A 53,872-nucleotide genomic window follows, 5' to 3' on the forward strand; every position below is an offset into this window, starting at 1 on the left:
TGCATTATGATCTGGGATATATCGACCTGGAGCAGAGGACTTTGCAAACCATCGACAACCCGTTCGGCACGAGGTTGTCACCCATGTGTCAGGTACGTTTTGTTACCTATGTCTCCGGGCTGGACACTTTTCGGCTGGTCGGAGTGGAGTGATTCGAACACTCGACCCCCACGTCCCGAACGTGGTGCGCTACCAGACTGCGCTACACTCCGTGACCAGCGGCGCCTCTATAGACCGGCCTATCATGTTGCGCAAGCGCCAAAATTCAAAAAGGCGCGGGAATCTTTGACAGGCTCGTGACAGGGCCTTTTGAGCCGGCCGTGCAGCAAAAAGCCACACCCCCTGCAAATTTTTCAGAAGCGGCGAAGTGGCAATTTTCTTTTGCCGGGTTACGCGCTAAAGCGCTTGACGGGACAGGCGAAACCGCCGCGAGGGCGGCTTCGCAGCCACTGGCTAGATATCAGGGACGACACGATGAAACTCCGCATCATGACCGGGGCCGCCGCGCTTGCGATTGCGCTTGCCGGATGCACCACCATACCTTCTGCCGGCAATCCGATCGAGGCCCGCTGGGTCGGCCAGTCGGCCGGCAAGTTCTTTGCCGCCTACGGCCCGCCGCTCAGCGACCGCGACGAAGGCTCGTCGACGATCTACAGCTGGAAGGGCGGCTACAAAACGGTGCGCGTTCCCGCGAAGTATGCCGAAGGCGCCGATGGCAAGCGCGGCAAGCAGATTGCAAGCGCCCGCACGCTCTACCTGCGCTGCCAAGCCGAAATCACCACCAATTCCGACTATACGATCCGCGACATCCGTACTGTGAACGATATTCCGGGCGTGAATGGTCCTTCCTATTGCGCGGAATTCCTGGCGCCGGAACAGAAGTAAGTCTGACTCTTTAAATTTATGAGTTGCGGCCTGCCGGTGAAAATCGGCGGGCTTTTTGTCGTGACGAAGAGAAACCCGAAGGCCCCGCAAGGCTTCACAGCAGGAATATTCCATTAATTGGATCATGGCTGGGGCGCCTGGATTCGAACCAGGGGATGGCGGTACCAAAAACCGCTGCCTTACCGCTTGGCTACGCCCCACCAGAGCTGAAGCGAATGCCGCTTCGCCGAAACGTGGCCTGATTAGCAAAGGTCGGTCTGCCCCACAATCACTAAGTTCACTGCGGCGTCATATTTGTATGCGCGGCCGTGCCGGCATGGTAGGAGTTTGGGGATCGACACAGCCAATGGAGCTACCGTTGAGCCAATATCGCGCCCGTCCGCCAGCGCTTGCGACGCTGATCCTCGACGATGCCGTCGTGCGCGTCACCCAGTGGGATTTCGAACCGGGTGCCGATACCGGTGTTCACACCCATGGATATGGCTATGTGGTCGTGCCGATGACCGACTGCCAGTTCCTGATCGAAGATGCCGAGGGCAGCCGGCGGGTGGATGTCGCCAAGGGGGCCGCCTATCGCCGCGAGGCCGGCACCGAGCACAATGTCGTCAATGCCGGCGACCAACCCATGTCCTTCATCGAGATCGAATATAAATAGACATGTCCGGCGCGAACTTCGATCTTTTCTTCGAGCCCTCTTATGGTCGGGCGGTTCCGGTCGCCGAGAGCGTTCAGCGCCTGACGGCGAATAATCCGAGCCCCTTCACCTTCCGCGGCACCAACAGCTATATCGTCGGCGGTTCCTCGGTCGCGGTCATCGATCCGGGGCCGGAGAACGAAGCGCATTTCGAAGCGCTGATGGCAGCGCTTTCCGGCCGGCAGGTGACGCATATTTTCGTCAGCCACACGCATCGGGATCACTCACCGCTCGCAAAACGGCTGAAAGAGACAACGGGGGCGCTGACGGTCGGCGAAGGGCCGCACCGCCCGTCGCGGCCGCTGCGCGAGGGCGAGATCAACCTCTTTGCCGAAAGCTCGGACACAGATTTCGCACCCGACATCGCCATCGGCGACGGAGAGACGATTTCGGGTGACGGTTGGGCGCTGACGGGGGTGCTGACGCCCGGCCACACTGCCAATCACGCGACCTTCGCGCTCGCGGGCAGCGGCATCCTGTTTTCGGCCGACCATGTGATGGCCTGGGCAACGACGATCGTGGCGCCCCCTGACGGTTCCATGGCGGACTATATGGCTTCGCTCGACAAGCTGATCGCCCGTGAAGACAACCTGCTGCTGCCCGGCCATGGAGGGCCGGTGACGGCGCCTGCGCCGTTCGTGCGCGGGCTGAAGACGCATCGGCGCCTGCGGGAGCGCTCGATCATCGAGCGCATCCGGGCGGGGGACGGCACCATCCCCAAGATCGTCGATATCATCTATCGCGATACCGATAAGCGGCTGCATGGAGCGGCGGCACTATCGGTGCTGGCGCATATCGAGGACCTGATGGAACGCGGCGAAGTAACGGCCGACGGGCCGCCTTCCCTCGTTGCGCATTATCAGTTGGCGGAAGCCTGAAGATGGCGGCGCATTCGGATTACAGCTATCGCGACGACCCTTCCGTACCGGCTTTTGCGGACGACAAGCCGCTGATTCTCTTCGATGGCGAATGCGTCTTCTGCTCCGGCTGGGTGCAGTTCCTGCTGAAGCGGGATAGGAAAAAACGCTACCGGTTCATCGTCGCCCAGACGCCGCTCGGCGAAGCGCTCTACCGACATTACGGGCTGGAGACGCGGGACTACGAGACCAACCTGCTGCTCGACAAGGGTCGCGCCTATTACAAATCGGATGCGACGATCCGGATGCTGGAGGGGCTCGGCATGCCTTGGGCTCTGGCCGGTGTGCTGCGGATCGTGCCGCGGCGGATTGCGGATGCGGCTTATGGGGTGGTTGCCCGGAACAGATTGCGGATTGCCGGGCGGCGGGAGAGCTGCATGGTGCCGACGGTTGAGATGCGGGAGAGGTTTTTGGGGTAGTCTCCCTAAGACTCGTTGAATGATAGCGACAAGTTCGTTGTAAGGGCGTTTTACTATGCCTCACCGTATCCCGGCCCTTCGCATGGCTCAGGGCGTTCGGCCCTGCAATCGATTCACCGGATCGATTGCTGCTGCTCCGCAGCACCGGGCTTGCCGGCCCTTCGCATGGCTCAGAGCGTTCGGCCCTGCAATCGATTCACTGGATCGATTGCTGCTGCTCCGCAGCACCGGGCTTGCCGGCCCTTCGCATGGCTCAGAGCGTTCGGCCCTGCAATCGATTCACTGGATCGATTGCTGCTGCTCCGCAGCACCGGGCCTCACCCACCCGCGATCCCTAATAGTTCGGAGTCGAGGGCACCAAGATACTGCTCGGCCACCTCCGCGCTGAAGCCGAGGTCGTGCTGGCCGTAGCGGGAGGCGACGCGCACGTCGACGAAGGTGGTTTCGGCCTCTTCGCGCAGGCGGATGACGAAATCGAAACGCAGGCCAAGGATGAAGGTGCGGGTCGTGCCCTGCAGAACCACGCCATTGGCGCCGCGGATCAGCTTGGCCACATCATCGTCGTAGGGGCGCGGCGTCGGCACGGGGATGACATCGGGCGAATCGGCGACACCGCTTTCAGGCTGGGTCGGAACGGGCTTGTCTTCCAGTTCGCGGCCGGGCGTCGTGTCGCCTTCGCTCTTGGTGATGGTGATGCCGTTCTGCTTGGCGACCTTCTTGACTGCTTCGAGGACACGGTCGAGCGCGCCATCGTAGCGGCGGCCGGTAAGTTCCGGATAGGCGGCAAGTTGTCTCTCGCGGTCGCCTGATGTCACGACGGGATCACGCGGCAGCCAGATCTGGTCGGCCTGCGGTTGCGACAGCCAGTCGGGTACGGAGGCTGTATCCGTGGTCACGTCATAGATTGCCGGCAGGGTGAAATAACGCTCCGCCGCAAAAGCGCCGATACCGAGCGGAAAGGCGGCATAGATGAGGGCCGCCAGTGCGTTCAGCCCGCCTTCGGCGCCCGTCATCCAAAGGCTGCGCAGGCCGATAGCAGCAAGCAGGACGGCGAGAATCGCGCAGCCGACGGAAACCAGCAGCACCAGGACGAGATAGGGTGTCGCCAGCCCGCCGAAGCGATGGGCAATCAGCACTGCCACCGAAAGCACAAGCGCAAATGCCCCGAAGTGCCGCGAAAAGCGGGCAGCGCTGGAAACGGGACGATCGAAACGGATGGCCATCAAAACTACCGGTTGGTCGGCAGCGACGCATCGAATGCGCCTGCTGCCAATGACTTTCCTACCGCATAATTCCTTAAATCGGAATCGATTAAGGATGAAATTATGCAGTAATTCAAAGTGCTACAGCGTCCTTTACTCGTCTGAAAAGAGGCCCTGCGCCGTGGTGCGAGATTCGTCTAAATTGAAACTCTTGCCTGAGCATTGCCGACGCAATTCACGTAAAGGTCCATGCCGAACGCTGCGGCATTCCATAAGCTGTTGCTCATACGCCGTAAAAAGGCCATTCTGCCGGGGTTTCATGCATGTCCCACGAAACAGGAGAGACAAATGATCTCGTCCGAGACGATGGAAAGGCAGCAGACATCCTCGCTTGGTGGAATTGAGCGCGGAGAACCGCTCTTACCGTTGGAGCTTCTCGAACTCGAACTCTCGCTGGAAGGCTATGCGGGCGGCGAGGCCGGCTTTTGTGAAGTCGTGCGCAAAGCGGCGATCGAAACCGGCGGCGAATTTCTCTTCGACTTGCCGGCGGCAGGCCTTGTGGAGGATTGTCGGCGAATCGCGGTCCTGCGCATCCCGACTTCGGACAAGAAGATGCGGGTGGTTCTGGCCCTGCTCGACCAGAACGGCACGGAGATCCGTATGCAGGCGCCCGATGAGAACAGCGAACATCTGGTGCGTTTCGCCGATGCCTTTATCGAGGTTCTCGAACGGATCTGAACTCTAAAGCTTGACGCGATCTCTAGGATTCGCTTGCCTCACGCTTCAGGTCTTTGTTTTACGCATGTCGTTACCGCAAGAACCGCTGCACACTTTTGCGCGACATGCTAAAGCGCGTCGCGATCTTTCAGATCCGCTCGCTGCGCTTTCGGTCTTTGTTTTTACGCATGTCGTTGTCGCAAAACCGCTGCACACTTTTGCGCGACATGCTTTAGTTGCGCCCGGCTGCGGCTTCCGCCAGCGAGCGGAAGGGAAACTTGCGTCCGCATTCGCATTTCAGCATGAACGTTTCCTGATGGACCGAGGGGCGCTGCACGAAGAAGCCGCGCGGCAGCTGATCCACCTTGAAGTCTGGATTTCTGCGTTTGGCGTCGTCGATCTCGGAAGCTTCGGCAAAGCCGCTATTGCCGCATTGAGGACAGGTGAGTTTCTTCGAGAATCGGTCGCGGATCGCCATGGTGCTCTTTCCAGTGCTGCTGTCTTTGCTCTTACATAGGAACGCAAGGCGGCGAAAGTGGAACCAAGCATGCATCCTGCCGTTCCTTTCTTAGCGAAGGAGGCAATCATGCTGAACAGAAATCCAGTTCCCACACCAAGCGCCGAACCGCCGCCTGGTCCGCAGCCGACCCCTGGTATTCCCGGCCGAATTCAGAAAAATCCGCCGGTGGCCCCGGCGCAGGACCCCAGCGAGCCGAAGAACCCGGAAGGCCGGCCGCTTGATCCGGCGCTGCTGCCGATTGGCGACCCGGCGGGAGCGGCCTGATTTAGCCTGGTTGACGACAGCAGGCAGATGGATTTTCTTGGCTGGAGGTTCATGCTCAAGGAATAGACCGATGCGACCCTATGTTCTGCCGCTTCTCGCCGTTCTGGCCGCCGCGCTTGCCGCCTGCCAGACCCTGACGCCCGAGGAGCGCCGGGCACGCGATGAACAGACCTGCCTCGGCTACGGCTTCAAGCGCGGAACGGACGGCTTTGCCAGCTGCCTGCAGCGCATCGATCTCGACCGTCGCGCCCAGGCTCGGTACGATAGCGACTGGGTTATGGCCGACATGGCTTATAATCTGAACGGTCCCTACGTTTATCCGCGTTATTATCGCTACCGTCACTGAGCGCTCGAGATTACGGCCTGGGCTGCTGCAAGCCGCGCAATCGGCACGCGGAAGGGTGAGCAGGAGACATAGTCCAGGCCGATCGTCTCACAGAAACGGATCGAAGCGGGATCGCCCCCATGTTCGCCGCAGATGCCGAGCTTCATATCGTTGCGCGTGCGGCGACCGCGCTCGGCTGCGATACGGATCAGCTCTCCTACGCCATCGAAATCCAGAGATATGAAGGGATCGTGCTCGATGATGCCCTTGCGCTGGTACGTGGGGATGAAGGCGGAGGCATCATCGCGTGAAATGCCGAAAGTGGTCTGCGTCAGGTCGTTGGTGCCGAAGGAGAAGAATTCGGCGGCCTCGGCGATGACGTGGGCACGCAATGCGGCACGCGGCAGCTCGATCATCGTGCCGACCAGATAATCAATGCGCATGCCGGCTTCCGACATGACGTCCCCTGCCACGGCATCGATCTTCGCCTTCACGTAATCGAGCTCGGAGCGCAGGCCGACGAGCGGCACCATGATTTCGGGAACGACAGCTGCCCCCGTTTCCTTTGCTGCGGCAACCGCAGCTTCGAAGATGGCGCGGGCCTGCATCTCGACGATTTCAGGGTAGGAGATGGCAAGGCGGCAGCCGCGATGGCCGAGCATGGGATTGAATTCGTGCAGCGCGTCGACACGCTGGCGGAGTGCTGCAGGTTCCATGCCCATGGCATAGGCGACTTCGGCCACCTCCTCATCCGTCTTCGGCAAGAATTCGTGCAATGGCGGATCGAGCAGGCGAATCGTCACCGGCAGGCCGTGCATGACGTTGAACAGACCGGTGAAATCGCTCCGCTGCATGGGCAAGAGTTTGTCGAGCGCCACCCGCCTGCCCTGCTCATTGTCGGCCAGGATCATCTCGCGCATGACATGGATGCGCTCGCCCTCGAAAAACATATGTTCGGTGCGGCAAAGGCCGATGCCTTCGGCGCCGAAGGAGCGGGCAGCGCGGGCATCCGCCGGCGTGTCGGCGTTGGTGCGCACGGTCATGCGCCGCGCGCGATCCGCCCAGGCCATGATGCGGCCGAAATCGCCTGACAGTTCCGGCTGGATCATCGGCACTTCGCCCTTCAGCACCTGGCCGGCGGAACCGTCGATGGTGATGATATCGCCTTTTTTCAGCGTCACGCCGATGCCGATCAGCCGCTCGTTGCGGGCGTCGATGCGCATGGTGCCGGCGCCAACGACACAGGGGATGCCCATGCCGCGGGCAACGACGGCCGCATGGCTGGTCATACCGCCGCGCGTCGTCAGAATGCCTTCGGCCGCATGCATGCCGTGAATATCTTCAGGGCTCGTTTCGACGCGTAGCAGGATGACCTTGCGACCTTCCGACTCTGCCTCAACGGCCTCTTCCGCCGTGAAAACGATCTCGCCGGTCGCGGCACCGGGCGAGGCCGGCAGGCCGGAGCCGATCACCTGACGGGTAACACGGGGATCGATGGTCGGATGCAGAAGCTGGTCGAGCGTCGAAGGCTCGATGCGCAGGACGGCTTCTTCCTCGGTAATGACACCTTCGTCCACCATGTCGACGGCGATCTTCATGGCTGCCCGTGTCGAACGCTTGCCGGAACGCGTCTGCAACATCCAGAGCTTGCCGCGCTCGATGGTGAATTCGATGTCCTGCATATCGCGGTAATGGGCTTCGAGTTGGTCGCAGATGCGGCCGAATTCGGCAAAGGCCTCCGGCATCAGCTTTTCCATCGAGGGCTTTTCGGAGCCTGAGGCTATCCGCCCCTCCTCGGTAATGCTCTGCGGCGTGCGGATGCCGGCAACGACGTCTTCACCCTGTGCATTGACCAGAAACTCGCCGTAAAGCAGCTTCTGTCCGGTCGAGGGATTGCGCGTGAAGGCGACACCCGTGGCAGACGCATTGCCGAGATTGCCGAAGACCATCGCCTGGATGTTGACCGCCGTGCCCCAGGCTTCCGGAATATTGTGAAGCTGGCGGTAGGTGACGGCGCGGGCGCTCATCCAGCTTGCAAACACCGCGCCGACGGCACCCCAGAGTTGTACCGCGGGATCCTGCGGGAAGGCCTCGTCGAGCTCTTCATCGATCAGCGCCTTGTAGAGCGAAACCACATGCTGCCATTCCGTCGCGCTGAGCTCAGTATCGAATTCGTGGCCGAGGCGCCCCTTCTCGTCCTCAAGGATTTCCTCGAAGAGATCATTGCCGAGCCCCATGACGACATCGGCATACATCTGGATGAAGCGGCGATAGCTGTCCCAGGCAAAGCGCGCGTCGCCGGCATCATGGCCGAGGGCCTGCACCGTCTCATCATTCAGGCCGAGGTTGAGCACCGTATCCATCATGCCCGGCATCGAAACGCGCGCGCCTGAGCGAACGGAGAGCAAAAGAGGCTGATTGCCCGCGCCGAAACGTCGGCCGGTTATCTCCTCGATACCGGCAATGCCTGCGAGCACCTGCTTTTTCAGATCAGGATCGATCTTGCGACCGTTCTTGTAATAGGTGGTGCAGGCTTCGCTGACAATGGTGAGGCCAGGAGGAACAGGGAGGCCGAGGCTGCTCATTTCGGCGAGATTGGCGCCTTTGCCGCCAAGTATCTCCTTATCTCGCGCCCGGCCCTCAGCCTGCCCGTTGCCGAACGTATAGACCCACTTGGCCATCTTCCCCCCAACACCATTTCGGGAACCAGCTTAATCCCTTGGTGCTGAAATGAAAATCGACAAATGCGGCGAAATGTTGCGCTGCACAATAAATCCGTAAGGGGAGCAAAGATCAAACGATTGAAACGGAGGAGGCGCGGTGCAAAGTGCACAAAAAAAGCTTTGCGGGACTGCAACAACGGTCCCGCAAAGCCTTGTTTCCGTCCGGCCAGGAAAACCGGACGGGGGGTCCATTCATGCCTTGTGACCTTCGGGGTTTATCCCCAACCCGAAGACCGCATTGCAAATTCAACGGATCACAACGACCGATTGCTACTTATCCGTACCGGTGGGGTTGCGATAAAACAACTTCTAATGCAATGCGCGCAAAAGAGCATCACCCAAATGGGGTACGCACCCGGTGTCAGGGTGACCTTTTTTGGTCTTTAATTAAAATGCCGCCTCAAGCCGTTTCGCGGAGACGCTCTGCAGTCTGCAAGTCGACCGAGACGAGCTGAGAAACACCCTGCTCGGCCATCGTGACGCCAAAGAGGCGATTCATGCGGGCCATGGTGATGGGGTTGTGGGTGATAATGACGAATCGGGTCTCGGTGGAGGCCGCCATCTCGTCCATCAGATTGCAATAGCGCTCGACATTGTGATCGTCGAGCGGCGCGTCCACCTCATCCAGCACGCAGATCGGCGCCGGATTGGTGAGGAAGACGGCAAAGATCAGCGCCATGGCCGTCAGCGCCTGTTCGCCGCCTGACAGCAGCGTCATGGTTTGTGGCTTCTTGCCCGGCGGACGTGCGAGGATTTCGAGCCCGGCTTCCAGCGGATCGTCGGATTCAATCAGTTGCAATTCTGCCGTGCCACCGCCGAAGAGGTGGGTGAAGAGGCGCTGGAACTGAGCATTGACGACATCGAAGGCGGCGATCAGGCGTTCACGGCCTTCGCGGTTCAGGCTCTGGATCGCACCGCGCAGCTTTCTGATGGCGTCGATGACGTCATCACGTTCCCTGATGAGCGCTTCCAGCTTCTCGCTGAGTTCCTTCTGCTCCTCGTCGGCGCGCAGGTTGACGGCGCCCAAGCGCTCCCGCTCGATCCGCAGCCGCTCCACCTCGCGTTCGACCTCGCGCGGATCCGGCAACGTCTGCAGTCCCGGCCGGTCGGCAAGGCGCATTGCCTCATGGGGCTGGACGTTCAGCGTCTCACGAATGCGCTGCTCGCTCTCCTGCCGTTTCTCGCGTGCGGAGACGAGGCGCTCCTCGGCGCGGCCGCGGCGCTCGCGGCTTTCGGCGAGTTCGGAGAGCGCGGTTGCCGCCTGGTGGTCGGCATCGCGCTGCAGCAGTTCGGCCTGCGCAAGGAGATCGGCGGCATGGCGGCGGGCTTCGTCGGCCTTCTGCAGCTCTGTCAGCAAGGCGCGACGCTTGTCGTCGAATTCATCAGGCGCCATCTCGAGTTCGGCAGCCTCTTCGCGGGCCTCCTCCTCGCGCTCACGCAGCGTCGCGATGTGGTCCTCGGCGCTGGCTGCACGCTGGCGCCACGTCTCACGCTCCTGGCCGATGGCGACGATGCGGCGCTGGCGGGCGTCGTTTTCACGGTTCAGGCTCTCGTGGCGGGCGCGGGCTTCAGCGAGCGCGCCGCGATCCGTTGCGACCTCGGCTTGCTGGAAGCGCAGCCGGTCGTCGAGCGCGGTCAGATCAGGCGCATCTTCCAGCTCGATGCGGGCGTTTTCCTCCTGAACGGCGACATCCTCGAGCTGCGCCTGCAACTGGCTGACGGCTTCGGCGATGACATCACGGCGGCGAATGAGATCGCCTGAGGCGCGCTCGGCAGCGACCAGCGCCTCTCGCGCCTCGGCCAGCTGGCGGGCGGACAAGCGGCTCATATCGCGGACTTCGGTGAGCCTGCGCTCCTGCTCGCGAATGGTATCGGCGGCAGCGGCAAGACGCTCCTCAGCCTCCGTCAGAACGTCGCGGGCGAGCTCCACCTCGCCTTCCAACTCGGCAAGACGATTCTTCTGGGCAAGACGCAAGGCTGCAGCGCTCGGCGCATCCGCGCCGGCCACGTGACCATCCCAGCGATAGACGGCGCCGTCCTTGGTCACCAGGCGCTGGCCGGCCTTGAGTTGCTTCACCAGACGCAGCGCGTCGGCATCAGCCACCAGACCGATCTGACGCAGGCGGCGGATCAGCGCGGCGGGCGCGCGGACATGGTTCAGCAGCGGCTCGGCGCCAGCGGGAAGCGCAGGATCGCCAGAGCCATCGCCGTTCTCCGACCAGTGGGCAGGCGCGTTCGGGTCAAGCGGGGATTCGAGATCGTCTCCGAGAGCGGCACCGAGTGCCGTCTCGAATCCGCGATCGACCTTCAGCTCCTCGGCGACCGGCGGAAACTCGCCTGCTGCAGCGCCGGCCAGCATGCGCTGGATGGTACGGGCTTCCGTTTCCAGCGCATTGAGCCTGCCGCGCGCCTGCTCGACCGGAGCGCGGGAGAGCGCTTCCGTTTCACGCGCCTTTGCAAGCGCTTGTTCTACCGATTGGGTCGTCGCTTCGGCCTCGGCGACGCTGACCTCGCCAGCCTGAACCACGGCACGCTTTTCTTCCGGATCCGGCAGCGTACCAATCCTCTGCTCGATACCCGCAAGTTCGCGGTTTGCTTCGTCCATCTGGCGCTCAAGTCGCAACTTGCGGTCGGCGAGATCACGGATGGCGCGCTCCAGCTGATTGCGGCCGGCAGCGGCTTCAGCACGTTCTGCCGTCAGGCTGGTGAAGATGCGTTCGCTGTCGGCGAGCTTTGCGGCCGCCTCTTCGAAAGCCTGCCGCGTCTCTTCGGCATAACGGCCGGAATCGGCGAGGATTTCGACGATGTCGGCCTCTTCGGCATCGAGTCTTGCCAGGATAGCGGCATTGTCGGCAACGAGCCGTTCCTCGCGCCTGATGTCTTCGGAAAGCTGCGCCAGGCGGCGCGTAAGCTCCTCGCGACGGCGCAGGATGCGGTTGGCATCCTCTTCGAGCTGGCTGCGGGCGATCTGCAGGCGCTGGAGTGCGGCAGCCGCCCTCGCCTCGCCTTCGCGCAATTCGGGCAGCTTCAGGGCGGCGATGCCCTGATTCTTTGCCGCATCCATCTGGATCTGCGCCTTTTCGGCGACGGCCACAGTTGCCTGGTTGAGCGCGCTATCGGCCTCGGCCTCGGCCTCCTTCGCCTGCATCCAGCGGATATGCAAGAGCATTGCCTCGCGGGCGCGAATATCGGCAGACAGCGTCTTGAAGCGGTTTGCCTGGCGGGCCTGCCGCTTCAGGCTCTCTATCTGGCTTTCGAGCTGCGAGGTGACATCGTCGAGACGCTCGAGATTGCTTTCAGCGGCGCGCAGGCGAAGTTCGGCCTCGTGGCGGCGGGAATGCAGGCCCGAGATGCCCGCCGCTTCTTCCAAGAGCTGACGGCGGGCCTGCGGTTTTGCGGCGATCAACTCGCCGATGCGCCCCTGCCCGACCATGGAGGGAGAGCGGGCGCCGGTGGAGGCATCGGCAAAGAGCAGCTGCACATCCTTGGCGCGGCTTTCCTTGCCATTGATGCGGTAGATCGACCCCTGCTCACGCTCGATGCGGCGGGTGACCTGAATTTCATCGCTGTCGTTGAAGGCCGCAGGCGCGGTGCGCTCGCCATTGTCGAGATAGAGGCCGACTTCAGCGGTGTTGCGCGCCGGGCGGTTTCCCGAGCCGGAGAAGATGACGTCGTCCATGCCTGACGCGCGCATGTTCTTGTAGGAATTCTCGCCCATGACCCAGCGCAGGGCCTCGACGAGATTGGACTTGCCGCAACCGTTCGGGCCGACGATGCCCGTCAGGCCGCGCTCGATGATGAATTCGGTCGGTTCGACGAAGGATTTGAAGCCGACAAGGCGGAGCTTGTTGAACTTCATGCCACCGCCTCACCAAACGAAAAAGCGGGGGCACGGCTCTCGCCGTCGCCCGCTTTCGCAAAACGGTACGGATCAGAGAAGGCTGTCGATGAGGGCCGACATGGTGTCAACCGGCATGTCTCCAGAATAGCGCTTGCCATTGATGAGGAACGTCGGTGTGGCGTTGACGCCAAAATCCTTGGAACCCCTTTCCCGCGTGGCATTCACTTCATCCAACAGCTTCTGGTTCGTCAAGCACTTCGTGAAGCTATCCTCAGTAAATCCGGCAAGCTTCGACATCTGCAGAAGCGCGGCGCGGCCATCATCGGCAGCAGCCCAGACCTGCTGCTGCTTGAAGAGCATGGCGACCATCGGGAAATACTGCTCGGGCGTTGCGAGCTCTTCCGGCTTCTGCGGGTTGCAGCGGGCGAGCATGAAGGCGGCAGCAGCGCGCGGATCGAAGGGGAATTCGCGCAGGACGAACTCGACTTTACCGGTATCGACGTATTTCTGCTTGATCGTATCGAAGGTAGTGTTGTGGAAGTGGGCGCAATGCGGGCAGGTCATCGACATATATTCGACGATCTTGACCGGGGCATCGGTCTTGCCCAGCGCCATTTCCGGTAGCGCGCCAGGGGTCATGACCTTGGCCATGTCGACATCGCCATCCGGCTTCGGGATTTCGGCGGCTGCCTGCGCCGTACCGTATACCGCCATGGACGCGGTTGCGGCGGCGACACCGCCCAGAAGCTGGCGTTTCGTCAGTTGCATTTCAGAGATGCGCATGGGTTCCCCATAAACAAGTGTGGCAGCTAGTTGTGCGATATAACGGCAGCAAGCCGCTAACAAGGCACGCTTCGCCAACTTTCTTCAAAGAATTGTGACCTGCGCGAGACGAATAGTCAAAAGAGCGGAGGATTTAGCTTTATCGATAGACATCGCGGCGATTGCCAACACGCACAACCAGAATCCGGACCGCACCGTCATCGATATCGGCGACCACGCGATAGTCGCCGACGCGGTATTTCCAGAAATCCCCCAACTCGGATCCCTTCAGGGCGCCTGAGCGATCTTGGATCATCCAGCTTTGCAATGCGGTCATTCAGAAAACGGAGAATGCGGGTAGCGGCGTCACGGCCGAGCTTTTCGAGTTCACGCTCGGCAGCGCGGTGAAACTCAATTCTCCACGCCATACCGCGCCATCAGATCCGAGAACGGTACAGTGTCAGCCTCTCCTTTGCGGAGTTCCTCAAGGCGCTTCTCTGCGAGGAAGATGTCTTCCATATCGTCGAGATGCTCCAGGATGGCCTGCCGCGCGTAAAAACTCTTGCTTCGTCCGGTACGTTTTGCGAGTGCATCCAGCCGAGCTTCAATTTCCGGCGGCAATCTTAAAGCGAGCATAGGAACCTCCGTTGCTATACATGTATAGCACTGAACGTCGAGCTGCATCAAACGAAACCTATCGATCGCGTTTTCCCAGTACAGCCGTCCCGAGGCGCGCAATCGCCTGCCTGATTTTTTCGTCCTCCAAGCCCTGCATCATTCTTTCCAGCTTGCGTGCCGCCTCGCCCTTCAAAGGCGGGGGCGGGCGAGAGCGTTTGACATGCTGGTAAACCGGCTTCTGGACGATGCGGAGCTGGTGGACGGCGGCGAAGCCGAAGAAGCTGTTGATGCGCTGGATGAGTTCGCCCTGCGCATGGGTCAGAAAAAGTGCGCGTGCGCCTTCGCAGGCGACGGTCAGCACGCCGGGACGGAAGCTGCCGTCATCGCCGCCGCGCGCCCAGGCTATCTTTTCGGGCCGGGTGCAATCGGCGAAATCCTCACCGGCGATTTCGTCCCAGGAACCGAGGAGCGCGCTGTTGATGCCGGCACGGCGGGCGAGAACGGGATCGATGATGCCGTTCGTCAGCTCGGAAATCTGCTTCCCATCTTTGCGTGGATTACTCATTGAAACCTTGGTAAACGGCATCCAGTCGCGGTGGCCGGCTTGATCCCATCGCATTGCTTCGCCAAGTATAGAGCACTTCCCCCGATCGCGGCAAATAATGACGATACGCACACAGGACGCGCCGACCGCCTCCCCTCTTCTCGAATGGTATGACCGCCATCATCGCGACCTGCCGTGGCGGGTTTCGCCGCCGATGGCCAAGCGCGGCGTCAAGGCCAATCCTTATCACGTGTGGCTGTCCGAGGTGATGCTACAGCAGACGACGGTGCAGGCGGTAAAACCCTACTTCGCCAATTTCCTGGCGAAATGGCCGTCGGTGACGGATCTCGCCGATGCGCCTGTCGAAGCGGTGATGGCCGCCTGGGCGGGGCTTGGCTATTATGCGCGTGCGCGCAACCTGAAGAAATGCGCCGAAGCCATTGCGAGCCAGCATAGTGGCGTCTTTCCCGACACCGAAGAGGGCCTGAAAGCCTTGCCCGGCATCGGCGATTATACGGCAGCGGCAGTGGCGGCGATTGCCTTCAACCGGCAGGCGGCCGTGATGGACGGCAATGTGGAGCGGGTGATCTCGCGGCTCTATGCCATCGCCACGCCGCTTCCAGCCGGCAAGCCGCTGATGCGCCAGAAGGTGGCTCTGCTGACACCAGCCGACCGGCCCGGCGATTTCGCCCAGGCCATGATGGATCTCGGCGCTACGATCTGCACGCCGAAGCGACCGGCCTGTTCGCTCTGTCCCTTCAACGGATCGTGCGAGGCGCTCAGGCTGCACGATCCCGAGCAGTTCCCGGTCAAGGCCGCGAAGAAGGATAAGCCGATCCGGCAAGGTGCGGCCTTCGTGGCGGTTACCTCCGACGGCGATATCCTGCTTCGGCGGCGGATCGAAAGCGGCCTGCTCGGCGGCATGACGGAGATTCCGACGACGGCGTGGAGTGCGCGGCAGGATGGCGAAACGTCAGCCGAGGCGGCACCCTTCAAAGGCGGCTGGGAGAGTGCCGGCACCGTCACCCACGTCTTCACGCATTTCGAACTCAGGCTTTCGATCTTCCGCATAACAGTCCCTGCCCCCGTCCAGACCAATAACGGATGGTGGGAGCCGGTTATAAATCTTGAAGCTCAGGCCCTGCCGACCATCATGAAAAAAGCGATCGCAGCGGCTATTCCTCTCGCGTTCAAAACAGCCAAGGGATGACTATGGCAAACGACATCAAGCATATCGTTTTCGATATTGGCAAAGTTCTCATTCATTACGATCCGCATATTCCCTTCAGCCGGCTTATTCCCGATGAGGCCGAGCGCAACTGGTTTTTCGCCAATGTCTGCACGCACGACTGGAACATCGAGCAGGACCGCGGCCGCACCTGGGCGGATGCCGAGGCATTGCTGATCGAACAGCATCCGACCCGCGAAGAGCATATTCGCGCCTTCCGCAAGAATTGGCACGAGATGGTGCCGCATGCCTATGAAGACAGCGTTTCGATCATGGAAGGTTTCATCAACGGGGGCCTGGACGTGACGATGCTGACGAACTTTGCCTCCGATACGTTCCGCGAGGCGCAGGAGCGCTTCCCCTTCCTGAAGAAGACGCGCGGCGTGACCGTTTCCGGCGATGTCGGCCTCATCAAACCCGATATCGCGATCTATCAGACGCATGTGAAGAGCTTCGATCTCGATCCGGCCGCGACGATCTTCATCGATGACGCACCTGCCAATGTCGAGGGTGCCAAGGCTGCCGGCTGGAACGCCGTGCTTTTTACCGGCGCCGACAGTTTGCGCGCGGACCTCGCAACCTATGGACTAAAGGCCTGAGCCATGTCTTTCGATCCCGCAAAGGCCATCGACCGTTTCCACGCGGCGATCAACGATCTCGATTTTCCCGAGATCGAACACTGGTTTGCCGAAGATGCGACCTACGTCTCCAACGGTGTCGGCAGCCTTGCCGGCCGGGCCGAAATCATGGCCGCCTTCCGCCGCTACTTCGACGATTATCCTGATCAGACCGCGGAGAATTCGCTGGTCGAGACGCTGACGCCGCTCTCGGGCCGGGCCGTGTGGTCTGTTCGGGCAACGCACAGCAAAACCGGAAAGCCGTTGATCCGCGAGGGCGAGGAGACGATCACCTTCAACGAGGACGGTAAGGTCACGCGCGTCGATGTGACTGATTACCAGGAGTTTTGAAGCGGCAAGAGCCTGGAAACAGGAGGCCCGGGGTTTTTACAGCCCCTGGCCCATTATTGCTTCTTCTGTAACTGGAGGTACAAACCGGAAGAAGAGGTCGTTCGGCCTTGCAAGGATGTCGCTCAACCCAGCTTTGCTAGGTCACTGCGGATGACGGACCTGAGATCGTCGATCGGGCGCAGGGATTGCCCGTCGTCGAAGTGCCAGAAGGTCCATCCGTTGCATGCGTCAAGGCCCTGGACTTTCGCGCCAAGGCGATGAATGGAGCCGGCCTCGCCGCCTGCGGCGACCGTGCCGTCGGCGCGCACTACGGCGCTGTAGCGCCGCTTGGCATCCATCAGCACCTGGCCGGGCTTGATGAGGCCGCTTTCGACCAGCACGTTAAAGGCGACACGCGCTTCAGCCTTCTTGCCGGTCATCACAGTCAATTCCGCCTTGCCCAGCGGCTCGACGGCAGCGATGCGGGCAGAGGCCGCATCGATATAGTCCTGCTCGCGCTCGATGCCGACGAAGTGGCGGCCAAGACGCTTGGCGACGGCGCCGGTCGTTCCCGAGCCGAAGAAGGGGTCGAGGATGATATCACCGGGCTTGGATGAAGCCATGATGACGCGGGCAAGCAGGGCTTCCGGCTTCTGTGTCGGGTGGATTTTCTTGCCGTCGCCGCCCTTCAGGCGCTCGTTGCCGTTGCAGATAGGAAAGAGCCAGTCGGAGCGCATCTGCACGTCGTCATTGGCAGCCTTCATGGCATCGTAGTTGAACGTATAGCCTTTGGCCTTGGCGTTCGGGCTTGCCCATATCATCGTCTCATGGGCGTTCTGGAAGCGGCGGCCCTTGAAATTCGGCATCGGGTTGGTCTTGCGCCAAACGATGTCGTTGAGGATCCAGAAGTTCAGATCCTGCAGCGTGGCACCGACGCGGAAGATGTTGTGATAGGAGCCGATGACCCAGATCGTGCCCGTCGGCTTCAGAACGCGGCGGCAGGCGAGCAGCCACGCGCGGGTGAAGGCGTCGTAGACCTCGAAGGAGGCGAATTGATCCCAATCGTCGTCGACGGCATCGACCAGCGACTGGTCCGGCCGGTGCAGAGTGCCGCCGAGCTGGAGATTGTAGGGCGGATCGGCGAAGATGACGTCGACGGACTGGCTTGGAAGAGCCTCAAGGGCTGCAACGCAATCACCCTTGATGATCGTGTCGACCCAAGTGCCCGGCTTTACGGAAGTCTTGAGGTCGGCAAGCGGAAATACAGACGCCATGTGGATACTCACTCATACGCTTTACGCTTAACTGTCCGTTATGGTTACGCAAGTTGGTTACCAAAGCCTGAAGCACAGACCTGTTTCGGGAAAATATTCCGTTTCGCGTATAAGAAAGGGACAGGCGCATGGACACGCCCGCTCCTATTTCACTCAGCCGCAGGGGACATGTGGACCTGCCTGCTATCCTCGGGCGCCTCGGCCCGCTCGACCATGCCGTAGTCTCTGACGACATGGCCGATGCGCAGGCGATAATCTGCGAAAATGCTGTTGCGGCCGGCCTTCTGGGCTGACCGATGGGCTTCGAGATTGCGCCACTCGCGGACCGCTTCCTCATCGCGGAAGAAAGACAGAGAGAGGATCTTGCCGCGGATCGTGAGGCTCTCGAAACGCTCGATGGAAATGAAGCCGTCGATCTTTTCGAGTTCGGATCTGAGCTCGCCGGCAAGATCGAGATAGCGATGGCGCTCGCCGACATAGGGGATAACCTCGAAAATGACGGCGATCATGGCAGCACCAGCTTCGCGTGAGGGGCCGAGACGTTCTTCAGAAAGATACGATCTTCCTTCAGGATGAACCGTTCGCGGCGGGCGAATTCATAGTTCTCCTTGCCGAGCGGATCGGCGGCGAGCCTTCCGCGATAGGCCTCATAGGCCGCAAGGCTTTCAATGTTGTAGACACCGTAAGCCGTTGTTGCCGAGCCCTCATGCGGGCCGTAATAGCCGACCAGATCGGCGCCGTTTCGCGGAATCGCCTGCCCCCAGTTGCGGGCATATTCGGCAAAGGCCTCCTTGCGGAAGGGGTCGATCTCGTAGCGGATGAAGCAGGTGATCATCGGTTTTCTCCTTTCGTGTGAGAGGAGTTTTCGCACATTGCGGTACGAGAATGCTTCGGTTACGATCGAAGTATGAAAGAAGGACCCGACATAGCGCAGATCGGCGCGCTCATCGGCGATCCGGCGCGCGCCAATATGCTCGCGGCCCTGACGGGCGGCCGCGCGCTGACGGCGACCGAGCTTGCAGCAGCCGGCGGCATCACGTTGCAGACGGCGAGCACCCACCTCTCGAAGCTCGAAACCGGCGGGCTGCTGGCTCAGCGCAAGCAGGGGCGGCACCGCTATTTCACGCTTGCCGACGAGGCCGTGGCGCGGCTAATCGAAAGCATGATGGGTCTTGCTGCAAGCCGGGGGCATCTGCGCCACCAGCCCGGCCCGAAGGATCCGGCGCTGCGCAAGGCGCGCATCTGCTACGACCATCTCGCCGGCGATTTTGGCGTGCGTATGCTGGACAGCCTCGTTGCGTCTGGTGCGATCGATGCCATCGGCGACGGGCTCGCGGTGACTGCCAAGGGCGAGAGCGATTTGCAATGCATCGGCATCGATGTCGGCAGCCTCAAATCCTCGCGCCGGCCGCTCTGTCGCTCCTGCCTCGACTGGAGCGAACGCCGCGCCCACCTCGCCGGCAGTCTCGGCAGGGCGCTGCTTTCGAATTTCATGGAAAAGGGCTGGGTGCGGCGAATGCCGGAAAGCCGCTCGGTGGTCTTTTCACCGGAAGGCGAGCGGCAGTTCCTGAAGCTGTTTCCGTTGGAAAACTAGCAGGGCGCGACCAACGTGTTCCTGAAATGATTGCGGGCGACAGTGCCGCAAAGTTCGCTCCATTCGCAGTCCTCACAGGCATTGCGGATGGTATCAGCAGCGAAGGCACGCCGTAATCTCTTCAGCACGGATTGATCGGGAACAAGGCGAGTGCCTTGTTCTATCCGCACGCCAAGAAGCTTGCCAACAGCTTCGGCGGCAGTTTCATCCCGGCGCTTTGGGCTCGGCAGTAGACAATGTGCAGCGGCCTCCGACAGCAGGGGAGCGCAGATATCGTCTGGGCCGGAGACGATTTCGATCTCCTCTCCGGCTGAGAGGCGCTCTGCGATCCGGCGGTAGTTGGCGGTGAAGGCCGGAGTGTAGCCCTCACCGACGAACGTCAGCATGCAGAGCAGATGATGGGCGCGCAGCCTGACTGTCAATGCAGTTCAGCCCGGCCGCCGTACATGCGGATACCTTTGAGCACCGCCGCAGCGAGTGCGGACTTCAGCACGCCGCCGAGGATGAAGGGCGCAACGCCGAGCAGCCAGCCTTTTTCCGCGCCGATCAGAGAGGCGAGATAGAGGCCGCCAAGGGCGAGGCAGAAGATGTTGGCGGCAAGGTGAGCGACGAAGCTGCGCACGACGTTGTCACCGGTCCAGCCGCGTTCGGCGAGCCAGCCCACCATCAGCGCCATCAGCGGAAAGGCTACGAGATAACCGGCTGTCGGGCCGGCGAAGGGCGCAAGACCGCCCGAACCGTTTGCCAGCACCGGTGCGCCGAGCATGGCTTCGCCGAGCCAGGCGAGAACGGTGAGCGTGCCAAGACGCCAGCCATAGAGCCCCCCGATCATGGTGACGGCAAAGGTCTGCATGGTGATCGGCACCGGCACCATCGGCACGGAGATCTGCGAGGCAAGGGCCAGCACCAGCGTGCCGGCGAGAACGAAGAGATATTTGACGACAATCGACCGTGCGGACAGGCGCAGCGGATCGAAAGCGAGTGTACGGGACTGGTCAGAGAGGGACATGAATTCTCCTTTTCAAAATTATAGATAATTTTTGATTCCCATCTATTTGATGACGGAGATTCTTACGCAACGCAAGAGCAGGCGTGGGGATTCGAATGCGGCCAAACCATAGTCGAGCACAATCGCGCCGAAACGGCCGTAAAATGAGCCAATCTCCCACGTTCTGAAATTATCTATAATCTTGGAATTCAGCCGACGATAGCAAAAGCTTGCCGCTCGCCGCCCTTCTGGGCGGGCTGCGGAGCGCGTCCGATCCACTGCACATGCTTCTGCAGTATGGAGGCAGCCTCTTCCGCCTTGCCCTGGCGAAGTGCGGCAAGGATGGCACGATGGTCGTGATCAGTGCGCTTTTCCCAGCCCGAACGCCAGGCCGAAAACAGGAAGCGGGCGCTTGCCGCATGCAGGTCGTCGATCGAAGCCAGCAGGCGCGGCATGGCGCAAGGGGTGAGGATGAGACGGTGGAAGCGACGGTTCGCCTCTTCCCAAGCGTGGACATCGGCAGCGGCATCCCCCTCGCGTGTCGCCTCTTCCGCGGCATCGAGGATGGCGGGCGTCAGGTGGCGGCCGGCGTGCTTCAGGGCGAGAACTTCGAGGGCGGCGCGCATTTCCGCCACTTCGCGCACTTCGGCGAGATCGAAGGAGGCGACGCGCACACCACGGCGCGGCTCGCTGATCGCCAAGCCCTGCGCTTCAAGCCGGCGAAAGGCCTCGCGTACCGGCACATGGCTGGTCTCGAACTCCTCGGCGATGTGGTCCTGCCGGAGACGCGCGCCGGGCGCGAGTTCACCATGCACGATGCGTTCTGCAAGCACGCGGGCAATACGCGCGGCGATGGTGTTGTCTTCGGGTTCCCTGCTCATTGTCATCCAGTAGCGAGCCCGGCAGGGCTTGTCGAGGTGGCATGAAGGCTCTTCCCGCAAAGCTGCCCGCGCCGCGCAATCCAGCCATGCCCCGTCGCCGGTTGAGCTTTCGGCTACCATCGTGTAAAGCCGCATCATCCCCGAACAAGGCATGAGTACATGGACGGCTTCGACCTCATCATTTTCGACTGCGACGGCGTTCTGGTCGATTCCGAAATCATCGCAGCGGATGTCGAATCCAAGCTGCTGACGGAAGCAGGCTATCCGATCAGCGTCGAGGAGATGAACGAGCGCTTCGCCGGTCTAACCTGGCAAGACATCCTCTTCCAGATCGAACGGGAAGCCAGTATCCCGCTTTCGGCATCGCTCATCGATCAGTCGCAGAAGCTTCTGGACATCCGGCTCGAACAGGAAGTTCAGGCCATTCCCGGCGTCGAATTTGCTGTCAGCCGCCTGTCGATGAAGCGCTGCATCTGCTCGAACTCCTCGAGCCGGCGGCTCGACATGATGCTGAGCAAGGTCGGCCTGAAGAAGCTCTTCGCGCCCAATATCTTCTCAGCAAAGGACCTCGGCCCCGACCGCGCCAAGCCGAAACCGGATATCTATCTGCACGGCGCCAGCCAGATGGGCGTTCCGCCCGCCAAAACGGTCGTCGTCGAAGATTCCACCCATGGCGTCCATGCCGCGCGCGCTGCGGGCATGCGGGTGATCGGCTTCACCGGCGGCTCGCATACTTACCTCTCGCATGCCGACAAGCTGACGGATGCGGGCGCGGAGACGGTCATCTCGCGGATGAACGATCTGCCGGGCGTGGTCGCCGCGCTGGCGGAATGGGAAGGCGTGCTTTAGGGCACTGCCTTCTAGTCTTTACACAAGCTGAACGTCGAGCTCGTAGACCTACGGGCTCTTTCACATCCAAATGATTGCTAGTCGCGCAGCCGCACATCCCGCGTCACCACGGTGTATTCAACTGTATCAGGTCGCGAGGAGCCGATTGCTTAGCTGCTCTTCTTTTTGGAATTTTTGGCGTTCTTGGCTGGCTGGGTATCGAAGCCAACGTTGACGCGAACCAGCGCGCCGGAGCCGACCGGCATCTTGACGCCTTCGTGGCGGAAAATGACCTGAGCTGCCGGCGCGCCCGGCGGAATTTCGGTCGGGAAATTGATGACTTCCGACGACAGCACGTCCTGACCGTCCAGCACAGAGATGCGGATCGGCAGGGTAACCGGACCCGGAGTACCGCCCGGACCGGCGACGAGGCGAAGCTTGGCCACGACAGTCATCGAAAGCGCTGTATCGTTCAGGGTGCACTGGCGGGTGTAGTCGCTAAAGGACGCCTGGAAGACGACTTGCTGCGGATCGCCGGTCTTTGCGCCCTTGGCATAGGTGCGATAGATCGCGTCCTGGTCACGCATGAAGATCTGCGGGCAGGCGCCTTGCACGACGGGGGCGACATTGCCTTGTGCGGTGACGCCGGTGCCGATCGGGGCCTGGTTCGACGAAGGGTTGGCCGGCGCGACCGGCATAATCTGGGCATTGCCGTTCGGCTGCAGCGGAGCGGGGCCGCTGCTCGCAGCTGCAGCTTCAGGCTTGCTGTCGCCGCCGAGGCCGAGCGAATTGCAGCCGGCAAGAGCCGCAAGAAGCGATGCGGAAACGATGAGACGAGAGACCTTGCCGAGCACGATATTCCACCCCTTGCAAACGCTTTTCTTCTAGGTTTCTGCAGGTTCTTGCGACTTTCGCGCAAGGCCTTTCATGACAGTTGGCGATGGTCTATATCAGCGGCGCAAAGAAAAATCGATTGGGTAAGCACCGTTTTGATGCACTTTTCGGCGCCGGATGGTGGCAACTTCAATAGGATACCTGCGACACTGCCCCGACAGGCCGTTAAGCCTCCTCTTTTCGGCGGAACGGCAGCGTTTCGTTTGCGCGCCGAATTTCTCCAGCCATAGATCAAGGATGACGAACGTGGACTATATCTCGACCCGCGGCGAGGCCCCTTCCCTCGGCTTTTGCGACGCCCTTCTGACGGGGCTGGCGCGCGACGGCGGCCTCTACGTTCCCCGCAAATGGCCGAGCTTTTCCAAAAAGGAAATCCGGGCGCTGCGCGGCAAGAGCTACCAGGAGATCGCCTTCACCATCCTTTCGCCCTTCACCAATGGCGAAATTCCGGACGAGACCTTCCGGTCGATGATCGATGATGCCTACGGCACCTTCCGCCATCCGGCGATCGCGCCATTGGTGCAGACTGGCCCGAACAGCTTCGTCATGGAACTGTTCCACGGCACGACGCTCGCCTTCAAGGACGTGGCGATGCAGCTTCTCGCCCGCCTGATGGATTATGCGCTGGAAAAGCGCGGCGAGCGGGCAACCATCGTCGGCGCCACTTCAGGCGATACGGGCGGCGCTGCGATCGATGCCTTCGCTGGCCGCGAACGCACCGATATCTTCATCCTCTTCCCGCACGGCAAGGTCTCGCCGGTGCAGCAGCGGCAGATGACGACGTCGACATCAGGCAACGTGCATGCGCTTGCCGTCGAGGGGAATTTCGACGATTGCCAGACCCTCGTGAAAGCCATGTTCAATGACGCCACCTTCCGCGACAAGGTGAAGCTTTCCGGCGTCAACTCGATCAACTGGGCGCGCATCATGGCCCAGATCGTCTATTATTTCACGACGGCTTTGGCGCTCGGGGGGCCGGACCGGAAAATCTCGTTCACGGTGCCCACAGGGAATTTCGGCGATATCTTCGCCGGCTACTGCGCCAAGCGCATGGGCCTGCCGATCGACAAGCTCGTCATCGCTACCAATGAGAACGATATCCTGGCGCGGACGCTGAAGACCGGCCGTTATGACATGAAGGCGGTGAAGGCGACCACCTCGCCTTCCATGGATATCCAGATCTCCTCCAATTTCGAGCGGCTGCTGTTCGAAGCCTATGACCGCGACGCCTCCAAGGTTCGCGCCGCCATGGAAAGTCTTAAGCAATCCAATGGTTTCGAAATTTCGCCCGAAGCGCTGAAATTCATCAAAAAGGATTTCCGCGCGGGCCGCGCCAGTGAGCGCCAGGTGGCGGAAACGATCCGCAAGACCTATGCTGAAACCGGCTATCTGCTCGATCCCCATTCGGCGATCGGCGTCTTCGTCGCCGCCAAGCGCGAAAAGCCTGGCACCCCGATGGTGACGCTTGCGACTGCGCACCCGGCGAAATTCCCGGCTGCCGTAAAATCCGCCTCCGGTATTGACCCGGCGCTTCCGACGTGGCTTGCTGATGTGATGCACAGGGAGGAGCGCTTCCAGATCATCGAGCCCGAGCTCAAAGCGGTTGAAACCTTTATCGGCAAGCATGCCCGCAGCTAGATCAAGGCGCAGAAAGATAGCACATGACAGTTGAGTGCACCCGGCTCAAATCCGGGCTGACAGTAGTCACACAGACCATGCCGCACCTTGAAAGCGCTGCGCTCGGAGTCTGGATCAAATCAGGTTCGCGCAACGAAACAGAAGACGAGCACGGCATTGCCCATCTGCTCGAACACATGGCCTTCAAGGGAACGGCACGCCGTTCCGCCCGTGAGATCGCCGAGGAGATCGAGGATGTCGGCGGCGAAGTGAATGCTGCGACCTCTACCGAGACAACCTCGTATTATGCCCGCGTTCTGAAGGATCACGTGCCGCTCGCCATCGATATCCTCGCCGATATTCTGACGGAATCCGCCTTCGAGGAGGAAGAGCTGGAGCGCGAGAAGCAGGTCATTCTGCAGGAGATCAACGCGGCCAACGACACGCCCGACGACGTGGTGTTCGACCGCTTCTCCGAGGTCGCCTATCGTGGCCAGACGCTTGGGCGACCGATCCTGGGCACGCCTGAGACCGTCGTTTCCTTCACGCCGCAGCAGATCCGCACCTATCTCGGCCGCAACTATACGACCGACCGGATGTTCGTCGTGGCGACCGGCGCCGTCGAGCATGACGAATTCGTGCGCATGGTCGAAGACCGTTTTGCGAGCCTGCCGAGCGAGCCCAATGCGCCGCCGGTCATGGAGCCGGCGCGCTATATCGGCGGTAATGTGCGCGAACCCCGCGATCTCATGGACGCACAGATCCTGCTCGGCTTCGAGGGCAAGGCCTACCACGCCCGCGATTTCTACTGCTCGCAGATCCTTGCCAATATCCTGGGCGGCGGCATGTCTTCGCGCCTCTTCCAGGAAGTGCGCGAGTTTCGCGGCCTCTGTTACTCCGTCTACGCCTTCCACTGGGGCTTTTCCGATACCGGCATCTTCGGCATCCATGCCGCGACCGGCGGCGAGAACCTGCCGGAATTGGTGCCTGTCATCATCGACGAGCTGCACAAGTCTGCAGACAGCATCCACCAGAAGGAGATCGAGCGTGCCCGGGCGCAGATCCGCGCCCAGCTTCTCATGGGCCAGGAAAGCCCCGCCGCCCGCGCCGGCCAGATCGCCCGGCAGATGATGCTCTATGGCCGTCCGATTTCCAATCCGGAGATGATGGAGCGGCTGGAGGGTATCACCATCGAGCGCCTGACCGATCTTGCCGGCCGCCTCTTCTATGATACCGTCCCGACGCTCTCGGCGATCGGCCCTCTCGAGCAGCTTGCCCCGATGGAAGACATCACCGCCTCGCTTTCGGTTCCCGCGCCGAAGACGAAGCAGGCAAGCCTTTGACCGGCACTTCAGTTGCGCCGGAGGGTATCGATGCCAAAATCGGTTTTTCGGTTCCTGTCGCGACAGCCTGAAGCGGTCGAACTCGAAAATGATAAGTATGTCCTGCGTCTGCCGCGTTACCAGGATTTCAACCAATGGCACCGGCTTCGCGCCGACAGCCGCCGCTTTCTGGAACCCTGGGAGCCGACATGGCGGCGCGACGAACTGACGGAAGGCTCGTTTCGCGCCCGTGTCATCCGCGGCAAGCAGGAATATGCCTCAGGACAGGCAATCCCGCTCTTCATCTTCCTGAAGAAGGATATGACGCTCGTCGGCGGCGTCACCATCGGTTACATTCGCCGGGGGGCGGCCCAGAGCTGCATGATCGGCTACTGGATGGGCGAGCGCCACGCCGGCCAGGGACATATGTTCGCCGCACTTCAATTGGTTATTCCCTATATCTTCGCAGGGCTTGAGTTGCACCGTATCGAAGCAGCCTGTATTCCAGACAACGCGCGGAGCATCCGCCTGCTTGAGAAAGCCGGGTTCCAGCGGGAAGGCTACCTGCGCGGATATTTGAAGATCAACGGTCAGTGGCATGATCACGTGATGTTTTCACGCCTGGCCACCGACGCGGATACAGGCAGGAAACCCAACAGCCGATGAACAAAGACCGCATGCTGCTGACGTCACCGTCCGGACGAGTGATCGCGGTGATCGCAGCCCTTCTCCTGTCGGTATTCGTCCTTGCGGCGGGAACCGTGCAGGCGGCCGAACCGGTTAAGATTTCCCGTGACGATACCGCGCTGGACCTGACTGCCACAACTGAAATCTACGCCAACCAGGGAGAGGCTTTCCAGGTTTCGACCGCAGCCGGTGCCGATGGTATCCGCCGGCGTATCGAGGTGCGCGCAAGCTCGCAAAACCATCAGGGCGACTGGGCGGTCTTTGCGCTCGCCAACGTTTCGGAAGAGCAACTCGAACGCGTCATCGTCGCGCCGCACTTCCGTCTCGTCAATTCCAAGCTGTTCTGGCCCGACCTTGGCTCGCAGCGCATTATCGCGATCACGCCGAGCGAAGGTTTTGCGCTGGACCGGCAGCCGAGCGACGAGGCGGACGTTTTCCGCATCACGCTGAACCCCGGTGCCGTCATCACTTTCGTTGCCGAGCTTGCCACCCCCGATCTGCCGCAGATCTACCTGTGGGAGCCGGACGCCTACAAGGATACGATCAACGCCTTCACGCTCTATCGCGGCATCGTACTCGGCATTGCCGGCCTGCTCGCCGTCTTCCTGACGATCCTCTTCGTCGTCAAGGGAACCTCGATGCTGCCGGCGACGGCGGCCCTTGCCTGGGCCGTGCTCGGCTATATCTGTGTCGACTTCGGCTTCCTCGGAAAGCTGATCAGCGTCGCCTCGGCGGATCAACGAATATGGCGCGCCTGTGCGGAGGTGGCGCTTGCCTCCAGTTTCGTCATCTTCCTGTTCACCTACCTCAATCTCAACAGATGGCATGTGCATCTCGGCTATGCCACGCTCGCCTGGGTTCTGGGTCTTGCCCTGCTGTTCGGCGTTGCGATCTACGATCCGTCGATCGCTGCCGGCATCGCGCGGCTATCCTTCGCGCTGACGGCGGCAACCGGCCTGCTGCTCATCATCTATCTCGGCTTCAACCGCTATGACCGCGCCATCCTGCTCGTGCCGGCGTGGGCGCTGACGCTCGTCTGGCTGTTCGGTGCGTGGATGACGATCACCGGCCGGCTCGACAACGACATCATTCAGCCCGCACTCGGCGGCGGCCTCGTCCTCATCGTGCTGTTGATCGGCTTCACGGTCATGCAACATGCTTTTGCCGGCGGCGCCTTCCAGCAGGGACTGTTCTCCGATCTCGAGCGCCAGTCGCTGGCGCTGACGGGCTCGGGTGACATGGTCTGGGATTGGGACGTGGCGCGTGATCGCGTCGTCACCATTCCCGATGTTTCCGTAAAACTCGGCCTTTCCCCGGGGGCGATGCATGGCGCGGCGCGCAACTGGCTGCCGAGGCTGCATCCTGACGATCGCGATCGTTTCCGCGCAACGCTGGACGTGCTGCTTGAGCATCGCCGCGGGCGGCTGAACCATGAATTCCGCATCCGCGCCGAAGACGGGCATTTTCACTGGCTCTTGATCCGCGCCCGGCCGGTTCTCGGCTCCAACGGCGAGATCATCCGCTGCGTGGGTACGATCGTCGACGTGACCGAACAGAAGAATTCCATCGAGCGGCTGCTGCACGATCCGCTGCACGACAACCTGACCGGCCTGCCGAACCGGCAGGTGTTCATCGACCGCCTGCAATCGGTGTTGACGCTGGCACCGGGCGGCGAGACGTTGCGCCCGACCGTGATGGTGATCGACATCGACCGCTACAAGCTGGTCAACGATTCCCTCGGTGTCGCCGCCGGTGACAATATCCTGATCGCGCTCACCCGCCGCCTGCGCCGCCTTCTGAAACCGCAGGATACGCTGGCGCGCCTTTCCGGCGACCAGTTCGGCCTTATCCTCGTGTCCGAGCACGATCCGGCCAAGGTTGCCGATTTCGCCGATGCGATGAGCAAGGCAATCATGGTGCCGATTAACTTCTCCAACCGCGAGATCATCCTGACCGCCTCCATCGGCCTCACCTCCTGGGTAGACCAGCAGGAGAGCGCATCGGGCCTGCTCAGCGACGCCGAGCTTGCCATGTACCGGGCCAAGCGCGCCGGCGGAAACCGCGTGGAGCCGTTCCAGCCGGCTTTTCGTGATTTCGGTACCGATCGCCTGCAGCTCGAATCGGATCTGCGCCGCGCCATCGAGCGCAAGGAGCTTTCGATGGTCTACCAGCCGATCGCGCGGCTGGAGGATGTCGAGATCGCCGGCTTCGAGGCGCTGATGCGGTGGGAACATCCCAAGCGCGGCAATATCCCGCCGTCCGAGTTCATTCCGATCGCCGAAGCCTCCGACATCATCGGCGCCCTCGGCATCTTCGCGCTGGAACAGGCCACCAACGACCTGATGGCGTGGCAGAACCAGACCGGCGAATTACCGATCTTTGTCTCCGTCAATCTGTCCAGCGTGCAGCTTCTGAACAACGAGCTTTACGACGACGTTCGCTCAGTGCTGGCGAAGACCCATTGCGATCCGTCCCGGCTGAAGCTGGAACTCACGGAATCCATGGTGATGGAAAATCCGGAACAGGCTCGTCTCGTGCTGCAGAAACTGAAGGAAGCCGGGCTTGGCCTGGCCCTTGACGATTTCGGCACGGGCTATTCTTCGCTCGCATACCTCACCCGCTTCCCCTTCGACACGATCAAGCTCGACAGGGCGATGGTGCGCGACAACAGCGACAAGAAGACAACCGTGCTGAGATCGGTCATATCAATGGCCCGCGAACTGGAGATGAAGGTGGTCGCCGAGGGTATCGAATCCAACGAGGACGCGATCGAGCTCGCCAAAATGGGCTGCAGCTACGGCCAGAGTTACCTCTTCGGCCCGCCGATGCCCTCAGAATCCGTGCTGCGGCTGCTGAAGGAACGGTTTCCGCTGACGAAGCGAGCCTAGCGACGGCGGAAACGAAACATCGTTGCCCTTGCCGTTTTCCTCGTTATTCTGCGCGAAAACATAATCGGGAGGTATCTTATGATCCTGCACTGCGTATTCATGCGGCTGAAGAGCGCTATGACACCTGACGATAAGCAGGCGCTGTTCGACGCCATCGTGGCGCTAAAGCAGGTGATCCCGGGAATTCTCGATATCAAATACGGACCGAATGTTTCGCCCGAGGGGCTGCATGGCGGTTTTGTCGACGGCTTTGCCGTGACCTTCGAGAGCCCGGAGGCCCGGGATACCTATCTCGTGCATCCCGAGCATGTGTCTGTCGGCGAGCGCATCGTCTCGTCGACAGATGGAGGTCTGGCCGGCCTTCTGGTTTTCGATCTGGTTATCTAAAATCCCGTCAGCTCAGCTCGACTTCGCCATGGCGGTGGAGAGCTGGTCGACATTGTAGCGGAACATCTTTTCGTAGGTCGGGGCCGGGCCTTTCGCGTCCGAAAGAGATTCGACGTAGAGCTCACCGCCGGGCTCGGCGCCGGTTGCAGTGGCGACCTGCTTAACGAGGCGCGGATCGTTGGAGTTCTCGAAGAAATAGCTCTTCACGTGTTCCTGCTTGATCTGCTCGATCAGCTTGGAGACGTCGGCGGCGGAGGCCTCGCTTTCTGTCGAGAGACCAAGCGGTGCCAGGAAGCTGACATTGTATTCGCGGCCAAAATAGCCGAAGGCATCGTGGCTGGTCAGCACCTTGCGGCGGTCAGTCGCGATCTTGTCGAACTTGGAATGCGCATAGGCATCCAGTTCGTCAAGCTTCCTGGTGTATTTCTGGGCATTGGCCTTATAGGCTGCCGCGTCGGCCGGATCGGCCGCAGAAAGCGCTTTCTCGATATTGGCGACCCAGACCTTTACGTTGACGGGGCTATTCCAGACATGCGGATCGGTGACGGTCTTACCATCCTCTTCCATCGTACGGGTGTTGATACCCTCTGACACGGTGACCGGCCTGCCCTTGTAGCCGGAGGCAGTGATAAGGCGGTCCATCCAGCCTTCCAGCCCCTCGCCACTGACGAAGGTCACTTTTGCGGCATTCAGCGCCTTGGCGTCGGCCGGTGACGGTTCGAATTCATGCGGATCCCCGTTCGGGCCGACGAGGCTCGTGACCTTGACGTGATCGCCGCCGACCTGGCGGACGACATCGGCAAGCACGGTGAAGGAGGCGACGACCTTCAGCGTTTCGGCCGAAGCCGGTACGGCCGAAAGCGTCATCAGCATGGGCAAGGCGGCGGAGAGAAGCAGTCTGCGGGATATCATTGATGGCTCCTGTAATCAGCCCTTCAGATGCGGGCGGGGGAAGACGCGCCGGGCAAGGCCCGACGGCGCGAAGAAGATGGAGAGGCCGTAGAGCAGCGCCGCCGTCATGATGATCGTCGGGCCGGAGGCAAGCTCGAGGTGGTAGGAGGCGATGAGGCCGAGATAGCCGGAGACGGCCGCACTTGCCGCCGCTGTCATCATCATGGCCGGAAGGTTCCGGGACCAGAGTTGGGCGATCGCGGCCGGCAACATCATCAGGCCGACGGCCATCAGTGTGCCGAGCGCCTGAAAGCTCGCGACGAGGTTCAGCACCACAAGCAACAGAAAGAGGAAATGATAGACCGGCCCGCGCCCGCCGACGGCGCGCAGGAAGCCCGGATCAAAACATTCCGCGACCAGAGGGCGATAGACGATCGCAAGGGCCAGCAATGTAACCGACGTGATGGCGCCGATCTGCGTCAGTGCCGGCGCGTCGATGGCAAGGATCGTGCCGAAGAGCACGTGCAGCAGATCGATATTCGAACCGCGCAACGAGACGATGAGGACGCCCAGGGCCAGTGACGCCAGATAGAAGCTTGCGAAACTCGCGTCCTCCTGAAGCACGGTCATGCGGCTGACGACACCCGAGAGTAGTGCGACAGAGAGGCCTGCAACGAGACCACCGATACTCATTGCCGTCAACGACAGAGAGCCGGCAACGAGATAACCAATTGCCGCTCCCGGCAGCACGGCATGACTCATCGCGTCACCCATCAGGCTCATGCGGCGAAGCATGAGAAAGACGCCGATCGGGCCGGAGCCGAGGCCGAGACATAGGCAGGCGACGAGCGCGCGGCGCATGAAGCCATAATCAGCGAAAGGGGCGAAGAAGATATCGTAGGCCGTCATGCCGCCGGCTCGCAAGCTTCGGCATCCTCATCCCAGCGTTCGGCCATGGCGCGAGCCCGCAGAAGATTGGCAGATGACATGACCTCCCGCGTCGGCCCCCAGCCGATCAGCCGGCGGGCAAGCAGCAGGGTCTCGGGGAAATGCGCCTTCACCTGTCCGAAATCATGGAGCACCGCAATCACCGTCCGCCCGTCGCCATGCCAGCGGACGACAATGTCGAGCAGATCCCTGGTCGTGCGGGCATCGATGGCGGTGAAGGGTTCATCGAGCAGGATGACACGAGCATCCTGCAGCAGCAGGCGGGCGAAGAGCACGCGCTGGAACTGGCCGGCCGAAAGCGAGCCGATATGGCGCTTTTCAAACCCCTCCAGACCGACGGTGACAAGCGCGGCGCGAGCAAGCGCAGTGTCCTGCTTTGCGACACGGCCAAAAGCACCGGCCGAGCGCCAGCTTCCGAGCAACACGGTATCCAGCACTGAGATCGGAAAGCGCTTGTTGATCTCAGCAGCCTGCGGCAGATAACCGAAATCAGTACGCTGCAGCCGGTGCTCCACCCGCCCCCCGGCAGGACGCAGCTCTCCCATGACGGCTTTCAACAACGTAGATTTTCCCGCACCATTCGGCCCGGCGATCGCCGTAAGGCTGCCTGGCTGGAACGTGCCGGAGAGGTGATGGACCGCAGGATGGCGATCATAGGAGATGGTGAGATTGTCGAGGCGGATAGCTGGCGCGCTCATGGCAGCAGGACCGCCCACTGGATGGCGCACCAGAGAAGCGCAATGATGACGATTGCGCCGCAGGCACGGAGGAGTGCCGATTGCCCCAGAAGACTGATGGCGAAACGTTTAAGATCCGGCAGCATTCGTCGTCCTTTATGTAATAACGTTACCGTTATGTTATAACAAATAAGGCAAGAATGAGGCAATGGTTCGTCGTCTTCTTTCAATTCCGCGACGACGTTCTTTGAGATCGTGAATGTCCATCGCGACATTGACGCGTACTGATCAACATGAAAAAGGGCGCCAGAAGGCGCCCTTGACATAGCAGCGAGAGCTTTTTCGGTTCAGAGTTGTTCCAGCATCGCAGCCGCACCCGAAACGGTTGCCTGGCCGGGCGTTTCTTCGACATTGAGCGACTTTACCACACCGTCTTCGACCAGCATGGAATAGCGCTTGGAGCGCACGCCAAGGCCGCCGGCAGAGAGATCGGCATCAAGGCCGACCGCCTTGGTGAAGCCGGCATCCCAGTCGGCGAGGAAGTGGATCTTGCCGAGGCCGCCCGACGACTGCGCCCAGGCGCCCATGACATGCCAGTCGTTGACGGCGAGAACGGCGATATCGTCAATGCCCTTGGCAAGGATAGCATCCCGGTTTTCCAGATAGCCCGGCAGATGGTTCAGCGAGCAGGTGGGCGTGAAGGCGCCCGGCACGGCGAAGAGGACGACGCGCTTGCCGGCAAAGAGCTGCTCGGTGGTGATCTCGACCGGGCCGTCAGCGGTCTTTTCCTTGAAAGTGGCGGCAGGAAGCTTGTCGCCGATCGCGATGGTCATGGATTTTCTCCTCGGTTTTGGCTGATCGCGGCGAGGCCGCAGGGGATCGAGAGGGACTATAAGATGCGGTCAATCAAAGGCAAGCGTGCTTTCCATGGCGCGTGCGCCGTCGATGATGAGCACGCCCCATTGCTTGCCGCGGATATCGTAATTCTTCGGCAACTTGCCGATGGCGATGTCGGCGGAATAGGCTTTGCCACTGCGCGCAACGTTCATCTGCTTGGTGAAGGCATAACCGCTCGGCCCGGTGACGACGATGTCGGGCGTGCCGCTTTCAGCCTCGGGCAGAGTGATCTTCAGGGCAAGCTGCTTTCGGTCGGGTGACAGGCTGTGGGCGAGGATGTCGAAATCGGCAGACGGCGCTTCTGGAAGGCGGGCGGCCGCACTTTGAAGGATCGTTTCCTCCTGCGGATGCGACTGGGCGGAAGCACCGAGTTTCAGCGAAAACTGCGCTTGGAAAGGGATACAGATATCCTTGCAGATGCCGATGAAAGCAGTGGCGTCGAGAACGACCGGTCCCACTTTCGAAGCAGTCAACGACAATGGCAGGGTCACCGGCGCCGCATAACCGATATCTTCGACCTTCCCGTTGAAGATATGCTTGGGAACAGGATAGGAAATGGCGTCAAGCTTTACCCCGCTTTGCGGTGCGACGCTGATCTGCGGCGGAATGCCGTTACTGCCCGGTTCACGCCAATAGGTGATCCAGCCAGGCTTGGGCTCGATCTGCAGGCCGGCCCTTATATGACCGTCAGCGTCTGGCGGCAGCGCCACGAGACGCATGCGACCGCCCTCGTTCTCCGCCCAGCCGCTCATTTCCGCATGCACTTGGCGCAACAACCCAACTAAGGATGCAGCCGAAATGACTGCGATGAACACGGCCCGCCCAAGCGATAAAATAACTCTCATGGAACAATGGTTTACCGAAACTTGCCAATTGCCGCCAGAAGTCCTGCCCATTTAAATCTTCATTTTCGGTTGATTGATTTGTGACATTGCCCCATGTTTCCCTTGTCGGAGCTTTTATGCGGTCTGGCGGCAGGAGGAACCATGTCCCTAGCAACGCTGAAGAACAGACGGGAACGCGGATTTTTCGATGGTCAGTTCCTGATCGCCATGCCTGGCATGGAGGATCGCAACTTCTCGCGCACAGTGATTTATATCTGCGCCCATTCGGACGCAGGGGCCATGGGCTTCGTCATCAATCGCCCGCAAAGCCTCACCTTCACCGATGTCCTGCTACATCTCGATATGATCAAGCAGGAGGATTCCATCGTCCTGCCAAAAGATGCGCTGGAGTTTCCGATCCAGACGGGTGGGCCGGTCGAGAGCGGTCGTGGTTTCGTGCTGCATTCCGACGATTATGTCAGCGACTCCTCCATCCCCGTCAGCGACGATATCTGCCTGACGGCGACGCTTGATATCGTGCGTGCCATCTCCAAGGGCGGCGGCCCGAAGCGGGCTACCATGCTGCTCGGCTATTCCTCCTGGGGTGCGGGGCAGCTCGAAAACGAAGTGGCGGCCAATGGCTGGCTCAATTGCGCAGCCAACGAGGAGCTGATCTTCGACCGCTACCTCGACGACAAGTACGAGCGGGCGCTTGCCAGCATGGGCGTTACGCCAGCCATGCTTTCCGCCGAAGCCGGCCACGCCTGACGACCGCATCGGTCCGGAACGAAACCCGTTCACTGACGTTTTCTGTCGGCAATGCCTGCCGCCCCCGTGTGCGGTGGGCATTTTCCGTCATATCCTGCCTGTAGGAGCTGCCATGAGGTTGTTTGCCTGCGACAATTGCGATCAGGTCATCCATTTCGACAACAGGCAGTGTGTGCGCTGCAACCATCGCCTCGGTTTTTTTGCTGGCGATCTTTCCATGCACGCGCTGGAATCGCGCGATGAGGCGAATTGGCAATTTGTCTCCGATCCGAACCGGCTTGTACGGTTTTGCGCCAATGCGGGCCTCGATATCTGCAATTGGCTGGTGGATGACAACAATGATTTCTGCATTGCCTGCCGGCACAACCGATTGGTGCCTAATACCGATACGCCTGACGGTATCGAGCGCTGGCGGCGCATCAGCCAGGCGCAACGCCATCTCTTCTATTCGCTGCTGCGCTGGAATCTGCCGCATCCGGATCGGCAGGAAGACCCGCAAGGCGGACTCGTTTTCGACTTCCTCGAAGACGCCGTTCAAAACGACGGCAACATCGTCCCGGCCATGACCGGGCATGAGGAAGGACTGATCGCCATCCGTGCGGCCGAAGCGGATGACGTGACGCGCGAGCAGGCGCGCACAGCAATGGATGAACCTTATCGTACGCTGCTCGGGCATTTCCGACACGAGACCGGGCATTTCATCTGGAACAAGCTGGTGCGCGACCGCAATGGCTTCGACGCATTCCGCGCCGTCTTCGGAGATGAGCGGCAGGACTACGGAGCGGCATTGCAGAACCGCTATGCCAATGGGCTGGCGCCCGGCTGGCAGGAGAGCTTCATCAGCGCCTATGCGTCCGTCCATCCGTGGGAGGATTTTGCAGAATGTTTCGCGCATTACCTGCATATCGTCGATACGCTGGAAACGGCACGCAGCTTCGGCATGGCGATCGATCCGCGCGGGCATGAAGAGATTGCAGCGGAAGTGGATTTCAATCCTTATCGGGCGCAGAGTGCGGAACAGCTCATCAGCGCCTGGGTACCGCTCAGCCTTGCGATCAATGCGATCCAGCGCAGCATGGGCCAGCCGGATTCCTATCCGTTCGTGCTGTCCCCACCGGTCGTGGCTAAGCTGGAATACCTGCACCGACTGATACAGAATGCCGCCAACGAGAAACAGCAGGCGGCATGATCAGCCGGCCTTCTTGCTTCTTTTGAAAGGCTCCATGCCCTTGCGGGCAAGCTCATCGGCACGTTCGTTCTCGGGATGGCCGGCGTGCCCCTTGACCCAGTGGAGCGTCACCTTGTGCCTGTTGCGGGCCTCTTCCAGTGCCTGCCAGAGTTCGGCATTCTTGACGGGCTTGTTGTCCGATGTCCGCCAGCCGTTCTTCTTCCAGCCGAAGATCCATTTGGATATGCCGTCTTTCACATAGGCGCTGTCGGTATAGAGATCGACCTCGCAAGGTTCTTTCAAGGCGCTGAGCGCGGATATGGCAGCCAGGAGTTCCATGCGGTTGTTGGTGGTGTCCGCCTCGCCGCCGGAGAGTTCCTTTTCCACCTCGCCAAAACGAAGCACCGCCCCCCAGCCACCGGGGCCGGGATTGCCGGAGCACGCGCCGTCCGTGAAGATGTCGATGTGCTTCATAGGCTCAATCCATATTCGGCGGGCGAAGAAATCTGGCGGTGGAAGCGCAGCTTGCGCAAATATTCCAGCGGATCCTTTTTTGTCACCATCGCCCCCTCAGGCGTCGTCAGCCAGTCGTAAAGACGGGTCAGGAAGAAACGCAGGGCCGAGCCGCGGGAGAGGGTCGGCAGGGCAGCAATTTCCTCATCCCTCAACGGCCGTACGCTCTGATACCCTTCCAGCATCTGCATGCCCTTGGTGATGTTGTAGGCACCGTCCTTCTCGAAACACCAGGCATTGAGGCAGATCGAGACGTCATAGGCGAGAAGATCGTTGCAGGCGAAATAGAAATCGATGAGCCCCGACAGTTCGTCACCGAGGAAGAAGACGTTATCAGGGAAAAGATCGGCGTGGATGATGCCATCGGGCAAATCCTTCGGCCAAGAAGCCTGGAGGAAATTGAGATCGCTGCGGATCTCGTTCTGCAGCCCGGGCTCGACCTCGTCGGCGCGTGATTCCGACTTGTCCCACAGTGTCTGCCAACCTTTCAGCGACAAAGCATTCGGGCGCTTCAGTGCAAAACCTTCGCCAGCGACATGCATCTGCGCCAGTGCCTTGCCGACTTCGCGGCAGTGTTTGGCTTCCGGCTTTCTGAGCCACATGCCTTCGAGGAAGGAAATGAGCGCTGCAGGGCGGCCCGACAGCGTGCCGAGCAGCGCGCCATCCTTGCGCGGCAATGGCAGCGGGCAGGACAGGCCGCCGGCCGACAAATGCTGCATCAGGCCGAGGAAGAAGGGCAGATCGCTCTTTTCCACCCGCTTTTCGTAGAGCGTCAGGATGAGTGGCGCCTTGGATGTGTGCAGCAGGAAATTGGAATTCTCTACTCCTTCCGCGATGCCCTTATAGGAGAGCAACTGGCCGGCATCATATTCAGTGAGAAACCATTTCAGCTCGTCTTCGGCGATATCGGTATAAACTGCCAAGGTGGGTATCTCACTGTAGTAGCGGTGTTATCGGGTAGGCAGCGCAGAGAGGGCAGCCCCTCGCCTCATTCTCCGTTCACGAATGCCATGTCAGCCGTCGTCAATTCAAGGCTGCGCAGTTCGCGATTAACGAGGAAATGTTCATTTTCCTGCACGGTTTCGGCAAGCTCGACGCGCGCATCGAAGCGGGTGCGGAAGGCCTCGATGATCTCGTTGACGATCACTTCCGGGGCGGAAGCACCGGCGGACAGGCCGAGCGTGGCAATCGGGCCGATCTCATCCCAGTCGAGCTCGGAAGCGCGCTGCACGAGGATCGACTTCTTCGCACCTGCGCGGAGCGCCACTTCGACCAGCCGCTTGGAATTGGAGGAATTCGGCGCGCCGACGATGATGAACAGATCGCAGCCGAGGGCTGCTTCTTTCACCACCTCCTGGCGATTGGTCGTGGCATAGCAGATGGAATCAGCGGCCGGCGCCTGCAGCTTGGGGAAGCGCTCTTCCAGCCGTTTGATGACGCCGGCGGTATCGTCGACCGAAAGCGTCGTCTGGGTGACATAGCCGAGATTATCGGGATCATCAGGCTGATAAACGTCTGCATCCTCGACAGTTTCGATGAGCGAAACCGTGCCTTCGGGCAACTGACCCATGGTGCCGATAACTTCCGGATGGCCGGCGTGGCCGATCAGGACGACATGGCGGCCGAGGCGATTATGGCGCATCGCCTGCTTGTGGACCTTGGAGACCAGCGGACAGGTTGCGTCGAGATAGAAGAGGTTGCGGGCATTGGCATCCGCCGGCACGGACTTCGGCACACCATGGGCGGAAAAGACGACAGGCTGGGCGCGATGTTCCGCCGGGATCTCGTCGAGCTCCTCGACGAAAACCGCGCCCTTCGCCTCCAACCCTTCCACGACATAGCGGTTATGGACGATCTCGTGGCGGACATAGACGGGCGCGCCATAGGCCTTCAGCGCCAGCACGACGATCTGGATCGCCCGATCGACGCCGGCGCAGAAGCCGCGCGGACCGCAGAGCCTGATCGTCAACGGAGGTTTTGCCGCAATGTTCATAGCATATCCAGGTTAAGCTTCAGGGACCTCTAACCCAATATGGGATGGAATTGAAGCGATACTATTGCGCTGCACCCTTGCGGGGACGGAACCAGGAGATGGCGACGACAACGAACAGCACCGCAGCCAGCCCGTACCAGGTGAAAGCATATTGCAGATGATCGTTCGGCAGATCGACCTGTGTCACGCCACCTATCGGAAAGCCCGCCGGGTTGGGCGTGGAATCGGCATCGACGAAGAAGGGCACGACCTCAGCCTTATCGAGATCGACGCTCGACGCCATTACATCGAGATCTTTCCAATAGAAGATGTTCTTCGCCACGTCATTGTCAGGCACCAGCCAGGAGGGTTTGCCGGGAAGTTTGGCACGCGCGAGGCCGGTAACCGTCTGCTGGCCGGTCAACTGGCCCTGCATACGCATTTCCGGCTCCTTATTCTCGTAGGCAACAAAGCCTCTGTTGACGAAGAGGTAGCGCCCGTCAGCAAGCTGCAGCGGCGTATAGATATAATAGCCGGTCTGGCCGCGCCAGGTGGCGAAGAAATGGCGTTCCTTGTTGTTGATGTAGCGGCCAGTAGCAGTGACCGTGCGGTATTCGATATCGCCGCCCTGAGCGGCCATCGTCTCGATATCGGCAAGCGGAACCGGAGCTGCGGCTCGGCGCTCGGCAATATCTGCGAGCAGCCCCTCCTTCCAGTGAAGACGCTCTACCTGCCAGGTACCGAGCGAGATCAGGATAGCGAGTGCGATGAGAACGGCAGTGCCGGTAAACACCGGCAACTTGCGGCGCGGGACCGGACTCTCGATGTCAGTCACTCAGGCGTCCCTCGCGAGCATTATGGCGATATTGCATGGCGATGAGGATGCCCTTGCACCAGCGCAGAGCCAGCAGGGAGAGTATGATTGTGAGCGGGGCAAAGAGCAGAATGTGAACCCAGATCGGCGGCGCATAATTGACCTGCAGCCAGAGCACCGAACCAATAATGATGAAGCCGACGATGAGGATGACGAAGACGGCGGGGCCATCGCCTGCATCGGCGAAGGAATAGTCGAGCCCGCAGGCTGAGCAGTGCGGCTTGAGGCCCAGCACGCCATCGAAAAGCTGTCCATGACCGCAGCGCGGGCAGCATCCCTTGATGCCGGTCTTGACCGGATCGAGCGGTGGAAATTGCGCGTTGTCTTCACTCATGCCCGTCTCCCATGCCAACGCTTTTGCCGTCTGCCTTAACTCTCCCATAAAGTATTCGCATCCCGAATGGAAATACCTGCGCGGTTTCGCCCGCTGCATAATTCGTCAAATCGACATCGGCTTAAGGAATTATGCAGCAATTCAAAGTGTTACAGCGTCCTTTGCTCGTCTGAAAGGATGCGCGGCGCTGAAATGATTCGCGCCAAACAGAAGAAGAAGACTGATGACCAACGATAGCCATGCCGGACACATCATTATCCTGAACGGCGCGCCGCGAAGCGGCAAATCCAGCATTGCGCGCGCAATCCAGGAAGAATTCGAGGGGCCGTGGATCAACCTCGGCGTTGATACCTATAATGCCATGACACCGAAGCGCTACCTGCCCGGCATTGGATTGAGGCCCGGCGGAGAGCGGCCGGATCTCGAAGAACTGGTGCCGTTCTTCTATGCGGCGCTTTATGAATCGATCGCCATCCATGCCGGTTTCGGGCTCAACGTAGTCGCCGATCTTGGCCATCACGACAGCTATTCGCAGCCACTCGGCATTCTCGGCGACTGCGCCCGCCGCCTGGAAGGCTTTTCCGTGCTGTTCGTCGGCGTCAGATGCCCGATCGAAACCATCATGCAGCGGCGCGAGATGAACCAGGAAGGGCGCGAGGCCCTCTACCTGCGTGCTACCGAGGAGACACCTGTGCCGGAACCGGTGCAGCGCTGGCAGGACGAGGTGCACCGCCCCGGCGTCTACGACATGGAGGTCGATACATCAGTGCTGACGGCGCTCGAATGCGTCGAGGCCATCCGCCACCAGCTGAATCTCGGCATCCCAGGACCTTCCGCCTTCGAGAGCCTGGCCGCCCAGCGATAAGCCAAGAACCATTCAAGTAAAGAAAAAAGGCGGGACCCATGGGCGCCCGCCTTTTCTGATTTTATCCGACCTCGATCAGCCTGCCGCGACCGGAGCGCCCCAGCCGCCCCAGACGTAGATGCAGAAGAACAGGAAGAGCCAGACGACGTCGACGAAGTGCCAGTACCAGGCGGCCGCCTCAAAGCCGAAATGCTGTCTCGGGGTAAAGTCGCCGCGCAACGCCCTGATGAGGCAGACCAGCAGGAAGATGGTGCCGACCAGAACGTGGAAGCCGTGGAAGCCGGTCGCCATGAAGAAGGTCGCGCCGTAGATCGAGTTGCGGAACTCGAACGGAGCGTGAGCATATTCATAGGCCTGGACGGAGGAGAAGAGCACACCGAGCAGGACCGTCAGTGTCAGACCCTGGATAAGGCCCTTGCGGTCGTTGTGCAGCAGGGCGTGGTGTGCCCAGGTCACGGTCGTGCCCGAGAGCAGCAGGATGACGGTATTGTAGATCGGCAGGTGCCAGGGATCGAGAACCTCGATGCCCTTTGGCGGCCAGACACCGCCGGTATAGGCAAGGCGCGAAGCCTGGATGGCTTCATGCGGATAGAGGCTGGCGTCGAAATAGGCCCAGAACCAGGCGACGAAGAACATCACTTCCGAAGCGATGAACATGATCATGCCGTAGCGCAGGTGCAGCGACACGACGCGCGTATGAGCACCCTCATGAGCTTCCTTCACCGTGTCGGACCACCAGCCGTACATGACGTAGAAAACGACAGCCAGGCCGATGAAAAAGACCCACGGATGAGCCCATTCGATACCGAAAACGTGCAGCGAGCCGCCGTTCAGGTAGCGCATATAGCCGACGCCGCCAAAGGCCATCAGGAATGCGCCGAGCGAGGCCAGTATCGGCCACGGGCTCGGAGCTATGATGTGATAGTCGTGATTCTTCTGATGAGCATCGGCCATGTCAGATCCCCGGTGTCTTCCTTCTCCGCTTCCGGCAATGCCGGAAACACTCCTCAATCAAAGTTTCTTTTCAGTCTTTTCCGTTCCACCTTCAATCGAAGCCACCGGCTTCGGACCCTCTTTGGGATAGAACGTATACGAAAGCGTGACCGTGTGAATGCTCTTCGATTCAGCGGCCTTGGCAATTTCCGGATCGATATAGAACACGACCGGCATTTCAAGCTTTTCGCCCGGCTTCAGGTCTGTCTCATTAAAGCAGAAACATTGCACCTTGTTGAAATAGGCGCCCGCCTCGCCCGGCGTCACGTTGAAGATCGCCTGGCCGCGCTGGGTTTCGTTGGAACGGTTTTCGGCGATGAAATTGACCTGGATGGTTTCGCCAATCTTCGGATTGACCTCGCGCTCCACCGGCTTGAATTCCCATTGCAGGCCAGGAGCGACGTTGGCGTCGAAGGTGACACGCATCGTTCGGTCAAGAATGACGCTCGAAACCTGATCCACACGCTGCGTCGTGCCGTTATAGCCGGTCACCTGGCAGAAGAGCCGGTAGAGCGGCACGGCAGCATAGCTCATGGCGCCCATACCGACGACGAAGCTCAGGCACATGAAGACGACGGCAGCATTGTTGCGCGGCTTCTTCGGTGCGTTGACAGCGTCGCTCATCCCGTCACCCCCCATGTCCCAGGAACTTGACGATGGTGATGGTGTAGAAAAGGATCACCAGACCGGCGAGCGCGACACCGAGTGCAATGTTGCGATTGCGGCGCGACTTGCGCTGAGCTTCGGTAAGCTTGACCAGCTCCATCAGAACGAGCCTCCTGCATACGAGACCAGCATGGCCACCAGCCGGTCGAGCAACAGCGCGGAGAACACGGCGAAGAGATAGAAGATCGAGAAGCCGAACAGCTTCTTCGCCGGGATCATCTTGAGATCGCCGCCGGGCATGCGCCAGACGGCGATGGAACAGTATATGAACACCGCACCGAGTGCTGCGGCGACGACCCCATAGCCGACGCTGGCAAAGCCGAGGAAGGTCGGCAGTACCGCGCAAATAGCAGTCAGCACGGCATAGGCGACGATCTGATGCTTGGTGGTGCGCTCGCCCGAAACGTTCGGAAGCATCGGCACGCCGACGGCTTCGTAATCCCGCATCTTGAAGAGCGCGAGCGCCCAGAAATGGGCCGGCGTCCATAGGAAGATGATGAGGAAGAGGACCGTGCTTTCGATCGTGACGGAATTGGTTACACAGGCCCAGCCGATCATCGGCGGGAAAGCGCCGGCAGCACCTCCGATGACGATGTTCTGCGGCGTCGAGCGCTTCAGCCACATTGTGTAGACGACGACATAGAAGAAGATCGTGAAGGCGAGGATAAAGGCCGACAGCCAGTTGACCGCAAGGCCGAGGATCCCCACCGAGAAGCAGGAGAGAACGAGGCCGAAGGCCAGCGCTTCTTTGGGCAGGATGCGTCCGGCCGGGATTGGGCGCTTGGCGGTACGGCTCATGACGGCGTCGATGTCGGCGTCATACCACATGTTCAGCGCACCCGACGCGCCTGCGCCAATGGCAATGCAGAGGATGGCGGTCAGGCCGAGGACCGGATTGATGTGACCGGGCGCCAGGACTAGGCCTGCAAAGGCCGTGAAGACCACGAGCGACATGACCCGCGGCTTCAGAAGCTCGAAATAATCGCGTGCGCTAGCTTCCGACAAGCGAAAATCCCCGTCGTTTGCAAGAACCTCGTGATTGTCGATTACCGTCATCATTCCGTCCTGAATAACTCTATTACCAAACGCCGCAGGAGCCTGCGGCGTTTGGAAGTCCCGCATCTTACTTGATGCGCGGGAGCTGCTCCCACTGGTGGTAAGGCGGCGGCGAAGGCAGCTGCCATTCCAGCGTCGTCGCGCCCTCACCCCACGGATTATCGCCGGCGATGCGCTTCCTGGCGAAGGCTTCCCAGACGCCGACGAGGAAAATGATGACGCCGACGAAGGAGATGTAGGAGCCGATCGAGGAAACGTAGTTCCAGCCGGCGAATGCATCCGGATAGTCGATGTAGCGGCGCGGCATTCCGGCGAGGCCGAGGAAGTGCTGCGGGAAGAACACGAGGTTCACACCGATGAACATGACCCAGAAGTGCAGCTTGCCAAGGAACTCGTTGTACATATAGCCGGTCATCTTCGGGAACCAGTAGTACCAGGCAGCGAAGATGGCGAAGACGGCGCCGAGCGACAGAACGTAGTGGAAGTGAGCCACGACGTAGTAGGTGTCATGCAGCGAGCGGTCGAGGCCGGCGTTGGCGAGTTGCACACCCGTCACACCACCGACGGTGAAGAGGAAGATGAAGCCGATCGCCCAGATCATCGGCGTGCGGAAGGTGATAGAGCCACCCCACATCGTTGCGATCCAGGAGAAGATTTTCACACCCGTCGGGACGGCGATGACCATCGTCGCGAAGACGAAGTAGCGCTGTGCGTCGAGCGACAGCCCAACCGTGTACATGTGGTGAGCCCAGACCACGAAGCCGACGGCACCGATGGCGACCATGGCGTAGGCCATGCCGAGGTAACCGAAGACCGGCTTCTTCGAGAAGGTCGACACGATGTGACTGATGATGCCGAAGCCCGGCAGGATCAGGATGTAGACTTCCGGGTGACCGAAGAACCAGAACAGGTGCTGGTAGAGGATCGGGTCGCCGCCACCTTCCGGCGCGAAGAAGGCCGTGCCGAAGTTACGGTCCGTGAGGAGCATGGTGATGGCGCCGGCCAGAACCGGCAGCGACAGCAGGAGCAGGAAGGCGGTGATCAGCACGGCCCAGGCAAAAAGCGGCATCTTGTGCAGCGTCATGCCCGGAGCGCGCATGTTGAGGATCGTGGTGATGAAGTTGATCGCACCGAGGATCGACGATGCGCCGGCGATGTGCAGCGCGAAGATCGCAAGGTCGACCGCCGGGCCAGGGTGACCGCCGACTGCGAGCGGCGGATACATGGTCCAGCCGCCGCCTGCGCCATATGCGCCGGCTGGGCCTTCGACGAACATCGAGATGACCAGGAGCAGGAAGGCCGGAACGATCAGCCAGAAAGAGATGTTGTTCAGACGCGGGAAAGCCATATCCGGCGCGCCGATCATGATCGGCACCATCCAGTTGGCGAAACCGCCGATCATCGCCGGCATGACCATGAAGAAGATCATGATCAGCGCGTGAGCGGTGGTGAAGACATTGAACATGTGCTTGGCGCCGTCGATGGCGGCATCACCTTCGAAGCCGTAGACCATGGAGGCCAGGCCGTGGAAGATCTGAATGCCCGGCTCTTGCAGCTCCATACGCATCGCGACGGAAAGAAGGCCGCCGACGATACCGGCGAAGATCGCGAAGATCAGGTAGAGCGTGCCGATATCCTTGTGGTTCGTCGAGAAGAACCAGCGGTCGGCAAAGCTCGGCGCATGAGAGTGATCGTGATGGTCGTCATGCGCGTGAGCGTCATGAGCGTGGTGATCATGAGAATGATCGTCGTGAGCGGAAGGTCCAGCCATTGTCCGATCCCCTATCTTACTTTGCGACGTTTTCAGCGACATCGACGGTCTTTGCAGGACCATCGGCAGTGGCGATCAGTGTCTTGTAGGCGCCGGGCAAGTCGCTGGCGGCCGTGGTCAGCCACTGCTTGTACTTCTCCTCGGAGACGACGCGGATGGCGATCGGCATGAACGCGTGGTCCTTGCCGCAGAGCTCGGAACACTGGCCGTAGAAGAGGCCTTCGCGCTCGGCGCGGAACCAGGTTTCGTTGAGACGGCCCGGAACGGCGTCGATCTTGATGCCGAAAGACGGCATGGCAAAAGCGTGGATAACGTCGGTCGGCGCGGCAGTGACGAGAACGCGAACGGTCTTGTTGACCGGCAGCACCAGCTCATTGTCGACTGCCAGAAGACGCGGATAGACGGCAAGATCGGCCTTACCCGCAGCAGCGCGATCCGGTTCCTTCAGAAGATAGGAGTCGAAGGCGACAGGCGTTTCGCCCGAGCCTTCATATTCATAGTTCCACTGCCACTGGGTCGCGGTCGCCTTGATGGTCACGTCAGGGTTTTCCGGCAGGGTCAGCTGCGCAGTGAGCAGGTTGAAAGAGGGAACGGCGAGAAAGAGAAGCACGAGGACCGGTCCCACGGTCCAGATGACTTCAATCAGCGTGTTATGGCTCGTCCTGGAGGGAACCGGGTTTGCGGAAGCCCGGAACTTGAAACAGACGACCAGGATGAGAACGAGAACGAACAGCGTGATCGGAACGATGAACCACAGCGTGTATTGTTCGAACCAGTGGATCTCCCGCATTATCGGCGTCGCTGCCGGCTGCAGGGTGGCCTGCCACGGCGTCGGCTGATCGGCATATGTGCCGGAAGCAAAAAGCAGACAGACCAGCGCGGTCAGAGCTGCAAAAGCCTTCTTAATCACCTTGTAATCTCCCTCGAGCGCTGATCTACATCAAATCGGACGCAGAATCCTTGCCATCTTCTGCGCTTCAAACCACAGTTTGGCATCCGCCGCAACAGGCAGAAGCAATTGTCTATGCGGCATTTTTGCTTAAAGACTGCCTCCTCGGCGGCGGCAAAACATTGCAAGCTTTTCATCAGCATACGAAAAACGCGCTTCAGGGCCAATCCGCCTGCCGCACATTCTTTTGGCGACGTCCTATTTCTGCCGCAGTCCCCCGGTTTTCACGGGGCGGGGCTTTTCATTTTCCGTGGGCAGCTTCAACAATAGCGGCAATGATTCGATATCCAGAGGTTTTCATGGGTTTCCGTTCCCTCGCGCGGTCTTTTGTTCTGACCGCAGGCATCGCGACCGCCGCGACGAGCCCCGTTTTCGCTCAACAGACGCCGACGCCCGCGCAGTCGCGTCCTGCCGCGCCTGCTCCGAAGCCCGCCCCGGCACAGCAGCCCGCACCGTCTACGACGCCGAACGTCGAGCAGATGACGCCCGGACAGACACAGCCGGCGGCTCCCGGCACGGTCCGCTCCAACCATGGCGCATGGTCGGTCGTCTGCGACAAGCCGGCAGGCGCTTCGACCGAGCAGTGTGCGCTGATGCAGAATGTCATCGCCGAAGACCGTCCGGAAGTGGGCCTGTCCGTCGTCGTCCTGAAGACGGCCGACCGCAAGTCCAAGATCCTGCGTGTGCTGGCGCCGCTCGGCGTGCTGCTGCCGAACGGCCTCGGCCTCAACGTCGACGGCAAGGATATCGGCCGCGCCTATTTCGTGCGCTGCTTCGCCGATGGCTGCTACGCCGAAGTCGTTCTCGAGGACGAACTTCTCAAGACCTTCCGCAGCGGCGCACAGGCGACCTTCATCGTCTTCCAGACGCCGGAAGAAGGCATCGGCATCCCGGTCGACCTCAAGGGCTTCGCGGAAGGCTACGACGCCCTGCCTTGATTTGGCGGGGCTTGCTCGCGCAACACAACAGACCTACATCGGCTATTGAGCATTCCCGCTCTCCTTGCGGAGCAAAAGACCATGACCAACGATCTCCTGACGCTTTTCGATGCCGATGAGGCGACGATGCGCAAGCATGTCGCTGAAGCGCTTTCCGGCGCCGATGACGGCGAGCTCTTCATCGAGCACGCGCAGGCGGAATCGCTGACCTTCGACAATGGCCGCCTCAAGGGCGGCAGCTTCAATACGGAGCAGGGTTTTGGCCTCCGCGCGGTTGCCGGCGAAGCAGTCGGCTATGCGCATGCGGGCGATCTTTCCGTCTCGGCGCTGAAGCGGGCAACCGATGCGGTCAGCGCCGTGACGCGTGGTTATTCCGGCTCCTATGCGGCAGCACCCCAGCGCACTAACCGCAGGCTCTACACCGACGAAAACCCGATCGGCTCGCCGACCTTCGAGGAGAAGGTGAAGGTGCTGACGGATATCGACGCCTATCTGCGCGGCAAGAATGATAAGGTGCGGCAGGTTACGGCATCGGTCGCGGCAAGCTGGCAGGTGGTCGATATCCTGCGCGCCGACGGCCACCGCGTGCAGGACATCCGGCCGATGACGCGTATCAACATCTCCGTCATGGTGGGCGAAGGCGACCGGCAGGAGAGCGGCTCCTATGGTCAGGGCGGACGCATCGGTTTCGGCGATTTCATCGCAACCGGAAACTGGCAGCACGGCGCCGACGAGGCGCTACGGCAGGCACTTGTCAATCTCGAAGCGATCGATGCGCCGGCGGGCACGATGGATGTGGTGCTCGGCTCCGGCTGGCCGGGCGTCATGCTGCACGAAGCCGTGGGCCATGGCCTCGAAGGTGACTTCAACCGCAAGAAGACGTCCGCATTTGCGGGCCTCCTGGGGCAGATGGTGGCGGCACCGGGCGTGACCGTCGTCGACGACGGCACGATCGACAGCCGCCGCGGCTCGATCACCATCGACGACGAAGGCACACCTTCCGCCTACAACGTGTTGATTGAAAACGGCAAGCTCATCGGTTACATGCAGGACCGGCAGAACGCCCGGCTGATGGGCATGGCGCCGACCGGCAACGGTCGCCGCCAAGGGTATGCGCATGTGCCGATGCCGCGCATGACCAACACCTATATGCTCGGCGGCGACAAGTCGCCGGAAGAGATCATCGCTTCTGTCAAGAAGGGCGTCTACGCTGTCTCCTTCGGCGGCGGTCAGGTGGATATAACGTCAGGCAAGTTCGTGTTCGGCTGCACCGAGGCCTATCTCATCGAAAACGGCAAGATCGGCGCGCCGATCAAAGGTGCCATGCTGATCGGCAACGGCCCGGATGCGATGAAGCGTGTGTCGATGATCGGCAATGACATGAAGCTCGACACCGGTATCGGCAATTGCGGCAAGGCCGGCCAGTGGGTTCCCGTCGGCGTCGGCCAGCCGCATTTGCGCATGGATCAGGTCACCGTCGGCGGCACCCAGGCCTGAGGCGGTGCCGTCATGGTGGAAATCGAAATCAGAACCTTTGTCCCTGACGATGCCGATGACGTGATCTCGGTCATCCTGCCGATCCAGCGTGAAGAATTCGGCATCGACATCACCGCTGACGCACAGCCGGATCTGCGCGTCATTCCCGACTTTTATCAGTCGGGCAAGGGGCAGTTCTGGGTCGCGGTGAAAGACGGCGCCATTGTCGGCACACTCGGCCTCAAGGATATCGGCAATAACCAGGCCGCACTTCGAAAGATGTTCGTTGCCGCCGAAGTGCGCGGGCGCGAACATGGTGTCGCCGCCCGGTTGCTCGATGCCCTCTTTGCGCATGCCGGCGATGTAGGCGTCACCGATATCTTCCTCGGCACGACCGACAAATTCGTCGCCGCACATCGGTTTTATGAAAAGAACGGATTTTCAGAAATTCCAGCGAAGGATCTGCCCCGCGCCTTTCCCCGCATGGCTGTGGACAGCAAGTTCTATCAGCGCAAAGCAGCAGCCCCCTGACTATCCAGCGGATCAGGCTTCCGGCGTGAATTTCCATTTTCGCTCGATTGCAGCAGCAAGATCGATGTTATGACGCCGAGCGAAGAGGAGTACGTGACCGAGGATATCGGCAGTCTCGTCTGCGAGATCGCGCTCCACCTCCTCGGGTGACCGTCCCTTGGCCCGGCCGCGGCCGGTCAGACGGTTCCAGGCCTGGGTCAGTTCACCCATCTCCTCCTGCAATTTCAGCAGGAACCAGTCGGCATCACGCTCGATGTCGTTGGCGGCGGCGTAGGTGGACGATGAGATCTCGAACTGGTCGGCGAGCCGTTGCAGCATGACGTTCTCCTTTTGTTTATGAGGAGAGCGCCGATTCCCGGAAATTGTCCAGAGTGTGGAGATCAGCCCTGGTTCGGCAGGAGCATGCAGTCGTAGGAGCGCTTCTTCAGAGCATCGCAGGCAGACGTCGCGTCTTCCTTGCTCCGGAAGCCGACGAAACGGGCGCGATAAACCGCATTGGCGCCCTTGCCGACAGCTTCCGTGTAAGGTGAGGCGGAAACGAGCGGCGCGCCGGCCTCGGACTGGGCCTGCGCAAGAAGTGCGCGGGCAGCATCGGCGCTCGGGGCGGCCGAGATCTGGATCTGCCAGCCACCTGCCTTGTCGGCTGGTGCCTTGCCGACTGGCGCTTTCGGCGCCTTGCCGGCATTCATGATCTCGTCCATTGCCGCCGGGCGCTCCAGCGGGATAACGCCATCGTCGGCATAACCGAGCGTCTTTGGCGCCGGTGCTGATGCCTCATCCGCAACGCGCGGCGCGCCTACCGGCACCGGAACATCGGCGTCATCCGCGGCCGATGCGACCTCGACCTGCTGCTTCGCATTGATGCTGGCGGTCAGCTTGGCGGCGCCGGAGGCGGCACGTCCCATATAGCGGTCGAACAATCCGGCCATTTTGGCATCACGGCTGCGGGCGGTGCGGCCACCGAGCACTACGCCGACCACGCGGCGGTTACCATCTTTCACGGCGCTGACGATGTTGAAGCCGGAGGCATTCGTATAACCGGTCTTGATGCCATCCATGCCCTGGTAGCGATACATGAGATTGTTGTGGCCGCGGATGGTCCGGCCGCGGAAATTGAAGCTCGCAGTGGAGAAGAGCCGATATTCGCTCGGATAGTTCTTCATCAGCGCCACGGCGAGCGTGGACATGTCACGCGCAGTGGTAACCTGGCGATTGTCCGGCAGGCCGGAAGCATTGACGAAGACCGTGCGGCTCATGCCGAGCTGGCGAGCCTTCTGAGTCATGAGCCTTGCGAAATTACTCTCCGAGCCGCCGAGCTTTTCACCAATGGCGGCAGCGGCATCATTGGCCGACTTGACGATCATGCCATAGACCGCCTCACGCACGGTGATGGTACCGCCCGCCTTTACGCCGAGCTTCGTCGGCGGGCGGGAAGCCGCATATTTCGACATCGTGATCGGCGTATCCCAGGTGAGCTTTCCGCGGTTCAACGCCTCGAAGGTGAGATAAAGGGTCATCATCTTCGTGAGCGAAGCCGGATGGTTGAGCGTATCGCCGTTTTCGGACGCGAGGACCTTACCGGTGCGGGCATCGAGTACGAGGGACGCACTGCCGGCGAAGGCCGCAACGGGTGCAGAAAGAGCCAGCGTCGCAGTCAGAATGGCAACCAAAAGCGTCTTCATGCACTTCCCCTCGAATGTTCCGGCAGTTCAACACGACCGGCATTTTGTCCCGTATTGTGACACATGCCCATAATCTGGCGCGACTTTGAGGCAACGGCCAAGAGTTTTCCAAGCTTTTGTTTCGCTCGGTTAATGGCCGGTAAAAGCACCCTTTTTCCGAGCAGGATTCAGCAAGGTTTAACGGCGGTATTGATAACCTCTGTGACACGAATACCAAGCGGGGTCACGGAAAAAATGGGGCAGTGGAAGCGGCGTCTGAAGCGCATCGCGATCGGCGGCGGTCTGAAAGGGGCGTGGCTGGCGAACGCCGCCGGGCTCATGAAAGAAGCCCGCGGACGCGGTATCATCTTCACCCTCCACCATGTGCGCCCGCACATCGCCCAGCCGTTCGAGCCCAACCGTCATCTCGAAATCACTCCTGAATTTCTGGACGCCGCACTCCGGCGGCTGAAGCGGATCGGCTATCGTTTCGTACCGCTCGATGCGGTGCCTTTCCTCTTGTCAGATCCGCGGGACGATCGCCTGTTCGCCGCTTTCACGCTGGATGACGGGTACCGCAACAATCTGGTCCATGCCCTGCCTGTGTTCGAACGGCATGGCGCACCCTTTACCGTTTTCATAACACAGGGCTTTGCCGAGGGCTCGCACAGCATCTGGTGGGAAACACTGGCACTGCTGTTGAGCAGAGAAAACAGCGTCGAGTTCAACTTCGGCCGCGGCAGAGAGAGACTGCCGCTTGATACGCCCGTCCGCCAATGGGAGGCTTTCGACCGGTTCGCCGCATTCATCCACAGCCAGGATGAAGCCCGTGCCGTTTCCAACGTGGACGCGATGGCGCGACATTATGGCATCGAACCGACGGATATTACCCGCGATCTGGTGATGGGGCCGAAGGACCTGGGGGCGCTTGCGGCAAGTCCGCTTGCCACCCTCGGCGCCCACACGATCAGCCACCGGGCGCTTGCCCGTCTGCCCTGGGCCGAGGCCCGGATCGAGATGGAAATTTCGGCTGACTATATCGAATCGATTACAGGAACTCGTCCCCGGACAATCGCCTATCCCTATGGCTTGCCGGCGACGGCGACCGCCCGCGAAGCGGGCATTGCAGCCGATCTCGGCTTTGCCGTCGCCGTGACGACGCAGCCGGGTTTGCCGGCGGCAGGACAGCTCACTTATATGCCGCGCATTTCGCTCAACGGCTTTTACCAGAAGCCGCGCTATGTCTCGGCGCTGGCTTCCGGCATTCCCTTGAAACTACTTGGAAAATAAGCTCTTTACGGGTACATCCGCACCTTACCCCAGTTTCCCTCGGGCGTCGGCCGGTGAAACTCAATCCGGTCGTGCAGTCTGAATTTCTGGTCTTTCCAGAACTCGATCGAGGTCGGGCGGATCCGGAAACCGGACCAGTAAGACGGCCGCGGAATCTCGCCGACAGCATAGCGCGCCGTATATTCGGCAACGGCTTTTTCCAGTGCGAAGCGGCTTTCGAGCGGCCGCGACTGCTTGGAAGCCCAGGCACCGATACGGCTGCCGCGGGGACGGGTCGCAAAATACGCGTCGGCCTCGGCATCGGTTACAATTTCGACAGGACCGCGGACACGCACTTGACGGCGCAGCGTTTTCCAGTGGAAACACATGGCGGCTTTCTTCTGTCCCAAGATTTCGCGACCTTTCCGGCTCTCGAAATTCGTGTAGAAGACGAATCCGTCGGTATCGAAGCCTTTCAGGAGAACCATGCGGACATTGGGCAGCCCATCTTCATCGACCGTCGCGAGTGCGACAGCATTGGGGTCGTTGACTTCGGAAGCCTCCGCCTCCTTCAGCCATTCCCCGAAGAGCTTGAAGGGCTCTTCGCTTTCGGTAAAGTCACCACCTGTTAACCCGTTTGCCGACATATTAATTCAAATCCCGCGGTTTATGAAAACTGACCCAGCTTTTGACGCTGGGGAAGGATACAGGGTGGAAGTCATAGCAAAGACACATCGCCATACAAAGAGTTCGCTGCGCCGCAGCTTCAGGCTCTCCGTCGTCGGTATCGCGATTCTGTCACTTTCCGGCTGCATGACCGGAGGGTTAGATTTCCTGAGCTCGGCAAAGGTGGATCGTTCAGTTGCGACCGGCACAGTGCCGCAGCCCGCCCCCAGCACGGACACGCTTTCCGACGAGATGACGGTGCGCAACGCCGTGACGTCTGCCGATATCCAGAAGCTCGAGGGACAGCCGCTTCCCTGGGCCAATGCGTCTACCGGCAGTGCCGGCATCATCGACACGATCGTCGAGAATAATGACTCAGGCCAGGTTTGCCGCCAGTTCCGCACCACGCGGCATTCCTATGTCGGCATCGCCAAATTCTATGGCAAGACCTGCCTTGTCGGCGGCGGCAACTGGCAGCTTCTGAGCTTCCAGCCGGAAAGCTGATCCCGTCTGGCCACCTGTTTCGGCGCGATGCGCCCTGACACGTCAGGGTTAATGCGCCGTGCCGATTCGCCTCAATGTTTAGCAAAAGGCTAACCATTCGCGGCGAAACACCCCATATCCAACGTCGGAAATAAGAAGTGATTAGCAACTCTCCCGCACGATCGCCCAACGAGCGGGCTTTCCTGTCGCGAGAGCGGACCGGACGGCGCGCTGTGAGTTGAGATTCGGTTTTCGGGAACGGCCACGAGGAACATGCCTCCCGGATTGCGGCAGCGGCGGTGCGAACTAATGCGTGATCCATACAAGGTCCTGGGCGTCAAGCGCGACGCGGATGCGGACGAAATCAAAGCGGCCTGGCGCAACATGGCCAAGGCCGTGCATCCCGATCACAATCAGGGTGACCCGACGGCGACCGCACGTTTTGCCGAGATCGGCCGCGCCTATGAAACGCTGAAAGATCCGAAGAAGCGCAATCTCTTCGACAGCGCCGCGCGCATGGCGGAAGCCAAGAAGCAGGAACAGACGATCATGCAGCAGCGCCAGGCTGCCCGTGAGGCCGCCGCCCGGGCCAAGGCCGCACAGGCCACTGCCGAGCGCGTGATGGAAGAGCTTGCACGCGCCAATGCCAATGCGCAAAAGGCGGCTGCGGCAGCAGGCGCCAAACAGCAGCGGACAGGCGCAACCGAAGCTGCAGA

61 protein-coding genes and 2 tRNA genes (1 of these 63 cut by a window edge) are annotated in these 53,872 nt (G+C 60.8%); 26 read left to right on the top strand and 37 right to left on the bottom strand.

The window, feature by feature from the left end; translation table 11 throughout:
* Positions 1-135: 135 nt before the first annotated feature.
* Positions 136-212 (bottom strand) — tRNA-Pro (locus tag JNB85_RS28740).
* A 262-nt stretch (positions 213-474) separates the two neighbouring features.
* Between JNB85_RS28740 and JNB85_RS28745 the strand changes: the two genes are divergently transcribed.
* Entirely contained in the window at positions 475-885 is a 411-nt protein-coding gene (locus tag JNB85_RS28745) for a hypothetical protein (protein ID WP_220337813.1), read from the top strand.
* 125 nt (positions 886-1,010) lie between these two features.
* Here the strand turns inward: JNB85_RS28745 and JNB85_RS28750 are convergent.
* Positions 1,011-1,085: transfer RNA gene (locus tag JNB85_RS28750), tRNA-Gln, on the bottom strand.
* A 158-nt stretch (positions 1,086-1,243) separates the two neighbouring features.
* On the opposite strand from JNB85_RS28750, the gene JNB85_RS28755 reads away from it, so the two are divergent.
* Genes JNB85_RS28755 through JNB85_RS28765 form a run of 3 tightly spaced genes read left to right on the top strand, consistent with a single transcriptional unit; the run spans position 1,244 to position 2,915 of the window.
* Positions 1,244-1,540, top strand: a complete 297-nt coding sequence (locus tag JNB85_RS28755; RefSeq protein ID WP_220337814.1) for a cupin domain-containing protein — start codon at positions 1,244-1,246, stop codon at positions 1,538-1,540.
* 2 nt (positions 1,541-1,542) lie between these two features.
* Positions 1,543-2,457: an MBL fold metallo-hydrolase gene (locus JNB85_RS28760; protein WP_220337815.1), complete on the top strand. Its 915-nt coding sequence runs from the start codon at positions 1,543-1,545 to the stop codon at positions 2,455-2,457.
* 2 nt (positions 2,458-2,459) lie between these two features.
* Positions 2,460-2,915, top strand: a complete 456-nt coding sequence (locus tag JNB85_RS28765) for a thiol-disulfide oxidoreductase DCC family protein (protein ID WP_220337816.1) — start codon at positions 2,460-2,462, stop codon at positions 2,913-2,915.
* Positions 2,916-3,232: 317 nt separating this feature from the next.
* Here JNB85_RS28765 and JNB85_RS28770 read toward each other — a convergent pair whose 3' ends face one another.
* Positions 3,233-4,138, bottom strand: coding sequence for a DUF1499 domain-containing protein (locus JNB85_RS28770; RefSeq protein ID WP_220337817.1), 906 nt, complete (start codon positions 4,136-4,138; stop codon positions 3,233-3,235).
* A gap of 327 nt (positions 4,139-4,465) precedes the next feature.
* Here JNB85_RS28770 and JNB85_RS28775 point away from each other — a divergent pair, with 327 nt between their 5' ends.
* Complete coding sequence (locus JNB85_RS28775; RefSeq protein ID WP_220337818.1) at positions 4,466-4,855, top strand: hypothetical protein; 390 nt, start codon at positions 4,466-4,468, stop codon at positions 4,853-4,855.
* 211 nt (positions 4,856-5,066) lie between these two features.
* Here the strand turns inward: JNB85_RS28775 and JNB85_RS30865 are convergent, their stop codons facing one another.
* Positions 5,067-5,312: a hypothetical protein gene (locus tag JNB85_RS30865; protein WP_183745064.1), complete on the bottom strand. Its 246-nt coding sequence runs from the start codon at positions 5,310-5,312 to the stop codon at positions 5,067-5,069.
* A 108-nt stretch (positions 5,313-5,420) separates the two neighbouring features.
* Here JNB85_RS30865 and JNB85_RS28785 point away from each other — a divergent pair, with 108 nt between their 5' ends.
* Together JNB85_RS28785 and JNB85_RS28790 are read left to right on the top strand one after the other, a co-directional pair.
* Positions 5,421-5,618: a hypothetical protein gene (locus tag JNB85_RS28785; protein WP_220337819.1), complete on the top strand. Its 198-nt coding sequence runs from the start codon at positions 5,421-5,423 to the stop codon at positions 5,616-5,618.
* Between the two features lie 70 nt (positions 5,619-5,688).
* Positions 5,689-5,964, top strand: a complete 276-nt coding sequence (locus JNB85_RS28790; protein ID WP_220337820.1) for a hypothetical protein — start codon at positions 5,689-5,691, stop codon at positions 5,962-5,964.
* On the opposite strand, the gene ppdK is transcribed toward JNB85_RS28790, so the two are convergent.
* The 6 genes from ppdK to JNB85_RS28820 all read right to left on the bottom strand — a co-directional run bounded on the left by ppdK (position 5,958) and on the right by JNB85_RS28820 (position 14,452).
* Positions 5,958-8,624: a pyruvate, phosphate dikinase gene (ppdK, locus tag JNB85_RS28795; protein WP_220337821.1), complete on the bottom strand. Its 2,667-nt coding sequence runs from the start codon at positions 8,622-8,624 to the stop codon at positions 5,958-5,960. The genes JNB85_RS28790 and ppdK overlap by 7 nt on opposite strands.
* 442 nt (positions 8,625-9,066) lie before the next feature.
* Positions 9,067-12,525, bottom strand: a complete 3,459-nt coding sequence (locus JNB85_RS28800; protein WP_220337822.1) for a chromosome segregation SMC family protein — start codon at positions 12,523-12,525, stop codon at positions 9,067-9,069.
* 72 nt (positions 12,526-12,597) lie between these two features.
* Positions 12,598-13,290, bottom strand: coding sequence for a DsbA family protein (locus tag JNB85_RS28805; RefSeq protein ID WP_183745076.1), 693 nt, complete (start codon positions 13,288-13,290; stop codon positions 12,598-12,600).
* Positions 13,291-13,429: 139 nt separating this feature from the next.
* Positions 13,430-13,585: a type II toxin-antitoxin system RelE family toxin gene (locus tag JNB85_RS31160; protein WP_338050381.1), complete on the bottom strand. Its 156-nt coding sequence runs from the start codon at positions 13,583-13,585 to the stop codon at positions 13,430-13,432.
* A 95-nt stretch (positions 13,586-13,680) separates the two neighbouring features.
* A complete protein-coding gene (gene relB / locus JNB85_RS28815) occupies positions 13,681-13,905 on the bottom strand; it encodes a type II toxin-antitoxin system RelB family antitoxin (RefSeq protein WP_220337906.1) in 225 nt (74 codons plus the stop codon).
* Positions 13,906-13,963: 58 nt separating this feature from the next.
* A complete protein-coding gene (locus JNB85_RS28820; RefSeq protein ID WP_220337907.1) occupies positions 13,964-14,452 on the bottom strand; it encodes a DUF721 domain-containing protein in 489 nt (162 codons plus the stop codon).
* Between the two features lie 97 nt (positions 14,453-14,549).
* On the opposite strand from JNB85_RS28820, the gene mutY reads away from it, so the two are divergent.
* The 3 genes from mutY to JNB85_RS28835 are packed head-to-tail and all read left to right on the top strand — an operon-like array spanning position 14,550 to position 16,627.
* On the top strand, positions 14,550-15,641 hold the full coding sequence (gene mutY / locus JNB85_RS28825) for an A/G-specific adenine glycosylase (RefSeq protein ID WP_220337823.1): 1,092 nt from the start codon (positions 14,550-14,552) through the stop codon (positions 15,639-15,641).
* Between the two features lie 2 nt (positions 15,642-15,643).
* Positions 15,644-16,258, top strand: coding sequence for an HAD family hydrolase (locus JNB85_RS28830; protein ID WP_220337824.1), 615 nt, complete (start codon positions 15,644-15,646; stop codon positions 16,256-16,258).
* Positions 16,259-16,261: 3 nt separating this feature from the next.
* Entirely contained in the window at positions 16,262-16,627 is a 366-nt protein-coding gene (locus tag JNB85_RS28835) for a nuclear transport factor 2 family protein (RefSeq protein ID WP_220337825.1), read from the top strand.
* A gap of 122 nt (positions 16,628-16,749) precedes the next feature.
* Here the strand turns inward: JNB85_RS28835 and JNB85_RS28840 are convergent, their stop codons facing one another.
* The 3 genes from JNB85_RS28840 to JNB85_RS28850 all read right to left on the bottom strand — a co-directional run bounded on the left by JNB85_RS28840 (position 16,750) and on the right by JNB85_RS28850 (position 18,715).
* Positions 16,750-17,880, bottom strand: coding sequence for a site-specific DNA-methyltransferase (locus JNB85_RS28840; protein WP_220337826.1), 1,131 nt, complete (start codon positions 17,878-17,880; stop codon positions 16,750-16,752).
* A gap of 149 nt (positions 17,881-18,029) precedes the next feature.
* Positions 18,030-18,389, bottom strand: a complete 360-nt coding sequence (locus JNB85_RS28845; RefSeq protein ID WP_220337827.1) for an antibiotic biosynthesis monooxygenase family protein — start codon at positions 18,387-18,389, stop codon at positions 18,030-18,032.
* Positions 18,386-18,715 carry an NIPSNAP family protein gene (locus JNB85_RS28850; protein WP_220337828.1) on the bottom strand — a complete coding sequence of 110 codons (330 nt, stop codon included), beginning with the start codon at positions 18,713-18,715 and terminating at the stop codon, positions 18,386-18,388. Before JNB85_RS28850 ends, JNB85_RS28845 begins: the two co-directional genes overlap by 4 nt.
* 72 nt (positions 18,716-18,787) lie before the next feature.
* On the opposite strand from JNB85_RS28850, the gene JNB85_RS28855 reads away from it, so the two are divergent.
* Positions 18,788-19,474 (top strand): ArsR/SmtB family transcription factor, encoded by a 687-nt coding sequence (locus tag JNB85_RS28855; RefSeq protein ID WP_220337829.1) that lies wholly within the window; start codon positions 18,788-18,790, stop codon positions 19,472-19,474.
* On the opposite strand, the gene JNB85_RS28860 is transcribed toward JNB85_RS28855, so the two are convergent.
* The 3 genes from JNB85_RS28860 to JNB85_RS28870 form a co-directional block, all read right to left on the bottom strand.
* On the bottom strand, positions 19,471-19,896 hold the full coding sequence (locus tag JNB85_RS28860) for a DUF1284 domain-containing protein (RefSeq protein ID WP_220337830.1): 426 nt from the start codon (positions 19,894-19,896) through the stop codon (positions 19,471-19,473). The two genes, JNB85_RS28855 and JNB85_RS28860, sit on opposite strands and share 4 nt — an antisense overlap.
* Entirely contained in the window at positions 19,893-20,483 is a 591-nt protein-coding gene (locus tag JNB85_RS28865) for a biotin transporter BioY (protein ID WP_220337831.1), read from the bottom strand. The genes JNB85_RS28860 and JNB85_RS28865 overlap by 4 nt, the downstream gene beginning before the upstream one ends.
* 188 nt (positions 20,484-20,671) lie before the next feature.
* The gene (locus tag JNB85_RS28870) at positions 20,672-21,343 is read right to left on the bottom strand and encodes a GntR family transcriptional regulator (protein WP_220337832.1); all 672 of its coding nucleotides are present in this window, start codon (positions 21,341-21,343) and stop codon (positions 20,672-20,674) included.
* 159 nt (positions 21,344-21,502) lie between these two features.
* On the opposite strand from JNB85_RS28870, the gene JNB85_RS28875 reads away from it, so the two are divergent.
* The gene (locus tag JNB85_RS28875) at positions 21,503-22,192 is read left to right on the top strand and encodes an HAD family hydrolase (protein ID WP_220337833.1); all 690 of its coding nucleotides are present in this window, start codon (positions 21,503-21,505) and stop codon (positions 22,190-22,192) included.
* Between the two features lie 149 nt (positions 22,193-22,341).
* Here the strand turns inward: JNB85_RS28875 and JNB85_RS28880 are convergent, their stop codons facing one another.
* On the bottom strand, positions 22,342-23,028 hold the full coding sequence (locus tag JNB85_RS28880) for a hypothetical protein (protein WP_220337908.1): 687 nt from the start codon (positions 23,026-23,028) through the stop codon (positions 22,342-22,344).
* 274 nt (positions 23,029-23,302) lie between these two features.
* Between JNB85_RS28880 and thrC the strand changes: the two genes are divergently transcribed.
* The 5 genes from thrC to JNB85_RS28905 all read left to right on the top strand — a co-directional run bounded on the left by thrC (position 23,303) and on the right by JNB85_RS28905 (position 29,966).
* On the top strand, positions 23,303-24,703 hold the full coding sequence (thrC, locus tag JNB85_RS28885; protein ID WP_220337834.1) for a threonine synthase: 1,401 nt from the start codon (positions 23,303-23,305) through the stop codon (positions 24,701-24,703).
* A gap of 23 nt (positions 24,704-24,726) precedes the next feature.
* Positions 24,727-26,025, top strand: coding sequence for a M16 family metallopeptidase (locus tag JNB85_RS28890; protein ID WP_220337835.1), 1,299 nt, complete (start codon positions 24,727-24,729; stop codon positions 26,023-26,025).
* A 30-nt stretch (positions 26,026-26,055) separates the two neighbouring features.
* Positions 26,056-26,670, top strand: a complete 615-nt coding sequence (locus JNB85_RS28895) for a GNAT family N-acetyltransferase (protein WP_220337836.1) — start codon at positions 26,056-26,058, stop codon at positions 26,668-26,670.
* A complete protein-coding gene (locus JNB85_RS28900; protein WP_220337837.1) occupies positions 26,667-29,579 on the top strand; it encodes a sensor domain-containing phosphodiesterase in 2,913 nt (970 codons plus the stop codon). The genes JNB85_RS28895 and JNB85_RS28900 overlap by 4 nt, the downstream gene beginning before the upstream one ends.
* A gap of 78 nt (positions 29,580-29,657) precedes the next feature.
* A complete protein-coding gene (locus tag JNB85_RS28905) occupies positions 29,658-29,966 on the top strand; it encodes a Dabb family protein (RefSeq protein ID WP_220337838.1) in 309 nt (102 codons plus the stop codon).
* A 12-nt stretch (positions 29,967-29,978) separates the two neighbouring features.
* Here the strand turns inward: JNB85_RS28905 and JNB85_RS28910 are convergent, their stop codons facing one another.
* From JNB85_RS28910 to JNB85_RS28930, 6 genes are all read right to left on the bottom strand, one after another.
* Complete coding sequence (locus tag JNB85_RS28910) at positions 29,979-30,878, bottom strand: metal ABC transporter solute-binding protein, Zn/Mn family (RefSeq protein ID WP_220337839.1); 900 nt, start codon at positions 30,876-30,878, stop codon at positions 29,979-29,981.
* 15 nt (positions 30,879-30,893) lie between these two features.
* The gene (locus JNB85_RS28915) at positions 30,894-31,766 is read right to left on the bottom strand and encodes a metal ABC transporter permease (RefSeq protein ID WP_220337840.1); all 873 of its coding nucleotides are present in this window, start codon (positions 31,764-31,766) and stop codon (positions 30,894-30,896) included.
* Entirely contained in the window at positions 31,763-32,503 is a 741-nt protein-coding gene (locus JNB85_RS28920) for a metal ABC transporter ATP-binding protein (protein ID WP_220337841.1), read from the bottom strand. Before JNB85_RS28920 ends, JNB85_RS28915 begins: the two co-directional genes overlap by 4 nt.
* Positions 32,500-32,628, bottom strand: a complete 129-nt coding sequence (locus tag JNB85_RS31005; protein WP_262928203.1) for a hypothetical protein — start codon at positions 32,626-32,628, stop codon at positions 32,500-32,502. Before JNB85_RS31005 ends, JNB85_RS28920 begins: the two co-directional genes overlap by 4 nt.
* Positions 32,629-32,829: 201 nt before the next feature.
* Entirely contained in the window at positions 32,830-33,315 is a 486-nt protein-coding gene (locus tag JNB85_RS28925; protein WP_220337842.1) for a peroxiredoxin, read from the bottom strand.
* Between the two features lie 69 nt (positions 33,316-33,384).
* Positions 33,385-34,224 (bottom strand): protein-disulfide reductase DsbD domain-containing protein, encoded by an 840-nt coding sequence (locus JNB85_RS28930; RefSeq protein ID WP_220337843.1) that lies wholly within the window; start codon positions 34,222-34,224, stop codon positions 33,385-33,387.
* Positions 34,225-34,365: 141 nt separating this feature from the next.
* Here JNB85_RS28930 and JNB85_RS28935 point away from each other — a divergent pair, with 141 nt between their 5' ends.
* Together JNB85_RS28935 and JNB85_RS28940 are read left to right on the top strand one after the other, a co-directional pair.
* A complete protein-coding gene (locus JNB85_RS28935) occupies positions 34,366-34,971 on the top strand; it encodes a YqgE/AlgH family protein (protein ID WP_220337844.1) in 606 nt (201 codons plus the stop codon).
* Positions 34,972-35,083: 112 nt separating this feature from the next.
* Positions 35,084-36,160, top strand: a complete 1,077-nt coding sequence (locus JNB85_RS28940; RefSeq protein ID WP_220337845.1) for a zinc-binding metallopeptidase family protein — start codon at positions 35,084-35,086, stop codon at positions 36,158-36,160.
* Here the strand turns inward: JNB85_RS28940 and rnhA are convergent, their stop codons facing one another.
* The 5 genes from rnhA to JNB85_RS28965 all read right to left on the bottom strand — a co-directional run bounded on the left by rnhA (position 36,161) and on the right by JNB85_RS28965 (position 39,832).
* Entirely contained in the window at positions 36,161-36,613 is a 453-nt protein-coding gene (gene rnhA, locus JNB85_RS28945) for a ribonuclease HI (protein ID WP_220337846.1), read from the bottom strand.
* Positions 36,610-37,575, bottom strand: a complete 966-nt coding sequence (locus tag JNB85_RS28950; protein ID WP_220337847.1) for a homoserine kinase — start codon at positions 37,573-37,575, stop codon at positions 36,610-36,612. Before JNB85_RS28950 ends, rnhA begins: the two co-directional genes overlap by 4 nt.
* Before the next feature lie 65 nt (positions 37,576-37,640).
* Positions 37,641-38,645: a 4-hydroxy-3-methylbut-2-enyl diphosphate reductase gene (gene ispH / locus JNB85_RS28955; RefSeq protein ID WP_220337848.1), complete on the bottom strand. Its 1,005-nt coding sequence runs from the start codon at positions 38,643-38,645 to the stop codon at positions 37,641-37,643.
* A gap of 61 nt (positions 38,646-38,706) precedes the next feature.
* Positions 38,707-39,459 (bottom strand): SURF1 family protein, encoded by a 753-nt coding sequence (locus JNB85_RS28960; protein WP_220337849.1) that lies wholly within the window; start codon positions 39,457-39,459, stop codon positions 38,707-38,709.
* Positions 39,452-39,832, bottom strand: a complete 381-nt coding sequence (locus JNB85_RS28965) for a DUF983 domain-containing protein (protein ID WP_220337850.1) — start codon at positions 39,830-39,832, stop codon at positions 39,452-39,454. Before JNB85_RS28965 ends, JNB85_RS28960 begins: the two co-directional genes overlap by 8 nt.
* A gap of 223 nt (positions 39,833-40,055) precedes the next feature.
* Here JNB85_RS28965 and JNB85_RS28970 point away from each other — a divergent pair, with 223 nt between their 5' ends.
* Positions 40,056-40,697 (top strand): chloramphenicol phosphotransferase CPT family protein, encoded by a 642-nt coding sequence (locus JNB85_RS28970; protein WP_220337851.1) that lies wholly within the window; start codon positions 40,056-40,058, stop codon positions 40,695-40,697.
* 75 nt (positions 40,698-40,772) lie between these two features.
* Here JNB85_RS28970 and JNB85_RS28975 read toward each other — a convergent pair whose 3' ends face one another.
* The 6 genes from JNB85_RS28975 to coxB all read right to left on the bottom strand — a co-directional run bounded on the left by JNB85_RS28975 (position 40,773) and on the right by coxB (position 46,093).
* On the bottom strand, positions 40,773-41,651 hold the full coding sequence (locus JNB85_RS28975) for a cytochrome c oxidase subunit 3 (RefSeq protein WP_220337852.1): 879 nt from the start codon (positions 41,649-41,651) through the stop codon (positions 40,773-40,775).
* Between the two features lie 57 nt (positions 41,652-41,708).
* Positions 41,709-42,314, bottom strand: a complete 606-nt coding sequence (locus JNB85_RS28980) for a cytochrome c oxidase assembly protein (protein WP_220337853.1) — start codon at positions 42,312-42,314, stop codon at positions 41,709-41,711.
* 4 nt (positions 42,315-42,318) lie between these two features.
* On the bottom strand, positions 42,319-42,456 hold the full coding sequence (locus tag JNB85_RS28985) for a hypothetical protein (RefSeq protein ID WP_183822791.1): 138 nt from the start codon (positions 42,454-42,456) through the stop codon (positions 42,319-42,321).
* On the bottom strand, positions 42,456-43,412 hold the full coding sequence (locus tag JNB85_RS28990) for a heme o synthase (protein WP_220337854.1): 957 nt from the start codon (positions 43,410-43,412) through the stop codon (positions 42,456-42,458). The genes JNB85_RS28985 and JNB85_RS28990 overlap by 1 nt, the downstream gene beginning before the upstream one ends.
* A gap of 67 nt (positions 43,413-43,479) precedes the next feature.
* Entirely contained in the window at positions 43,480-45,183 is a 1,704-nt protein-coding gene (gene ctaD / locus JNB85_RS28995) for a cytochrome c oxidase subunit I (protein ID WP_220337855.1), read from the bottom strand.
* Between the two features lie 16 nt (positions 45,184-45,199).
* Complete coding sequence (gene coxB / locus JNB85_RS29000) at positions 45,200-46,093, bottom strand: cytochrome c oxidase subunit II (RefSeq protein ID WP_220337856.1); 894 nt, start codon at positions 46,091-46,093, stop codon at positions 45,200-45,202.
* A 314-nt stretch (positions 46,094-46,407) separates the two neighbouring features.
* Between coxB and JNB85_RS29005 the strand changes: the two genes are divergently transcribed.
* The 3 genes from JNB85_RS29005 (at position 46,408) to JNB85_RS29015 (ending at position 49,077) form a co-directional block, all read left to right on the top strand.
* The gene (locus JNB85_RS29005; protein WP_220337857.1) at positions 46,408-47,070 is read left to right on the top strand and encodes an invasion associated locus B family protein; all 663 of its coding nucleotides are present in this window, start codon (positions 46,408-46,410) and stop codon (positions 47,068-47,070) included.
* Between the two features lie 81 nt (positions 47,071-47,151).
* The gene (gene tldD / locus JNB85_RS29010; protein WP_220337858.1) at positions 47,152-48,567 is read left to right on the top strand and encodes a metalloprotease TldD; all 1,416 of its coding nucleotides are present in this window, start codon (positions 47,152-47,154) and stop codon (positions 48,565-48,567) included.
* A 12-nt stretch (positions 48,568-48,579) separates the two neighbouring features.
* Positions 48,580-49,077, top strand: a complete 498-nt coding sequence (locus tag JNB85_RS29015) for a GNAT family N-acetyltransferase (RefSeq protein WP_220337859.1) — start codon at positions 48,580-48,582, stop codon at positions 49,075-49,077.
* Between the two features lie 12 nt (positions 49,078-49,089).
* Here JNB85_RS29015 and JNB85_RS29020 read toward each other — a convergent pair whose 3' ends face one another.
* A complete protein-coding gene (locus JNB85_RS29020) occupies positions 49,090-49,395 on the bottom strand; it encodes a nucleoside triphosphate pyrophosphohydrolase family protein (RefSeq protein WP_220337860.1) in 306 nt (101 codons plus the stop codon).
* A gap of 62 nt (positions 49,396-49,457) precedes the next feature.
* Positions 49,458-50,759 (bottom strand): D-alanyl-D-alanine carboxypeptidase family protein, encoded by a 1,302-nt coding sequence (locus tag JNB85_RS29025; RefSeq protein ID WP_220337861.1) that lies wholly within the window; start codon positions 50,757-50,759, stop codon positions 49,458-49,460.
* 234 nt (positions 50,760-50,993) lie between these two features.
* Between JNB85_RS29025 and JNB85_RS29030 the strand changes: the two genes are divergently transcribed.
* The gene (locus tag JNB85_RS29030) at positions 50,994-52,028 is read left to right on the top strand and encodes a polysaccharide deacetylase family protein (protein WP_220337862.1); all 1,035 of its coding nucleotides are present in this window, start codon (positions 50,994-50,996) and stop codon (positions 52,026-52,028) included.
* Between the two features lie 5 nt (positions 52,029-52,033).
* Here the strand turns inward: JNB85_RS29030 and pdxH are convergent, their stop codons facing one another.
* Complete coding sequence (pdxH, locus tag JNB85_RS29035) at positions 52,034-52,654, bottom strand: pyridoxamine 5'-phosphate oxidase (protein WP_220337863.1); 621 nt, start codon at positions 52,652-52,654, stop codon at positions 52,034-52,036.
* 64 nt (positions 52,655-52,718) lie between these two features.
* On the opposite strand from pdxH, the gene JNB85_RS29040 reads away from it, so the two are divergent.
* Together JNB85_RS29040 and JNB85_RS29045 are read left to right on the top strand one after the other, a co-directional pair.
* The gene (locus JNB85_RS29040) at positions 52,719-53,177 is read left to right on the top strand and encodes an RT0821/Lpp0805 family surface protein (RefSeq protein WP_220337864.1); all 459 of its coding nucleotides are present in this window, start codon (positions 52,719-52,721) and stop codon (positions 53,175-53,177) included.
* A gap of 288 nt (positions 53,178-53,465) precedes the next feature.
* A protein-coding gene (locus JNB85_RS29045; protein ID WP_220337865.1) for a DnaJ C-terminal domain-containing protein crosses the window boundary here: on the top strand, positions 53,466-53,872 show its 5' portion. It continues 802 nt past the right edge of the window; 407 of the gene's 1,209 nt are visible here — the first part of the coding sequence; its start codon is at positions 53,466-53,468; the stop codon falls past the right edge of the window.

The sequence above is a fragment of the Rhizobium mesosinicum genome (assembly GCF_019511345.1).
GTDB classification, from domain to species: domain Bacteria; phylum Pseudomonadota; class Alphaproteobacteria; order Rhizobiales; family Rhizobiaceae; genus Rhizobium; species Rhizobium mesosinicum.

Excerpts from the sequence above, each read along its gene's own strand:
- JNB85_RS28875 (WP_220337833.1), top strand. The coding sequence starts at position 21,503 with ATGGACGGCTTCGACCTCATCATTTTCGACTGCGACGGCGTTCTGGTC.
- JNB85_RS28790 (WP_220337820.1), top strand. The coding sequence starts at position 5,689 with ATGCGACCCTATGTTCTGCCGCTTCTCGCCGTTCTGGCCGCCGCGCTT.
- JNB85_RS28800 (WP_220337822.1), bottom strand. The coding sequence starts at position 12,525 with ATGAAGTTCAACAAGCTCCGCCTTGTCGGCTTCAAATCCTTCGTCGAA.
- pdxH (WP_220337863.1), bottom strand. The coding sequence starts at position 52,654 with ATGTCGGCAAACGGGTTAACAGGTGGTGACTTTACCGAAAGCGAAGAG.
- JNB85_RS30865 (WP_183745064.1), bottom strand. The coding sequence starts at position 5,312 with ATGGCGATCCGCGACCGATTCTCGAAGAAACTCACCTGTCCTCAATGC.
- JNB85_RS28745 (WP_220337813.1), top strand. The coding sequence starts at position 475 with ATGAAACTCCGCATCATGACCGGGGCCGCCGCGCTTGCGATTGCGCTT.
- JNB85_RS28775 (WP_220337818.1), top strand. The coding sequence starts at position 4,466 with ATGATCTCGTCCGAGACGATGGAAAGGCAGCAGACATCCTCGCTTGGT.
- JNB85_RS28930 (WP_220337843.1), bottom strand. The coding sequence starts at position 34,224 with ATGAGAGTTATTTTATCGCTTGGGCGGGCCGTGTTCATCGCAGTCATT.
- JNB85_RS28765 (WP_220337816.1), top strand. The coding sequence starts at position 2,460 with ATGGCGGCGCATTCGGATTACAGCTATCGCGACGACCCTTCCGTACCG.
- JNB85_RS31160 (WP_338050381.1), bottom strand. The coding sequence starts at position 13,585 with ATGATCCAAGATCGCTCAGGCGCCCTGAAGGGATCCGAGTTGGGGGAT.
- JNB85_RS28940 (WP_220337845.1), top strand. The coding sequence starts at position 35,084 with ATGAGGTTGTTTGCCTGCGACAATTGCGATCAGGTCATCCATTTCGAC.
- thrC (WP_220337834.1), top strand. The coding sequence starts at position 23,303 with ATGACGAACGTGGACTATATCTCGACCCGCGGCGAGGCCCCTTCCCTC.
- JNB85_RS29020 (WP_220337860.1), bottom strand. The coding sequence starts at position 49,395 with ATGCTGCAACGGCTCGCCGACCAGTTCGAGATCTCATCGTCCACCTAC.
- ispH (WP_220337848.1), bottom strand. The coding sequence starts at position 38,645 with ATGAACATTGCGGCAAAACCTCCGTTGACGATCAGGCTCTGCGGTCCG.
- JNB85_RS29025 (WP_220337861.1), bottom strand. The coding sequence starts at position 50,759 with ATGAAGACGCTTTTGGTTGCCATTCTGACTGCGACGCTGGCTCTTTCT.
- ppdK (WP_220337821.1), bottom strand. The coding sequence starts at position 8,624 with ATGGCCAAGTGGGTCTATACGTTCGGCAACGGGCAGGCTGAGGGCCGG.
- JNB85_RS28965 (WP_220337850.1), bottom strand. The coding sequence starts at position 39,832 with ATGAGTGAAGACAACGCGCAATTTCCACCGCTCGATCCGGTCAAGACC.
- JNB85_RS28915 (WP_220337840.1), bottom strand. The coding sequence starts at position 31,766 with ATGACGGCCTACGATATCTTCTTCGCCCCTTTCGCTGATTATGGCTTC.
- JNB85_RS28985 (WP_183822791.1), bottom strand. The coding sequence starts at position 42,456 with ATGGAGCTGGTCAAGCTTACCGAAGCTCAGCGCAAGTCGCGCCGCAAT.
- JNB85_RS28920 (WP_220337841.1), bottom strand. The coding sequence starts at position 32,503 with ATGAGCGCGCCAGCTATCCGCCTCGACAATCTCACCATCTCCTATGAT.
- relB (WP_220337906.1), bottom strand. The coding sequence starts at position 13,905 with ATGCTCGCTTTAAGATTGCCGCCGGAAATTGAAGCTCGGCTGGATGCA.
- JNB85_RS28835 (WP_220337825.1), top strand. The coding sequence starts at position 16,262 with ATGTCTTTCGATCCCGCAAAGGCCATCGACCGTTTCCACGCGGCGATC.
- tldD (WP_220337858.1), top strand. The coding sequence starts at position 47,152 with ATGACCAACGATCTCCTGACGCTTTTCGATGCCGATGAGGCGACGATG.
- JNB85_RS28905 (WP_220337838.1), top strand. The coding sequence starts at position 29,658 with ATGATCCTGCACTGCGTATTCATGCGGCTGAAGAGCGCTATGACACCT.
- JNB85_RS28805 (WP_183745076.1), bottom strand. The coding sequence starts at position 13,290 with ATGCGCATCTCTGAAATGCAACTGACGAAACGCCAGCTTCTGGGCGGT.
- JNB85_RS28840 (WP_220337826.1), bottom strand. The coding sequence starts at position 17,880 with ATGGCGTCTGTATTTCCGCTTGCCGACCTCAAGACTTCCGTAAAGCCG.
- JNB85_RS28845 (WP_220337827.1), bottom strand. The coding sequence starts at position 18,389 with ATGATCGCCGTCATTTTCGAGGTTATCCCCTATGTCGGCGAGCGCCAT.
- JNB85_RS29005 (WP_220337857.1), top strand. The coding sequence starts at position 46,408 with ATGATTCGATATCCAGAGGTTTTCATGGGTTTCCGTTCCCTCGCGCGG.
- JNB85_RS28935 (WP_220337844.1), top strand. The coding sequence starts at position 34,366 with ATGTCCCTAGCAACGCTGAAGAACAGACGGGAACGCGGATTTTTCGAT.
- JNB85_RS28830 (WP_220337824.1), top strand. The coding sequence starts at position 15,644 with ATGGCAAACGACATCAAGCATATCGTTTTCGATATTGGCAAAGTTCTC.
- JNB85_RS28850 (WP_220337828.1), bottom strand. The coding sequence starts at position 18,715 with ATGATCACCTGCTTCATCCGCTACGAGATCGACCCCTTCCGCAAGGAG.
- JNB85_RS29030 (WP_220337862.1), top strand. The coding sequence starts at position 50,994 with ATGGGGCAGTGGAAGCGGCGTCTGAAGCGCATCGCGATCGGCGGCGGT.
- JNB85_RS28855 (WP_220337829.1), top strand. The coding sequence starts at position 18,788 with ATGAAAGAAGGACCCGACATAGCGCAGATCGGCGCGCTCATCGGCGAT.
- JNB85_RS28975 (WP_220337852.1), bottom strand. The coding sequence starts at position 41,651 with ATGGCCGATGCTCATCAGAAGAATCACGACTATCACATCATAGCTCCG.
- ctaD (WP_220337855.1), bottom strand. The coding sequence starts at position 45,183 with ATGGCTGGACCTTCCGCTCACGACGATCATTCTCATGATCACCACGCT.
- JNB85_RS28865 (WP_220337831.1), bottom strand. The coding sequence starts at position 20,483 with ATGTCCCTCTCTGACCAGTCCCGTACACTCGCTTTCGATCCGCTGCGC.
- JNB85_RS28990 (WP_220337854.1), bottom strand. The coding sequence starts at position 43,412 with ATGACGGTAATCGACAATCACGAGGTTCTTGCAAACGACGGGGATTTT.
- JNB85_RS28770 (WP_220337817.1), bottom strand. The coding sequence starts at position 4,138 with ATGGCCATCCGTTTCGATCGTCCCGTTTCCAGCGCTGCCCGCTTTTCG.
- rnhA (WP_220337846.1), bottom strand. The coding sequence starts at position 36,613 with ATGAAGCACATCGACATCTTCACGGACGGCGCGTGCTCCGGCAATCCC.
- JNB85_RS28980 (WP_220337853.1), bottom strand. The coding sequence starts at position 42,314 with ATGAGCGACGCTGTCAACGCACCGAAGAAGCCGCGCAACAATGCTGCC.
- JNB85_RS28870 (WP_220337832.1), bottom strand. The coding sequence starts at position 21,343 with ATGAGCAGGGAACCCGAAGACAACACCATCGCCGCGCGTATTGCCCGC.
- JNB85_RS28820 (WP_220337907.1), bottom strand. The coding sequence starts at position 14,452 with ATGAGTAATCCACGCAAAGATGGGAAGCAGATTTCCGAGCTGACGAAC.
- JNB85_RS28760 (WP_220337815.1), top strand. The coding sequence starts at position 1,543 with ATGTCCGGCGCGAACTTCGATCTTTTCTTCGAGCCCTCTTATGGTCGG.
- JNB85_RS31005 (WP_262928203.1), bottom strand. The coding sequence starts at position 32,628 with ATGCTGCCGGATCTTAAACGTTTCGCCATCAGTCTTCTGGGGCAATCG.
- JNB85_RS28925 (WP_220337842.1), bottom strand. The coding sequence starts at position 33,315 with ATGACCATCGCGATCGGCGACAAGCTTCCTGCCGCCACTTTCAAGGAA.
- JNB85_RS28785 (WP_220337819.1), top strand. The coding sequence starts at position 5,421 with ATGCTGAACAGAAATCCAGTTCCCACACCAAGCGCCGAACCGCCGCCT.
- JNB85_RS28910 (WP_220337839.1), bottom strand. The coding sequence starts at position 30,878 with ATGATATCCCGCAGACTGCTTCTCTCCGCCGCCTTGCCCATGCTGATG.
- mutY (WP_220337823.1), top strand. The coding sequence starts at position 14,550 with ATGACGATACGCACACAGGACGCGCCGACCGCCTCCCCTCTTCTCGAA.
- JNB85_RS28900 (WP_220337837.1), top strand. The coding sequence starts at position 26,667 with ATGAACAAAGACCGCATGCTGCTGACGTCACCGTCCGGACGAGTGATC.
- JNB85_RS29015 (WP_220337859.1), top strand. The coding sequence starts at position 48,580 with ATGGTGGAAATCGAAATCAGAACCTTTGTCCCTGACGATGCCGATGAC.
- JNB85_RS28895 (WP_220337836.1), top strand. The coding sequence starts at position 26,056 with ATGCCAAAATCGGTTTTTCGGTTCCTGTCGCGACAGCCTGAAGCGGTC.
- JNB85_RS28890 (WP_220337835.1), top strand. The coding sequence starts at position 24,727 with ATGACAGTTGAGTGCACCCGGCTCAAATCCGGGCTGACAGTAGTCACA.
- JNB85_RS28970 (WP_220337851.1), top strand. The coding sequence starts at position 40,056 with ATGACCAACGATAGCCATGCCGGACACATCATTATCCTGAACGGCGCG.